Here is a 56,321-nt window from a genome sequence, read left to right on the forward strand (position 1 = left end):
ACCCGATCACGCGCGGCAAGCCGCTGGGCCGCCGCATCCGCCAGTCCGAGATCTCGGCGGTGAACGACTATAACACCTATGCGATGACCGGCCTGCCCAAGGGACCGATCACCAATCCGGGCCGTGCCTCGATCGAGGCGGTGCTCAACCCCGCACGCACCGATGCGCTGTTCTTTGTGGCGGACGGCACCGGCGGCCATGTGTTCGCCAGCACGCTGGCCGACCATAACCGCAATGTCGAAAAATGGTTCGCCATCCGCCGCGCGCGCGGGGAGATGTAGCTACCGGCTCCAGCGGCGCTTCTTCGCCGTCAGGCACAGCCAGATTTCGAGCGCGATCGATCCGGCCACCAGCAGCTGGAAGCCCAGCACTTCGGTGGTCAGCCGCGATGCATCACCAAACAGCCATGCATTCTGCAGCACCAGCCCCACTGCAGAGGTGATGAACAGCCACAGCGCGAAGTTGCGGCGCAGCAGCAGCGCGATGGCGCCTGCCGTGCCTGCCACTGTCGCCAGGACGAAACCGTAAAAGGCGATGGCTGGGCGTTCCGCATAAAGCGTCTGCTGCGCCGGAGCCAGCTTGGACACATCGCCCAGGCCCAGCACCGGATCGAACAGCAGGGCGACAAGGCCAATGACGTTCCACGCCAGCAGAACGATGGCCAGCAGCCAGAACCAGCCCAGGGGCCGCGACAGGATCATAGAGGGTCCTTCCCGATACATCCAGAATGAAGGTAATTTTCGTGACGTGAAGCATGTCATGCCTGAATGCGCCCGGTCCAATGGACTGTCATGGCCAATGCGACCAATTCATCGAAAAAAGCGATCACGGCATCATAATGTTTTCATTTCACATGCGCCGGTCGAATCCCTAGATGCTGCGTTGCAAAACAAATTTCCCCCATCGTTCAAGGAGTTTCCCATGATCGGACGTCACGTCCCCAATGTCTGCCTGAAAACGCGTGTGCGCGACGACAGCATCGAAGGCCCCAACCCGTTCCGTTGGGAAGACAAGCTCACCGGCGATCTGGTCGCTGGCAAGCGCGTCGTCATCTTCTCGCTGCCCGGCGCCTTCACCCCGACCTGCTCGAACTCGCAGGTCCCCGGCTTTGAAGCACTGTACGACGATTTCCGCGCGCAGGGCATCGACGAAATCTACTGCGTGTCGGTCAACGACGCGTTCGTGATGTACCAGTGGGGCAAGTCGCTGGGCGTCGAAAAGGTCAAGCTGCTTCCCGATGGCTCGGCCGACTTCACCCGCCGCATGGGCATGCTGATCCGCAAGGACCATGTCGGCTTTGGTGAGCGCAGCTGGCGCTATGCCATGGTCGTCGACAACGGCGTGGTGACCGACTGGTTCGAAGAGCCGGGCATCAACGATCACGGTCTGGACAGCGATCCCTATGGCGAAACCGCCCCGGAAAACGTGCTGGCCAAGATCAAGGAAAAGCAGCTCGAAGCGGCCTGAGCCGTTTGAGCGAAGAAATCCCTAGACGGGTCGCAAGCGGGGGCGCGGTGCAGCAATGTACCGCGCCCCTTTGCGTATCAGCCACCGGCCGCTAGAAGCTCGAAATGCGGCGCGATCCGATCATCATGACCGCCCAGATGGGCGCAGCCGACCAGAGCTGGGCCGATGGCCTTCGCCGCGCGCACTATCCGCCAGAGCGCAATGTGGTCGATGCGCATATCACACTGTTCCACCACCTGCCGGGCCATTGCGAAGGCGAGATCGTAGAGCGCACCCGCGCATTGGCGCGCGAGTTTGCACCGCCCGATGCGCGGCTGAGCGACGTGATGCGCATGGGCAATGGCGTGGCGTTTCGTGTTCACGCGCCCGGCCTGCTCGCGCTGCGCGACATGGTGGCAGAGGGGCTGCACGGTCTGCTGACCGCGCAGGACCAGGGCCAGCCAAGGTTGCACATCACTGTGCAGAACAAGGTCGAGCCCGCCACTGCCCGTGCGCTGCATGCCAGCCTGACCGCCGGTTTTGTCCCGCGGCCGCTGGCGATCACCGGGCTGGCGCTGCATTTCTACAAGGGCGGGCCGTGGGAGCCGATCGGCAGCTGGCCCTTCCGGGGCCGGGCGCGCGCGTGAACGCGATCAGCGCTGCCGCAGCGCCGTCAGCCCGGCGCGGATCGCCAGCACAAGCGTCGCCAGGATGGCGCTGCCAGTGAGCGCGAACTTGACCGGGGTGAGCAGCGTCTTGGCATCCAGCCAGTCTGCGCGCCCGCTCAGGCCTAGCAGTTGCACGGCATTTTCCGCATAGTCGGCCACCATGCCGCCCAGCATTACCCAGGCAATCCAGCGCGCCTTGGCTCCGCCCAGCCGGATGGCCAGCCCGGCGAAGAACGCGCCATAAGCCAGCGGATACAGCCCGTCGTAAATCAGCGTGGCATGCGCATGCACGTCGCGCTGCCAGGGCGAGAGCCGCGCGAGCAGCACGCGCGCATCCGCGCCGTTGAGCGTCAGGTCCAGCATCCCGCCTATCGTCTCCCCCGTCTGCCGCAGCAGCGCGCCGAGCAGCACCATGGCCGCAAAGCTGATCGCGATGATCGAGGTGCGGGCGAGGGGCGGGATAGGCTTTGGCATCATTCACTGTCCCCTCCGACCGCCGCCCCTGCCCGGCGTAAATTCAAACGCAACCATTTAAGTCATTGAGCAAACAACGATTTGTCACCGTTTGCGACAATTTGCCACACGCGCACGACATGCAACCTGTGCATCTTCACGGCGTGGGAAGGGGCTGGCTGCGAGGATATTGAATGGCCCTGACCTGACAGTCAAACCGTGTTTTCAGGGGGTTTCATCCGTGTCCAAGATTGCATCTGTCAGGTGGCTTGCCGCCTGTGCCGCGCTGTGTGCCAGCACCAGCGCCTTCGCCCAGCAGACCACCACGCCCACTCCGCCGCCGAACATTGCCAACTATCAGGAGCTGCGCAAATCGTTCCGCATCGGCATCCGTGTCACCAACCAGCTCAACAATTTTGACCAGTCGGCACGGTTCGAGCAGGACACGATCGAGGACATCACCGATTTTCTCGACCCGCGCCTGATCGCGACAGTGGTCGGCACGCAGAACGCGTTTTTCGGAGCGGTCTCGTCGGTCTTCGATATTCGCGGCGGTACCGCAGTCGCCGGTTATGCGCAGAACAGCGCGCTGCTGACCGTGACCGTGGTCTCGCCGACCGGAGAGATCATCCGGCAGGAAAACGGCGCGCCGTGTACGTTCACTTTCAACGGCCAGAACCGTCTGCAATCCTTCGATGCATTCGACGCTGCCGTTGATGACGAGAATACGCCGACGTCGCAGGCGATCCTGGGCTGTCTTTCGCGCTCGTTCGCGCGCTTCTCGCCCGCCGATCCGCTGGCCGGCAACCCGAACAGCCTACAGGCCGCGCTCACCCGCAGCGCGCTGGACCTTAGCAATGGCGATTCCGCGATCGAGCAGGATCCGGTGCCCGAGGGCGTCGCGGTGCCCAATGATCCCTGGCTGGTCGGCGCGACCTACAATACCGGATCAGCAGGCCGGTTCGATATCGACCGGGTCGATGCGCGCGTGCAGCGCAGCTTCCGCATCTTCGAGGGCCATCGCGCCATGCTGAAGATCGATCTGCCGCTCAACTATTCGCGCATCAACGGCGCGGACACCTACAGCGCGCAGCTCGGCATCGGGCTTGAAGTGCCGCTGATCGACCGCAAATGGTCGATCGAACCGCGCATCGGCTATGGCGCGGTCTATTCCGAGGATCTTGGTTCGGTCGGTCATATCCTGCAGGGATCGATCACCAGCCGCTATGTCATCAATGGCGTGGGGCGCGGACGGTTCGTCATCGGCAACATGGTCGGCTATGCCCAGACGCTCGATACGCCGGGGACCAGTGCCAATATCAACCCCGATCTGAAGAACTGGTCGCTGCGCAACGGCATCGCCTATGACCTGCCGCTCAAGGCGCGGCTGTTCAGCCGGGGCAGCTCGATGCGCGCCAGCTATGCGTTCACGCAATATCTGGGCAGCGACCTGCGCAACAACAGCTTCCACGAAGCGACCCTGTCCTTCGGCCTGCGCGGCCGCGAGGATTCGCCGCGGGCGACGCGTGACCTGATCCGCATCAACCTGAGCACGATCCAGGCGCGCGACTTCAGCAGCTATACCATAGGCGTTGGCTTCCGCTTCTGATGGTGAGGATGCTTCTTCTGCTGGTCGCCCTTGCGGCCAGCCTGGGGCTTTCCCCCGTGGCGCATGGCCAGGCCGGGGCGCGTGAACCGCGCCTCGCCCTGGTCATTGCCAATGGCAATTACCGGGGTTTCGACCGGCTGTCGGCGACGTTTGACGATGGCGAACGGATATCCGCCGCGCTCAGCGCCACCGGCTTTGTCGATGGGTCTGGCAGCGGTGCGGTGCGCACCAGGCGGGATCTGACGGCGGCGCAGATGGAGGCGGAGATTGCCGCCTTTCGCGCGGCGCTGGCCGCCGCCGGGCCAGAGGCGTTCGGCGTGCTCTATTTCTCCGGCCATGGCGTCGCATTGGGCAGCGGCGGCGACGTGCAGATGGTGCCGGTGGATATCGGCAAGAGCGAACTGTCCGCATCGGCCAGCCTTTCGCGCTCGGCGGTCACGCGCACGCTGATGGCATCGGGCGCGCGCAATGTGCTGGTCGTGCTCGACATGTGCCGCAACGTCATCGCGCTGCCGACGCTGCCGGTTGCCACCGATGATGCGGTGACCGGCGGCGCTGCCATCGAGGTGACCGGCAGCAAGGGCCTCAAGCGCGTGCTGCGCTCCGCCCAGAGCCCGATCCGCCCCGATCAGGGCTATCTGGTCGCCTTTTCGACCAGCGCCGATCAGTTCGCCTTCGACAACGGCATCTTTTCCAAGGTGCTGGCCGAAGAGATCCGCCGCCCGCAGCAGAACATCGCCGACGCGATGAAGCGGGTTTCGGATCGCGTCGCGATGGCCAAGGCGTCGAGCTTCCAGAAGCCGACCTTCGACTATGGGCTGCAGGGACAACCGCCGTGTTTCGTCTCGTGCGATCCTTCCAGCGGCAACCGCTTCTATGATTGCGCCAATTGCCCCTGGATGCGCATCGTGCCCGCCGGCAGCGCGCTGGTCGGATCGCCGCCGTCCGAGCCGGGGCGCGGCAAGGACGAGCCTGCACAGACACGGGCTAGCATAGCGCGCGATTTCGCGATCGGCGTGTACGAGGTGACCGTGGCCGAATGGACCGCCTGCGTGCGCGACGGGGCCTGCCCGAAGCTGACCACATGGGCGGCGGACAATCCCAATCCGCTGATCCCGGCGACCAGCATCAGCCATGACGATGCCCTGGCCTTTCTGGGCTGGTTGTCGCGCCAGTCGGGCCGCGCGTATCGGCTGCCCAGCGATGCGGAATGGGAATATGCCAGCAGGGCAGGGGCCTCCAGCGCCTTTCCCTGGGGCGATGGCATCACGCCTTCGGATGCCAATTACGATCATACCGCGCGCTATCAGGGATCGCCGACCTCGCCCTATCGCGGCTATCCCGAAGCGGTGTCCGGCTATCCGCCCAATGCCTTCGGCCTGTACCAGATGCAGGGCAATGTCTGGGAATGGACCTCCGCTTGTATCGATCCCGCCTGCCGCAACCGCGCGTTGCGGGGGGGATCGTTCGAAAGCGTGCCCGGCGAGCTGCGCGCGGCCAATCGGTTCGGGCTGGCAGCGGCCAAGCGGCGCGACGATGTCGGCCTCAGGGTCGCGCGCGATCTGGAGTCGGACGAGGGCGGGGGCTGAACGGTGCACGGGCTGAGTCTGGTCACGGCATTGGTGCTGACGCTGCTGGCATCGTCCGCCGCCCATGCGGAAACGCGGGCGATCCTGATCGGCGTATCGCGCTACCAGTCGCAGGCCATTCCCGATCTTGCGGGGCCGGCCAATGATCTGAAGGCCATGGAGGGGCTGGCCCAGTCGATGGCGGCGACCGATATCGTCGCGCTGCGCGATGGCGCGGTCAGCCGGTCGAGCGTCGAAACCGCGATCCACGACATGGGCCTGCGCGTGCAGCCCGGCGACTGGGTGCTGTTCTACTTTTCCGGCCATGGCGCGCAGGCGCTGGCGCAGAATCCGAGCGAGGCCGATGGCGAGTTCGATCAGTTCGTCCCCCTGCCGGGCTTCGACCCAGACCAGCAGGACCCGGAAACGTTCATCGTCGACAAGGACTTTTACGCGTGGATGAAGCGCTATCTGCCGCTCGAGGTTGCGATCCTGATGGTGGTCGACAGCTGCCATTCGGGCACGATGCACCGTGCAATCGACCCACGCAGCTATGCCTTCACGCCGCGTATCGCCTTTCGCCCGGGCGATGCGCGCGCGATCCAGCTCACCGCCAGGCCGGGGCCAAGGCTGGGTGCGCTGAGAAGCGAGCCAGGTGATACAGGGGCGGTGGCGGCGCGCCGCGACGACCTGCCCAACCTGGTCTATATCGGTGCGTCGCGCGACGATCAGCTCGCCCTCGAAGCCGAGCTGCCGCAGGAGGGGGCACCGCAGCGCGGGGTGCTGACCTATGCCTTCGAACAGGCCTTCACGCTGCCCGGTGCAGTGGAAACCTCGCCGATTGCCGATCTGGATGGCGACGGGCAGGTCTCGGTGATCGAGATCGGGTCCTATCTCAACAGCCAGGTCCGGATGCTGACCGCTCAACGGCAGGAAAGCACCCTGTTCTTCCCCAGCAACTGGGCGGAACGGCCGCTGCTGTCGTCGCTGCCTGCGCCGCGGCTCGATTATGATCTGCCGCAGCCACAGGTCATCATTGCCGGGCAGACCGATGCCATGGCCATGCCCGGCAGCGCGACCGCCTGGCGGATTGCGGCCTCATCGAACGATGCCGATTTCCTCTGGGTGTTGAGCACGCGCGAGGTGCTGCGCCGGTCGGGCGACATTGTCGCCACCGGGATCGACAGCCCGATCGCCTTTTCTGGCGTGATGGACAAATGGCAGATGGTGATGACGCTGCGGCCTTTGGTGTCCGAACTGGCGATGCGGTTGACGGTGAACCCGCTGGGATCGGACGAGCTTTATGCGCAAGGCACGCCGATCAGCATGCTGCTCGCCCGCACCAGGCGCGGAGGCGGGGCGCTGCATGCCACGGTGTTCAACCTGGCGTCGGACGGGACGGTGCAGCTCATCTACCCGCTCGATGCCGATGGTGCTGGGATGCTCGACGACGCCCTGCGCCAGTCGCTGCTGGAAACCGTGGTGGTGCCGCCTTTCGGGGTCGATCATGTCATCGCGCTGGCGACGCCGGAGCCGCCTGAGGCCTTGCGTGCGGCGCTGCGCAATGCCGATGGCCAGCGCGCTGCTGCAGGGCTGGCGGGGATCATCCGCAGCGAACTGAAGCGGGCGCGCGGCAAGGGATCGCTGTCGATCGCGGAACTCTACACCGCGCCCTAGCGCGGGCTGTTCCCAATAAACAAGGGGACGCCTCCTCCCGAAGACGCCCCCTTGCCAGACCTGAACACTGAAATCAGGCAATCAGGCCTTTTTCTTGCGACCGCCACCGCGGCCCTGCTTGCCCAGGCCAATCTGCAGCGCCAGCTCGCGGCGGCGCTCGGCATAGCTGGGGGCAACCATCGGATAGTCCTTGGGCAGGCCCCATTTGGCGCGATAGTCATCGGGCGTCATGTTGTAATGGACCATCAGATGGCGCTTGAGCATGCGCAGCTTCTTGCCATCCTCCAGGCAGACGAGGTGGTCGGGCTTGATCGAAGACCGGATCGGAACGGCCGGTTCCTTGGGCGCTTCCGGCTCGGGCTCTTGGGGCTGGCTGATGCCCTGAAGCGCGGCATGGACCGAGGAAATGAGCTGCGGAATATCCGAATTGGCGACTTTGTTGTTGCTCAAATGGGCAACGACAATATCAGCGGTCAAAGAAATCAAGCTTTCCACATCTTCCATAGTCACACCTGCTTAGTCGATTCATCCAAATTGGTGCGACTATTAGTCCGTTATGGATCAAATGCAAAGCATAACTGTGGCTGAGGCCTGCCCCGGACTGGACGGATGATTTTACACCAATGGGCTGGTGCAAGCTGCATGGCGTTGCTGCGCGATGGCTGAACTCAGGCTGAATCCGGGCTGCAGGGACTGTTGCCCTGCGGAATATAGGCCGCCAATGCGGCAAGCACATCTTGAACGCCCTTTAGCGAAGAATTGGCGGAAATCTGCCGGATTGCGGGCCGTACCGGCAGCCGGTAGCTGATGATGCCAGCCTCTGTTTCCTGCTTTTGCGCACCGATGGAAAGGATGAAGCGGATCGCGGGCATGTTCTCTGCCATGGTCTGGACTTCCAGCTCGCACATCTCCTCCACCTCGCAGTGGATCAGCAGGACCGTGGTCAGCATGCGGGCCAGACCCTGTCCGTGATAGTCATCGAGCACCGCGATCGAGAACTCTCCGGCGCGCGGATGGTCCTCGCTGCGAATCGCATGCACCGCGCCGACTGCCGGATTGTCCAGGCCATCCAGATGGATCGCACCCCAGGCGATATGGTCATGACCGTCGGCGTCGAGCAACCGGTCGATGACCGGGTCGGAGGGCATGGGCTGAACCGAAAAGAACCGCATATAGCGCGATTGTTCGGACAGCCGGGCAATGCCCTCGCGCATGCGCAACTCGTCTGACTGGCGGATCGAACGCAGGCAGATGCGTTTGCCGTCCGCGGTCTCGGTTTCGATGATCTCGTCGCGAAGCTGCCGCCAACGGCCCGTGCTCACCTGTCCATCTCCATCCGGTATCTGCCCCGGCGATGATGCCACATTTCCCCGCGATTGCGCAGGACAAAGCGGCCGGATCAGGCGGTGATCAGTTCCTCCCGCAGCGCATCGACCCATTTGGCGATGGCGCGGAACGCCTTTTCGGTCATGCGCAGATAGACCTTGCGATGGTCCTCCGGATCCTTTTCACGCCGCACCAGGCCCTGTTTCATCATCCTGTCGATATAGCGCAGCGATGTCGTGGCGGGGCGGCGCGAGGCGACGCATGCGCTGGTCACCGATACGTCGCGCCCGGTGATATGGCCGACGAACAGGTCCAGCAGCATGTCCCATGCCGGGTCTGACAGCAGGTTGGGTCCGGCAATCGCGTCGCGCTGGCTGCGCAGCTTGAGATAGCGGCTGGCCGCTTCGGCGCGCGCCTTCCAGGGTTCATTGGCATCGAGCAGCGGCTTTGAGGGCTGCGGCTGGTCGGTTTCGGGCACGAGGATCAGGCAATAGAATTGGGTCATTGGGGGGGTACCAGACGTCTGAATGCGCGATGATCAAGATAGACCCCGGCCACCATGCTGAGCAGCAGGGGGACGACCCAGAAGGTGGCGATCGCCGAATAGATTTTCGGCAGGTAATCGGGGGCGATGATCGTTGCAAAATGGGTGGCGACGGTCAGAAGCTGAAAGGCGGTGATCCACAACGGCCAGTACCGGTCGCTCCGCAGCGCGAACACATAGGCGGCAACCAGATAGGCGGTATCGACCGCCATGAGCGGCCAGTGCGTCTGCCGCCATTCGGTGTCCATGGTCTGCGCGGCCCAAGTGAGCAGGGTCGCGATCAGGAACAGCGTGACGGCCCGTTTGCCTTCAGCTTCGCCGTGCAGCCAGACAAAGCCGCAGCTCAGCGATGCGAGGAGCCAGAAGATGATGGGTATCATGACATAGGCTCATCGCATCGCTGGGCAGGCATCAGCCGAAAGCGGTCTCGGCTTCCGGCTCAGCTTCCTGGAGCGACCCGGAAAGCGGCGTTTCGCCAGGGCAGCCGACGTTCATCGGGGCCTGGTCGCTGCGGCGCTTTACCGCATTGAGATGACCGACCAGCTTCACCATGCTGCCGCGTGCGGAGATCAGATGACCGGTGCTTTCATGGATGGTGCGCAGGGCGATCTGTGATTCGCGGGCGGGAACTTCGGAAAGCGCGGTTGCTTCCAGCATGGTCACCGACAGCCGGGCCGCATCCAGGATGGCGCGGTCATAGCTGGCGAAGGATGAGCGGGTATCCTGGGCGACAATGCGGACGGCGTTGCCATCGATATGCATGGGTCTTCTCCTTCTCGCACCGGGCAGGGTGCAGCGGTTGCCAAGACAACAGATCAGCTGAACGCCTTGAGCGCTCCGCCCAGCACCAGCGCGAAAGCCGTGGTGTAGATCAGCGACAGCCCTGCAATCCGCAGGATGGTCGAGGTCTTCTGGCTAGCGTCCAGCGATGGTCTGATGCCGCCGAGCGGAGGATAACCGAGCCGGGTCTGCCACTGGCCGGTGGCGGTCTGGCCCGGCTCGTCTTCAGCCGGCACCACAGGAGGTGTCACATCCGGCACGGGTCCGACAACCGGTGCCGGTTTGAGTTCAAAAGACTTGAATGGCCGGTATTGCGGGCTTTCGGCAAGCCAGCGTGCCGCCGTACGGCGGTCGGGCGCACCCATCGCGGTCTTGGCGCGCTGGAGATACTGGTCGACCGTCATCGGGGTCAGGCCCAGCTGCTTGGCAATTTCCTTTGAAGTATAACCGTCCGCGACGAGACGCAGACAATTGACCTGAACATCGGTCAACTCTGCGCGACTTGGCTCCAAAACATTGCCCCCGATTTGACGGTCCATCCAGTTTGGATAACATTAACCTTCACTTCGGATATATCCCATTCGCAGCCATAATGGAACGGTCCCGACTCGGGACTTTCAAGTTGCATCCGATCCGGTGTCATCGGGCGATTGCAACGCGATTCACCCTCATCTTGAACGCAGCGTGTGCGCACACACCGACCGCTGGTGCGAATCGCTGCGACTCGCACCAGCCCTGGCCATCGGTCACGCCGGAACGGACAGGCGCTTATTCGGGCAGGAAATCGGGCACCGACAGATAGCGCTCGCCGGTATCATAGTTGAAGCCCAGCACGCGCGATCCGGAGGGCAGGTCGCTCAATTTCTGGGCAATGGCTGCCAAAGTCGCGCCGGAGGAGATGCCGACCAGCATGCCTTCCTCGCTGGCCGAGCGCCGCGCCATCTCCTTGGCATCGGCGGGATCGACCTGGATCACGCCATCGAGCAGCTGCGTGTGCAGGTTGCCGGGGATGAAGCCTGCGCCGATGCCCTGGATCGGGTGCGGGCCGGGCTGGCCGCCGGAAATGACCGGCGAAAGCGTCGGTTCCACCGCATAGACCTTCAGCGACGGCCAATGCCGTTTCAGCTCTTCAGCGCAGCCGGTGATATGGCCGCCCGTACCCACGCCGGTGATCAGCACATCGATCGGTGCATCGGCAAAGTCGTTGAGGATTTCCTGCGCGGTGGTGCGGACATGGACCGATACGTTCGCGGCATTTTCGAACTGCTGCGGCATCCAGGCGCCGGGGGTCTGGTCGATGAGCTCCTGCGCGCGCTCGATGGCGCCCTTCATGCCCTTTTCGCGCGGGGTCAGGTCAAAGGTCGCGCCATAAGCCAGCATCAGCCGCCGCCGCTCGATCGACATGCTTTCGGGCATCACCAGCACGAGCTTGTAGCCCTTTACCGCCGCGACCATCGCCAGGCCCACCCCGGTATTGCCCGATGTCGGCTCGATAATCGTGCCGCCGGGCTTGAGCGAACCGTCCGCCTCTGCCGCCTCGATCATGGCGAGCGCGATGCGGTCCTTGATCGATCCGCCGGGATTGGACCGTTCGGACTTGATCCACACCTGCGCGTCGCCGAACAGGCGGTTGATGCGGACATGCGGCGTCTTGCCGATGGTTTCGAGGATATTGGCTGCGATCATGTCGATGTCTCTCCTGCAGAGGGCGCCTGTGCCTTGGGCGCGTTCGATGGGGAATGGGCTTCTTCCTCGGCAGGATCGAAGCTGCGCGCCGCGCCGATCTGGGGAAAGATCCGCGACCAGAGCGCTGTAATCACTATAGCACCGCCCCCGCCCGCCACAACCGCTGCCACCGGGCCGATCAGCCAGGCCAGCATGCCGGAAAACGCATCGCCCAGCTCGTTCGATGCGGAGACGGTGAGCAACGACACCGCAGAAACGCGGCCGCGCTTGTCATCGGGCGTGTTGAGCTGGATCAGCGACTGGCGGACATAGACGCTGAACATGTCCGCCGCGCCTGCGACGAACAGGCAGGCCATCGAGACGGCCAGAATGCGGCTGAACCCGAAAACCACCGTCACCAGCCCGAACAGCAGCACGCTGATCAGCATCTTGTTGCCGACATTCGCGCGGATCGGGCGGAAGGAGAAGATCAGCGCCACCAATGCGGCACCCGCAGCCGGCGACGCGGCGAGCAGCGACAGGCCCTGTTCGCCGACCTTCAGGATGTCGCGGGCAAAGACCGGCAGCAGCGCGGTCGATCCGGCCAGGAACACCGCGAACAGGTCCAGCGTGATGACGCCCAGCACCAGCTTGTTCTGCCCGACATAGGCCATGCCGTCGATGATCTGCGCGATCGGGCCCTTGCCCTTGTCCATGATCGTGCGCGGCACCGGCCCGACGGTCAGCATCGCCAGCCCTGCCAGCGCATAGAGCGTGGCGCTGACGATATAGGGCAGGTCGGCGCGGATCGCGTAGAGCGGTCCTGCCATGGCCGGGCCCACCAGCATGCCCGACTGCCAGGCGATCGACGACAGTGCGATGGCGGTCGGCAGCGAGGCCTTGGGCACCAGGTTCGGCGCAAGCGCGCTGAGCGACGGGCCCAGAAACGCGCGCGCAGTGCCCAGCATCGCGGCGATGATGTACAGGATCGGCAGGCTGATCAGGCCATGCGCGGTGGTCCAGGCCAGGATCGCGGCAATGCCCGCCTGGCAGAACAGCACCACGCGCGCGACCAGGCGGCGGTCCATACGGTCCGCGATCCAGCCGACCAGCGGGGTCAGCACGAACAGCGGCGCAAACTGCAGCAGCCCGATCATCCCCAGCCGCGCCGAGCTGGCGGCGATGTCCATGGTCTCGCGCGCGATGTTATAGGCCTGCCAGCCGACGATCAGCATCATGCAATACAGCGCCAGCATCGAGGCCAGGCGCGTCAGCCAATAGGCGCGGTAATTGGCGATGGTGAACGGGTGAGGGGCGGCCGCAGAATCCATGGGCGAGCGGTAGGCCAGCCCAGACCATGCGGCAAGCAAGATGAACTTGTACCCCCCGTGCTGCGGATGGTGTGCGCCTGCAACAAAATGGCCCTTCCCAAGCGCGTGGCGAGGTGCCAGCTAGGGCGGAGAGCTGAAAATCCTGCCTCCCCGCAAGCAAAGGGATTCTCGGTATCGAGCCCGATAACAAAGAGGTCGCTTCATGCATCTTGCCAAACGCATCCTTGCCGCCCTCTCGCTGGCGACGCTGGCCGTCTCGTGCAGCGGCGGCGCGCCGTCCGACCCGGCAGAGAAGGGCACCGGGATCGATACTGGCAGCGCGTGGGGCAAGTTTCTGGACGGCTTTCTGACCGGCTATTTCCCGCGCAATCCCGACTTCGCCGTCTATCAGGGGCGGCACGAATTTGACGGCAAGCTGCCCGACTGGTCCGAAGAAGGGCTGGCGGACCAGATCGCCTTTCTGGAAAAGACGCTCGCCGATGCCCAGGCGATGGATGCCGCCAAGCTTGACGACGCGCAGAAGTTCGAGCGCGACTATCTGGTCGCGGTGGTAAAGGGCAAATTGTTCTGGCTGAAACAGGCCGATTGGCCGCACCGCAACCCAGCCTTCTATACCGGCACGCTGGACCCGTCGGTCTATGTGACGCGCCCCTATGCCGATGCTGCGACGCGGGCCAAGGCGTTCATTGCCTATGCCAAGGCGGTGCCCAAGGCAGCCGAGCAGATCAGGGCCAATCTGAAATCCCCGCTCGATCCCTATGCGATCGACTATGGCGTCAATGCCTTTGGCGGCTATGCCACCTTCTTCACCGGCGATGCCCGCGCCGCCTTTGCCGATGTGAAGGACGACGCTGTCAAGCAGGAGCTTGAGGCCGCCACCGCCGAGGCGAGCAAGGCAATGCAGGGCCTGGCAGACTGGCTGAAGGCGGAAAAGGCGACCGCCAAGACCGGCTATGCGCTGGGGCCGGAGCTGTTTTCGCAGATGCTGGTCGCGACCGAAATGGTCGACCTGCCGCTGTCCGAGTTGAAGGCGATCGGCGAGGCGGATCTCAAGCGCAACCAGCAGGCGCTCGCCACGGCCTGCGCGCAGTTTGCGCCCGGGGCATCGATGCCCGATTGCATGGCCAAGCTGGCGCTCGACAAGCCCAAGGACGGCCCGGTGGCCGAGGCACGGCGGCAATTGCCGGATCTGCGCGCCTTTCTGGTGGACAAGGATCTGGTGTCGATCCCCGGCACCGAAGAAGCCAAGGTGGAGGAGTCGCCGCCCTATAATCGGCAGAATTCCGCTTATATCGATATTCCGGGCCCGTATGAGAAAGGCCTGCCTTCGGTCTATTACATCTCCCCGCCCGATCCGTCATGGGCGCCGGCGGTGCAGGCCGAGTATATCCCGCCGAAAAAGGATCTGCTGTTCACCAGCGTGCATGAGGTCTGGCCCGGCCATTTCCTCAACTTCCTTCACGCGAACCGCGCCAAGTCGTTCTTCGGGCGGCTTTTTGTCGGCTATGCCTATGCCGAGGGCTGGGCGCATTATACCGAGGAAATGATGTGGGAGGCAGGGCTCGGCAAGGGCGATCCCGAAGTGCATATCGGCCAGCTCGCCAATGCGCTGCTGCGCAACTGCCGCTATCTCTCCGCCATCGGCCTGCATACCGGCGGGATGAGCGTCGATCAGTCGATCGCGCTGTTCCGCGACCAATGTTATGTCGATGAAGGCAATGCCCGGCAACAGGCGCTGCGCGGCACCTATGATCCGGGCTATCTCAACTATACGCTCGGCAAGCTGATGATCCGCAAGCTGCGCGCCGACTGGACTGCGGGCAAGGGCGGGCGCGAAGCGTGGAAGGCGTTCCACGATTCCTTCCTGTCCTATGGCGGCCCGCCGATCCCGATGGTGCGCGCCGCGATGATGGAGGAAACGGCGCCCAAGGCGGTGTTCTGAGCGATCAGCCCTTCTGCGGCACCGGCGGGTCGTTGTCCGCAACCTCGGTCAGCGATCCGCCCAGCTTCTCGCATTCGCCCGCTTCGGTGAACTTCCAGGCATTGCCCTGATAATCGACATTGGATGTGCCCGCACAGCTCGTGCCCGGCCCGGCGGCGCAGTCATTCTGCTTGGCGAGCGCAATGCCATAGCATTTTTCCTGGGCGGCAAGCTCGGTTGCTGCCTTGTCGATGGCCTTGGAGCTGGTCTGTTCGGCCTCGACCGGCTTTTCGGACGAGCAGGCGGCCAGCGAGGCGGCAGCAATCAGCGCCGAGGCGAGCGCGGTAAGGCGGGGGCTGTGCGACATGACGGGGGCTTTCCTGGTGCGTTGGCTTCTGCGGTATCGCTGACACAGCACTGGCGAATCGTCAAACCCCCTGACCGCTCAAACCCCCTGACCGCTCAAACCTTTGCCCCGCGCGGCCAAAGCCGCTAGAGCGCGCCGCCATGACCGAGACCCCGCCCAGATTCGCCTTTTCGATCACCGCCCGCGACGGCAAGGCTCGGACAGGCGAGCTCGCCATGAAGCGCGGCACCATCCGCACGCCTGCATTCATGCCGGTCGGCACCGCCGCGACCGTCAAGGGCATGAAGCCTGCCGAGGTGCGCGCGCTGGGCGCGGACATCATCCTGGGCAATACTTACCACCTGATGCTGCGCCCCGGCGCGGAGCGGATGGCCCGGTTGGGCGGGCTGCACAGCTTCATGGACTGGCCGCGCCCGATCCTGACCGACAGCGGCGGCTATCAGGTGATGAGCCTGTCAGCGCTGACCAAGGTGACCGAGGACGGCGTTGCCTTTCGCAGCCATCTGGACGGTTCGCGCCATATGCTGAGCCCCGAGCGTTCGATGGAAATCCAGCGCCTGCTGGGATCGGACATCGTGATGGCCTTTGACGAGCTGGTGCCCGCGACGGCAACGCGCGATGTGCAGGCGGCGGCGATGGAACGCTCGATGCGCTGGGCGCGCCGATCGCGCGAGGGCTTTGACAGCGGCACCGAGCATGCGGCGCGCGCGGCGCTGTTCGGCATCCAGCAGGGGTCGCTGGACGAGCAGCTGCGCCGCCAATCCGCCGATGCGCTGCGCGATATCGGCTTTGATGGCTACGCGATCGGCGGCCTGGCGGTGGGCGAAGGGCAGGAGGCGATGTTCGGCGTGCTCGATTATGCGCCGGGCCAGCTGCCAGATGATCGTCCCCGCTATCTGATGGGGGTCGGCAAGCCCGATGATCTGGTCGGCGCGGTCGAGCGCGGGGTCGACATGTTCGATTGCGTGCTGCCGACGCGGTCAGGCCGCAATGGTCAGGCGTTCACCTGGGACGGGCCGATCAATATCCGCAATGCCAGGCATGCCGAAGATCAGGGGCCGCTCGATGAGTCATGCGGCTGCACCGCCTGCACCCGCTTCAGCCGCGCCTATCTGCACCATCTGGTCAAATCGGGCGAGATGCTGGGCGCGATGCTGATGACCGAACATAATCTGCGCTTCTACCAGGACCTGATGGCCGCGATGCGCGCTGCCATCGCCGAGGGGCGGATGACGCAGTTCGGCGACGATTTCCGCGCACGATATTACGCCAAGGGCGGCTGAAGCCGTCATTCCCGCAGAGGCGGAAATCCCGCTTCTGGAATAGGACCGGATGCCACGCGGGTCCCCCGCTTTCGCGGGGGTGACGAGCAATTCGCAAGCAGGCTAAGCCTTGGCGGGAACGAACACCGGCACGGCAATCGCGATGCATTCGAATGCCGTGTCGCGCTCCAGCGGGGCGCGCAGCTGGCGCGCCAGGCCGGTCATCACCCGGTCGATGCCATCAGCCAGCATCGCCTCCAGCGCGGCGTTCGGCCCGAGAGCGGGCGAGGCGACGCGCAGCACGATCTTGGCCGGATCATCGCTCTTGCGCACGGCCGAGATGCGGATCGGCGCTTCGGGCCGGGTCAGGTGGATCAGTTCGAGAATTTCGGTAAGCAGGAACGCGATCGGTACGCCGACATCCTGGCTGACATGGACATTGTCGATATCGATCATGATATCGGGGCCATCGCCGCCATGCGCGTTATCGGCATGCTCGAAGCTGCCCGCCAGTTCGCCGACCAGCGCGCGCAGGTTGATCCCTTCGTTGCGCTCGTTCCCGGCAAAATGGTTGCGATGGACCACCGCGAGCGCATCGACGCGGCGCTGGATCTTGCCATAGGCGAGCTTGGCCGGGTCGGAATCCGCCGTGCGCGCGTGCAGGTTGATCAGGCTGGCGATGATCTGCAGGTTGTTCTTGACCCGGTGATGCACCTCGCGGGTGAGCATCACCTGCTGCTTCAGTCCTTCGTCCAGCGCCTCGCGGTCGACCGCCACCTTCTGGGCCAGTGCGACAAAGCCCTGATCGAGCTCCTCGATCTCGCTGGCGTTGAACGCGGTCTTGTCCATCGGCGCCATCTGTTCGCCGATCTCATACTGGCGGACCTTGCGCTGGAGCAGGGTGAGGGGGCGGATGAGCATGACATTGACCACCAGCCAGCCGATGATCGCGGCCGCCAGCAGCGTGATGAACGGAATGATCTGGGCCAGGAATTCGGGCGGCGACTGTTTGGGGCGGACATAGCGCAGATCGAGGTTCACGCCCGAAATCGTCGTCTGCGCGGTCATCAGCGCGTTCAGCCTGCGCTGCCAATTGGGCGGAATGGCGGTCAGCGGCAGCACATCGTCCGGATTGCGCAGTTCGAACTGCGACAGCGGCACATCGTCCACCGGGTCGGCCAGGGCGAACAGGCTGTCGGCAGAATAGAAGGCTACCGCCCGTGCCACCGATACGCGGCCACGGGTGGCGAAGATCGCGCCCTTGGCAGGCATGGCGAGGGTCACCGCAGGCGCCGTCGCATTCGATCCCACATCGCGCAGCGTGCGCGGTACGGCACCGATCTGACAGGCAGGCGGGCCGCTGTTTGCGGCATAGAGCAGGGCGGCAAAGCGGGTTTGCTGGCTGCCCAGCTGCTCGCGCAGGTTGAGGCAGATCTTGGCGGGGTCTTCGCCCAGCGCAATCTGCGACGCGGCGGCACTGAGGATCGCCATGTCATTCTCGATCGCCGCATTCAGGCGCAGCGCGGCATCATCGACATTCTTCTGGAGAAGCCGGTTGCGTTCCTCGTTCGCGGTATCGGCCAGGCTACGATTGGCGATGACCGATCCCAGAGCGAGCGGCAGAAGCGCGATCGCCAGGATCAGGAACAGTCTGGTGCCGATGGAAAGGCGCGCCATCGGCGCAAGAAAGGGTAGCTGCGCCCGGTCTGTCCTGCGCATTATTTCAACTGCTTGAGCAAATCCAGAAAGTCGTCTGGAATCTCCTCTTCCAGCGTGCGCTGATACACGGACTTGAGCGCATCGCCGATCAGGTGCGATTTGCCGTCATCGCCAGGGCTTGCGTCGCCGGCTGCCGGTTCGGGGGCGGCGGGATCGGGGGTCTTGCTCACAAGATGCGGCTTCGCACCAGAGGCGGGGCGGCCGGCGGCAGCTTTGTCACCCCCGGATTGATCGTCATTGTCACGATGCACGAGCATCCCATCCCGCCTGTTGAAATTCCGTCCCGAAATGGGCTTAGCAAGCCGTCCCAACCCTGCCAAGCCCGCAAAATCGTGCGGGATTGTGCATAAACGTCTCGTTCAAGGAAACAAACTGCGGCGCGGATTGTTCCTTAGCCGAGGTTCGGTTTGTCATCTTTCACATCCGGCATCCCTGACGCCCCCGGTTTTGACACGGGGGGCGGAAGGTCATAGACACGGCGACAGCCGAAAAAGGAGTTTCACTGCATGTCCCTGGGCCAGACGCTCGCTCCCCATCTTCCCCTTTTGCGGCGATACAGCCGGGCGCTTGCCGGCGATCAGCATCACGGCGATGCCTATGTGAAGGCGACGCTTCAGGCGATCATCGCCGCCCCGGATCAGTTCCCGAGCGATGTCGATGCGCGGCTTGGCCTGTACCGCGTTTTCCAGGTGATCTGGGGATCGACGCATGACGAGCGGCACGAGTCCGACAGTTTCGACGCCTATCCCGATGCCGACGACGATTCGCGCCGCCTGCTCGCCGAACAGCGCCTGCGCCGCATTCCGCCGCTGTCGCGCCAGGCGCTGCTGCTGACCGCAATGGAAGGCTTTTCGAACGCCGATACCGCCTATCTGATGGGCCTGGATGACCGCACCGTCTCTGGCCTGGTGAGCGAGGCGCTGAGCGAGATCGACAGCCAGATCAAGGCGCGCGTGCTGATCATCGAGGACGAACCGATCATCGCGATGGATATCGAGACGATCGTGCGCGACCTGGGCCATGACGTGACCGGCATCGCGGTGACCCGCGACGAGGCGGTCGAACAGGCGCGCCGCGACAAGCCCGGCCTGGTCCTTGCTGACATCCAGCTGGCAGACGACAGCTCGGGTATCGATGCGGTGTCCGATATCCTGCGCGAAATCGACGTGCCGGTCATCTTCATCACCGCCTTCCCCGAGCGCCTGCTCACCGGCGAGCGCCCGGAACCGGCGTTCCTGATCACCAAGCCCTTCCACCGCAACACGGTGCGCGCCGCGATCAGCCAGGCGCTGTTCTTCTTCGATCCCGAAACGGTGTAATAGCCAGGATACATCTATTTTGGATGTATTATAGCGCGATGTTAAAAGGCGGGCCGATGGTCCGCCTTTTTTGTATTGGCAATACGATATTGATATTGCCTGTTGTTTGTTATCCCGCCAATTCTACTCCGCAAGTCTAGGGAGTGGATCTGGAATGGGTTTTTCTATCAGGGCGGCGGGCATCATCTTGGGCCTGATGACCGCAACTGCTCAGGCAGCGCTGGCGGCTCAGAGCGAGCAGGCCGCCGGCGCGACGGACATGGCGCAGTTGTTCGGGGCGCGGGAGATGGCCACGAACGCCAGCCTTTCGCCCGATGGCAAGAGGCTGGTCTATCTGTCGCCTACAAGCGGGCAGGGGGTGGCTGTGATGGTCGCTGATCTGGTTCCGACGCCGCAATCGCCGCGCGGGGTGTTCCGGGTCGATGGCAATCCTGAACGCATCGAATCGTGCCACTGGTCGGGTAACGATCGGCTGGTATGCAGGCTTTTCGCATCGATCGAGGTCGATGGCAGGCCGCTTTATGCCTCGCGCCTGATCGCGGTCGATGCCGCAGGGGGCGAGGTGAAGGTCATCAATGTCCTCAAAGGCGGAACGGGCATGCGGCTCGGCGTGGCGCTGAGTGGTGGCAATGTCATCGACTGGAACCCGTCCGAGGATGGCAGCATCATGATGGCGCGCGAATATTTTCCGCAAGAGGCCGTCAGTTCTTCCGGATCGGCCACGATGATTGCCCAGAAGAAATCCGGTTTGGGCGTCGACCTGGTCGATACCCGCACGCTGCGCAGCAAGGCAGTCGAACAGCCCGATGTCGAGGCCAGCGAGTTCATTTCGGACGGCTATGGCCATGTGCGGATCAAGGGCACGACGTCAACGCGGGCCAATGCCGAGATCGGCCTGCGGCGCTATTACTATCGCAAGGCAGACAGCAGGGAATGGTTGCCGCTGAGCACGGTGGACAAGAGCCGGCAGGGCTTTGATCCCTTTGCCGTCGATCCCAAGATCAACGTCGTCTACGGTCTGAACCGCGTGAACGGTCGATTGGCTGCATTCAGCCGTACACTCGATGGTAGCGACGCCGAAACGCTTTTGTTTGCGCATCCCGAGGTCGACGTGAGCGGCTTTGCCCGGATCGGTCGGCGCGGGCGCGTGATCGGCGTGCGCTACACAACCGACGCAGGCCAGATCCACTATATCGATCCCGATGTGCAGAAGATGCTGGCGCAATTGGCAAAGGCCATCCCGCACCTGCCGATCGTCGAGGTGGTCGAATCCAGCGAGGATGAGCGCAAGATGCTGATCTGGGCGGGAAGCGACACCAATGCCGGGCGCTTTTTCCTGTTTGATCGCGACGCCAAGACGCTGGGCAACCTTCTGGCGATGCGGCCGGGGCTTGAGCAGGTGGCGCTCGGCAAGATGCAGTCGATCACCTATCCGGCCCGCGACGGCACCCAGATTCCCGCCTATCTCACCCTGCCGCCCGGCAAGTCCAGCGCGGCCGGGTTGCCCGTCATCGTCATGCCCCATGGTGGACCGGAATCGCGAGATGTCTGGCAGTTTGACTGGCTGCCACAATTCTTTGCGCAGCGTGGCTATGCGGTACTGCAGCCCAATTTCCGGGGATCAGCGGGCTATGGTCAGGGTTGGCTGAAGCGCAACGCATTCCAGGATTGGCAAATCGCCATCGGGGACGTCAACGATGGTGCACACTGGCTGGCCAGGGAAGGAGCCGATGCCAAGCGCATGGCGATCTTCGGATGGTCCTATGGAGGCTATGCGGCGCTGCAATCCAATGTGCTGGAGCCGGACCTGTTCAAGGCGGTCGTTGCCGTCGCACCGGTGACCGATCTCGCCCTGCTGCGCAACAACAGCAATGGTTGGTCGGACTATGCCTATCTGCGCGATTTTCTGGGCGAGGGCAAACATATCAAGGAAGGCTCGCCAGCGCAGAACGCTGCCGCAATCAAGGCACCGGTCCTGATGTTCCACGGCGATATTGATCGCAATGTCGATGTCGGGCATGCCAGGCTGATGGATGAAAAGCTCAAGGATGCCGGGCGCAGTTCCGAGCTGCACATCTACAAGGACCGTGACCATTATCTGGAGGATGGCGAAATTCGCGCCGAAATGCTGCGCACGAGTGCCGCGTTCATCGAAAAGGCGTTTGGCGGATCGTGACCAACAAAAAAGGCGGGCTTTGCGGCCCGCCTTTTTCGTATCTGTTTCGGTGATGAACCGGATCAGCGCGAATAGAATTCGACGACCAGATTGGGTTCCATCTTCACCGGATAGGGCACTTCGTCCAGCGTCGGAATGCGGGTGAAGGTGACCTTGTCGGTGCCGTCGGGCGCGACATAATCGGGGATGTCACGCTCGGCCAGGCCCTGTGCTTCGATGACCAGCGCCATTTCCTGCGCCTTCTTGCCCAGCGACACGACGTCGCCCGGCTTCACCTTGCGCGATGCGATGTTGCACTTCACGCCGTTGACGCGGATGTGGCCGTGGCTGACGATCTGGCGAGCCGAGAAGATGGTCGGCGCGAACTTGGCGCGGTACACGACCATGTCGAGGCGCTGTTCCAGCAGACCGATCAGGTTCTGGCTGGTATCGCCCTTCATACGGCTGGCTTCGGTGTAGTTCTTCTTGAACTGCTTTTCGGTGATTTCACCGTAATAGCCCTTGAGCTTCTGCTTGGCGCGCAGCTGCAGACCGAAGTCCGAAACCTTGCCCTTGCGACGCTGGCCATGCTGGCCGGGACCATATTCGCGCTTGTTGACGGGCGACTTGGGGCGACCCCAAATGTTCTCGCCCATGCGGCGATCAAGCTTGTACTTTGCACTGTTGCGTTTGGACACGGGTCATTCTCCAATTTGCTGCCTGTTGAAAGGCAAGGCCGCTGCCCTGTGCGGCGGCCTTCAAGTCCCGGATTCGCGCCATGGTGCCGGGATATGCCCCATGCGGCCGCTGCTTCACCGGGGTGCAGGGCCAATTGCGAAGCGCGGCCTATGGCGAAGAGGCACGCGAGAGTCAAGGCCGTGCGGCTGGCTCGACAGGCGCTGCAGGCCCGGCTATCCGTGGCCCATGTCAGACACGATCAAATCGCCCGAAGACTGCATGAGCATGATCGACGTGCGCGCAGGCGTTGATGCGCTCGACCGAGAGCTGGTCGAACTGCTCGCCACGCGCTTCGGCTATATGCGCGCCGCCGCCCGGATCAAGCCCGAGCGGGGCATGGTTCGTGACGAGGCGCGCAAGGCGCAAGTCATCGCCCAGGCCAAGGCAGCAGCATTCGAACTGGGCGTGCCCGTGGGGCTGGTGGCGGACTTCTGGGAGCGGCTGGTCGAAGCCTCTATCGCCTATGAAGGTGAACATTGGGAATTGCTGCGGCGCTAGGCCCGGTCCGACCAGGCCTGGCCTGATCAGCTCACCGGCTTGCGGGGCGGTTTGCCGAGCGTGCTCAGCACGCCGCGAAAGGTGCGGACCTCGTTGCTGTTCCATTGCGGCTTGGTGACGAGGTTGCGCAAGGTCCGGCGGCTGACCGCAGCCCGGCTTTCGGGGAAGAAATAGTTCTTCTCCTCCAGCATGCCGCACAGCTGATCGTACATGCCGTCAAGCTCTTCCATCGGCGCGGGCGGGTCGAGATCGACCTGGGGCGGGGAGGCAAGACCCTGGCCGCCGGTCTTGGACCATTCATAGGCGACCAGGATTACGGCCTGGGCGAGGTTCAATGATCCGAATTCGGGATTGATCGGCACGGTCAGGATATCGTGCGCAATCGCGACATCATCGGTTTCCAGCCCCGAGCGTTCGGGACCGAACAGGATCGCGCTGCGCCCCGGCGCGGCCACCATCGCGCGCGCTGCCGCCTCGGGGGTGACGACGGGCTTGGTGACACCGCGCTTGCGCACGGTGGTGGCATAGACGTGATGGCAATCGGCGACGGCCTCTGCGACGCTCTCGAACACCTGCGCGCGTTCCAGCACCAGATCCGCGCCCGAGGCCGCGGGCCCTGCGGACGGATTGGGCCAGCCATCGCGCGGCGCGACCAGGCGCATGTCGGTCAGGCCGAAATTCAGCATCGCCCGCGCCGCCTTGCCGATATTCTCGCCAAGCTGCGGTCGGACCAGGATGAATACAGGCGGCGGAATCACTCCCTCAGGCACCGCCGACATCCTTCACGGTGCTGGCGAATTCCTCGAAATCCTTGGCCTCGCTGAAATCGCGATAGACCGATGCGAAGCGGATATAGGCGACCGAATCGAGCATGCGCAGGCCGTCCATCACCATCCCGCCGATCTCGCGCGAATGGACCTCGTTCTCGCCCGAGGTTTCGATCTGGCGCTGGATGCCGGAGACGAGCTGGTCGATCCGTTCCTGATCGATCCCGCGCTTGCGGCAGGCGACCGCGACCGATTTCTCGATCTTGGCGCGGTTGAAGGGTTCGCGGCGGTTCTCGCTCTTCACCACCATGATGTCGCGCAACTGGATGCGCTCGAACGTGGTGAAGCGCGCGCCGCAGCTTTCGCACTGGCGCCGCCTGCGGATGGCCGCCCCGTCTTCGGTGGGGCGGCTATCCTTGACCTGGCTGTTTTCGTGCGCGCAAAACGGGCATCTCATCGTTCAGCAGACGCCTTCAGGGACGCAGCCGCTTGTAGAGCATGAAGCCCGCGCCGGCGAGCAGGCCGATCGGCCAGCTCACCACCGGCAGCACCGCCCCTGCGACCGCGCCGATCGCGCCGGCGGTCAGCACCGGCTTGGTCGAAGGGTGCGCCATGCCCTGCTTGGCCATGCCGACGATTTCCTCGCGGGCATCGGCGATCAGGTCGCCACCATTGTTCGGATCGTCAGGGTTCTGCATGGTTCAAAGCTCCGGATAGATCGGGAAGCGGTCGCACAGGGCTTCGACGCGCAGACGCACGGCAGCCTCGACCTCGGGATCGCCATGTTCGCCCTTGGCACGCAGGCCATCGAGCACATCGGCAATCATGTCGCCGATTTCGCGGAACTCGGCGACGCCGAAGCCGCGGGTTGTGCCGGCGGGCGAGCCGACGCGGATGCCGCTGGTCTTGGTCGGCGGCAGCGGATCGAAGGGGATGCCGTTCTTGTTGCAGGTGATGCCCGCACGCTCCAGCGCCTCGTCAGCGTCCTTGCCGGTCACGCCCAGCGGCCGCAGGTCGACCAGGGCGAGGTGCGTGTCGGTGCCGCCTGCGACCAGATCGGCGCCGCGCTCCTTGAGGCGGCTGGCCAGGGCCTTGGCATTGTCGATCACAGCACGCGAATAGCTCTTGAACTCGGGCGTCAGCGCCTCGCCGAACGCCACCGCCTTGGCCGCGATCACGTGCATCAGCGGGCCGCCCTGCATGCCGGGGAACACGGCGGAGTTGAACTTCTTAGCCAGCGCCTCGTCATCGGTCAGGATCATGCCGCCGCGCGGACCGCGCAGCGTCTTGTGCGTGGTGGTGGTGGCGACATGCGCGTGCGGGAAGGGCGAGGGGTGGACGCCGGCGGCGACCAGGCCTGCGAAATGCGCCATGTCGACATGCAGATAGGCGCCGACCTCATCGGCGATCTCGCGGAACTTGGCGAAATCGATATGGCGCGGATAGGCCGAGCCGCCCGCGAAGATGAGCTTGGGCTTGTGCTCCAGCGCCAGACGGCGGACCTCGTCATAGTCGATCAGGTGCGTGTCGGGGGTCACACCATATTGAATCGCGTTGAACCACTTACCCGACATCGCAGCGCGCGCGCCGTGCGTCAGGTGACCGCCCGCGTCGAGCGACATGCCCAGGATGGTATCGCCGGGCTTGATCAGCGCCAGCAGCACCGCGCCATTGGCCTGCGCGCCCGAATGCGGCTGCACATTGGCAAAGCCCACGCCGAAAAGCTTGCACGCGCGCTCGATCGCCAGGCTCTCGACCTCGTCCGAGGGGGCGCAACCCTGATAATAGCGCTTGCCGGGATAGCCTTCGGCATATTTGTTGGTGAAGACCGAACCCTGCGCCTCGAGCACCGCCTTGGAGACGATGTTCTCTGAAGCGATCAGCTCAATCTGCTTCTTTTCGCGGCGGACTTCCTTGGCGATCGCTGCGGCGATTGCAGGATCGGTCACGGCCAGACCTTCGCTGAAAAAGCCGGAGGATCGGATTTCGGTGAGCGCGGGATTGGTCGACATGTCAGGCTCCATCGGGGAAGGTGAAAGGGGTTGTATCAGGCCGGGGTCAGCTTGGCCACGCGGCGTTCGTGGCGGCCGCCTTCGAACGGGGTGGCGAGGAAGGTGGCAAGGCAGTCCTTGGCGGTATCGATTCCGATCAGCCGCGCACCCATGGCGATGACGTTCGCGTTGTTGTGCTGGCGCGACAGGGCGGCGGAAAGATGATCGGACACCAAAGCGCAGCGGCAGCCGGGATTGCGGTTGACGGCGATCGATATGCCGATGCCCGATCCGCACAGGGCCACGCCGAATGCGGCTGCTCCGCCGGCGACATGATCGGCCAGCTTGAAGCCGTAATCGGGATAGTCGACGCTGTCGGCACTGTCCGGGCCAAGATCGGTGACGGCATGGCCCTGCTCGCGCAGCCAGGCGGCCAGTTCTGCCTTCAGGCCGACCGCTGCATGGTCGGATGCCAGCGCGATGGTGACGGGGGACGAGGTCATGATCAGCGATCCGGGTCAGTTCATGGGCCGCGGGCGATTCCCCGCTTCGCGCGCTATCTAGGCGACCGCGCCGCGCGATGCCACCAGTGATTGTGGTCCGATGGCAGTTTTGTGACTTGGGGTCCCTTCTCCCCTCCCGCCTGCGGGAGGGGTGGCCGGAGCGCAGCGAAGGACGGGGTGGGGCTGGCTATCCGTGAAGCTTCGACCCCACCCCGGTCCGGCAAGCCGGACCTGCCCCTCCCGCGAGCGGGAGGGGAGAAATGATCAAAACAGCCCGGGCACCTCGCGCTGGGCAGGGCTGGGGGCATCGGGCACCAGCAGCTCGCGGTCACTGGCGATCATGCCGCGCTGCGACTGGCCCGCGATATTGCCCGATGGCCCGCTCAACGCGATCGCGGTGCAGCTGCGCCCGGCGAGGAAATCGAGCGCGGTCCGGATCGAGCTTTCCTGCGGATCCCCCAGCGGACGGGTCAGGTCATCCGGCGCCTGGCAGGTCACGTCGAGCGTGCTCGCCAGGCCGTTGAAATATTCGCCCTGGCTGCGTGAGTTGACCGAGCTGAACGCGACCACGCGCACCCGGTCGTCGCAGGCGCTGCGATCGAGCGCGATCTGGCCGACAGGCTTGCCGAAGGTGTTCGCTCCGATCAGCGCCAGATTGCGGCCGAGATAGGGGGCCATGGAGTTGATGACCAGTTCGCTGGCCGAGGCGGTGGCTCCGGTGCCGATAAAGGCGATCTTGACCGGGCTCACCGATTCCGCGCGCGGGGCGAAGAACACATTCTCGTTGCGCGAGGATTTGGACGCGCGGAAGCGGATGCCCGAGAACAGGTCGGCGCCCGTCCGGTTGCCGCCGAGCAGATCGCCCATGAGCTCTGCCGTGGAAACCAGCCCCCCGCCATTATAGCGGAAATCGATGATGAATTCGGTCACCCCGGCGGCGCGGAAGCTGGCAAAGGCGCTGCGCAGCGGAGCATCGGCCGACGAGATGAAGGTGCGCAGGTTGATATAGCCGATCTGGCGGCTGCCATCCTGGATGATCCGTGAGCCATAGCGGCTCGACACGGCGGGAAGATCGAACACCGCCTTGGTCACGGTGACTTCGCGCGATGTGCCGCCGCGCGAGACGCGCAGCACGCGGGTCAGCCCGGCGGTATTCGGGCCGAGCGCGCTGGTGATCCCGGCAGATCCTTCGGCCGCGATGATGTCGCTGACATTGCGCAAGGTTGCGCTGCTCGTCCCGATGGCAGTGATCTCGTCGCCGCGATCGATTCCGGCGGCCAGGCCGGGCGCGCCTTCAAAGGCCTCGCTGATCAGCACCCGGCGCGCGGGCGTATCGATCGACAGACGAATGCCGATGCCAGCGCTTTCGCCGCTGGCGAGAAACGCATTTTCCTCTGCGATCGAGGTGATGAAGGTGAAGAACCGGTCCTTGCCCTGCTGCCGCGCGGTGGCGGTCAGCGCGTCGATATAGCCTTGAACCGTGGTGAAGCTGGCCGGGTTGGCGCTGGTCACCAGCAGTTCGGGGAAGAGATACCATTCGTCGAGCACATCGCGGGCAAAGGCCTGGCGGGCGGACAGCGAGCAGGTCGGGCTGGGCGTCGGGGCAGGCGCGGGTGCCGGGGCCGTTGCGACCGGGGTCGGCGTCGGGCTGGCGGCACTGCCGCCGCCGCCTCCGCCACAACCGGTGAGAAGCAAAGCGGAACTGGCCATGAGGCCGACAAGATAGCGCATGAAGCCTTGAAATCCGGAAGCGGTCGAACGGAACCGCATCATAAGCAGGCCGGTCGGTTCAGGCGACAGGTTTTTGCGACGTCCGCGCCTGCAACGCGATGTTTTCGGTGCGGATGCGCACGAACAGGATCCCTGCGTTGAGCACCGTCCACAGCATGGCGATGCGAAAATGCCCGAAGATCAGCGGGATGGTGAGGATTTCCAGGCTTACCACCCAGTAATTGGGATGGCGCACCAGCCGGTACGGGCCGCCGCTGATCCGCGGAAAATCGGGCGAGGAAATGATCCGTGTCGTCCAATATGGCCCCAATGTCGCCAGCACCCACAACCGCGCCGCCTGCAGCAGCGCAAAGGCGATCAGCAGCGGCCACAGCATCGGCGCATCGGGCGCGGTGCTGAACCACAAGGCGGCAAGGAACCCGGCATGGATCGCGACCATCAGCGGATAATGTTCGCGGCCATATTCCGCCGCGCCGCGTGCGAGCAGTGCCCTGGTGTTCTTCTGCGCATAGACCAGCTCCAGCAGCCGCTGCGCGGTCAGAAACGCCAGCACCGCCCAGGCGGCGGGCCAGGCAGGGGCCCAGATGAACTGACCGAGCGCTGCGTCCTGCATCATCGGTGGATTATCCCCATCGCGCCGGTAAAGCCGGGCCCCAGGGCGGTCATCAGCAGCGGCCCGGTCTCGCCCTGCGCCAGGATGCGCTTCAGCACGAAATGTACGGTGGGCGACGACATGTTGCCGTGATCGGCCAGCACCGCGCGGGTTGCCGCTAGCCCAGCGGGCAGGTGCGGAAAACATTCTTCCAGCGCATCGATCACCTTGCGTCCGCCCGGGTGGCAGGCCGGTTCTGACAGCGCCGCCTTGTCCAGCCCTTCGCGGGCCAGAAAGCCTTCCACCACCGGCGCGAAATGATCGCGCACAAAGCCCGGCAGATCGCGCGAGAGGATCAGGCCCAGGCCCAGTTCGTCGACATCCCAGCCCATCATCGCCCGGCTTTCCGGCCAGGTATGCTGCGCAAAATGGCCGAGCGCGGGACCGTCACCGTGTGCCGAAAGCACCACCGCGCTCGCCCCATCGGCAAACAGGGTGGAGGCGATGATCCCCTTTTTCGTCAGATCGCCGAAGCGGAAGGCGAGCGAGCATAGCTCGAGCGTCAGCAGCAGCACGCGGCGCGCAGGATCGGCGCGTACCAGGTCGCCCGCCACCTGCAGCCCCAGCACACCGCCAGCACAGCCATAGCCGAACAGCGGCACCGTCAGCACATCGGCGCGCAGCCCCATGGGTTTCAGCATCTGGCTGGGAATCGATGGCGTGGCGATGCCGGTGGACGATACGCAGACAATCGCGTCGATCTGCCCCGGCTCCAGCCCCGCCTGGTCAAGCGCATCGCGCGCCGCCTGCTCGAGCAGCCTTTGCCCTTCGGCCAGATAGACCGCATTGCGTTGCGGGAAATCGGCGCGGCCCAGATAGAATTCGGGCGGCTGCGCGATCGCGCGGCTGTCGACGCCGGTACTGTCATAGATCGCGGCGATTCGCGGGCTCAGCCCCTTTTCGGTCGCCTGGGCCACGAAATCGCGGACCTGCGGCTGGCTGATCTGATGGTCTGGAACGACGGTGGCGATGGACTGGATGCGGGGAAGCATTGGCATAAGGTGGTCACAGTGCGCGGCGGTTGGCAAGCGATTCTGCCGCGCGCGGAATCGCGCTTGGCAGGCCGGGGGCAAATCTGCTTAAGCGGGGCCAAGCAAATGTTGCGTGAAGGGTGAGCGCGGGCGTCTTGCAGCCCGGCATCGCCCGGTCCACATCCGCAGCCGCACATCAGGAAAGCCGTTTCACAATGACTGACACCATCAAGACCCGCATGCTGATCCTGGGCTCCGGCCCCGCCGGCCTTTCCGCTGCCATTTACGGCGCGCGCGCCGGCCTCAAGCCCATCGTGGTGCAGGGTCTGCAGCCCGGTGGCCAGCTGACCATCACCACCGATGTCGAGAATTACCCCGGCTTCCGCGACGTGGTGCAGGGCCCGTGGCTGATGCAGGAAATGCAGGCCCAGGCCGAGCATGTCGGCACCACGATGATCTATGACACCATCGTCTCGGTCGACCTGTCGCGCCGCCCGTTCCGCCTGACCGGCGACGGCGGTACGGTGTACGAAGCGGAGACTTTGGTGATCGCCACCGGTGCGCAGGCCAAGTGGCTCGGCGTTCCCGGAGAACAGGAACTGGGCGGCAAGGGTGTTTCGGCCTGTGCGACCTGCGACGGGTTCTTCTATCGCGGCAAGAAGGTCGCGGTGATCGGCGGCGGCAATACTGCGGTCGAAGAGGCGCTCTACCTCACCAACCATTCGGACAATGTGACGCTGATCCACCGCCGCGATTCGCTGCGTGCGGAAAAGATCCTGCAGGAACGGCTGTTCGCCAACCCCAAGATCAATGTGCTGTGGAACAAGGGCGTTGAACGCTTTGTCGGCGGCGGCGAGCCGCATGGCCTTGTCGGCATTGACCTGAAGGACACGGTGACGGGCGAAAGCTCGCACCTTGCGGTCGACGGCGGCTTCGTCGCCATCGGCCACGCGCCCGCGACCGAATTGTTCAAGGGCCACCTGCCGCTCGACCGTGATGGCTATATCGAGGTGAAGCCCGGCACGCCATACACCAGCATCCCCGGCGTGTTCGCCTGCGGCGACGTGATGGACAAGGTCTACCGCCAGGCGGTGACGGCCGCAGGCACCGGCTGCATGGCCGCGCTGGATGTCGAGCGGTTCCTGGCGGAGGCGGATTTCGAGGCGATTGCGGCGGAGTGATCGCGCGGCAAGCGGCTCTTATTGGGAGGCTTGGCAAGTCAGTGGAATGACCGGCAGCGAGTGGTTAGCTGCCGGTCTGCAATCGTGCTCGTGCGTCAGCCCATCGCCCCAGCTGAAGGCTGGTTCGGGCACATCAAGGTGACGGTACCAGCCTCGAAATCATAGGTGAGCGACGCGCAATGGCCGATCGTATCCATCCCGACATATAGCCGCTGGCTCGGGATCTTGCGCTTGCTGTCGCCCTTGACCACGATCTCGTCGAGATCCTGGTCGGGTAAGGCGCCATCCGGAATGCCTTCCGCGTTGCCCATGTCCGAAACGCGAACTGCAAGATTGCGGATCTGCAACTCGCCCAGCATCAGCGGACGATCGAGGTCCAGGCGGCGGATGGGGCGCGAGATTTCGTAAAGGATCGGCGCTTCACGGGCTTCTCCATTGAACCGCCCGCCATTCGCATCGGCGATCCACTGCCCACCGGTTGCCGTCACCACGCTTTCCGCCCGGTCGAGACTGAATGCGACGTAGACTGGCCGACCGCCGACGTCGATCTTCATGCCCGTCTGGCTGAGGCCCATATCCTTGTTGAGTCGGAAGGTAATCGCGCGATCGCCCGCCTGCGGGGGGCGCAAGACAAAGATGGTGCGCCGGAACGGAAATGTTGCGGGGCCTGCCACGCCGTCGGCACCATTTACCATTTGCCGATCACTGAATGCCGTGCGGCTTTTGAATGAGGTGTTTCCCGCCCGGTACCGCACATTGTCCGTCCGCAAGGCAATCTTCACCGATCCAATGAAATACACATAGCCGATCATGCTGGGCTTCAGCCCGATCTTCTCTGCGACATCGGCATTCACGGTCGGAACGGACACGGCATCCGGTGTCAGGCGAAAGCGCACGGGCTGATCGTTGACGGTCATTGCGACAGTCTCGCCCATACGGACAGTCAGATCGGCCGGTGGCGCATCGGATGGCTTTGCCGCAGTTTGACTGGGGCAGAGCGCCAGCGTGACCGTCAGGATTGATGCACGCCACAGCATAAAGTGAGCTCCCCCGTGACCACCGGCACAAGACTGGTCCCGTGCGGAATCATGAATGAACGCAAAGCATGGCATGACTATGGCTTGGCTGTTTCCGCTTTTGGGGCGCCTGCTGAAAGCCAGCCATATTGACGGCAGCTCCAGAACTGCCGCGTCGTTCCGCTAATGCGCGTTCCCCTCCCTGGCCAGGGAGGGGAGCGAGTTGCAGAACGACGGTGGCGGGCGAACTCGGAAGCCTAACCTTGTTGCGGGGGCTCTTACCCGAGCGCCGCCAGTAGCTGCGCCCGCAACCACGCCTTGTCGCTCGCCGTCGCGAAGCTGTGCGAGCCGCTGTCGAGGCGGTGGAGCGACAGATACGGGTTGGCGCGGGCCGGGGCGAAGGCGTCGCTCGTCCAGTGTTCGAGGAACCACATCGCGGTGCGGTCGTGTTCGGCGACGAGCAGGGTGGCGGGGCGGTCGAGCGTGGCGAGGGCTTCGCTCAGCCGGGCGACCAGGCCGGTGACTTCGGTCTTGGCAGTGGCCTGTCTGAGGCCGCGTACCAGCTTGCCGATGTTGACCCCGCCGCTCGCCAGCCGCCAGAGTTCGCGCGGGTCCTTCAGCTTGGCGAGATAGCGGCTGCGGATCGCGCTGGCGGTCATCGTGCTCGCGGCGTCCGCCTCGTCCGCGCCGTCGTCCTCGGCCTCGATGGTCCACATGTTGGCGAGGATCAGTGCGTCCACGCCCGCCGCCGGGCCAAACAGCGCCAGCGCGCTTGCCGCATCGCAATTGCCGAACGCCACCAGCCGCGTGACCTGCGGGCAGCGCGCGCGGAATGCGGCGACGGCAGCGGCGATGTCGTCGGCGCTGGATTCAAAACCGGCGTTTTCGCCGGTGCTGTCGCCGATGCCGCGCCGGTCATAGCGCAGCACCGGATGTCCTGCAGCGGCGATCTCGGCGGCGAGCGCAGCCATCCCGGCATGCGCGCCCGAGCGGATTTCGTTGCCGCCGCTGACGATCAGCAGTCCGGTGGTGCCGTCTGACCCGTCGAGCGTCGCGGCGAGCGTCTCGCCCGCGCACGCAAAGGTGAAATGCTGCCTCATCCTCGCATCCATGCGGCAATATCGGCGGCGATCGAGGCGGCCATGGCGGGGTCATGCGCGGGTTCGGCGCGCAGCCAGAGCGGTGCACCCGCGATGCGCGCCTCGGCCTCGAGCGGATCGTCGGCAAAGCGGGCGAGGCGGATAGCGCTGCTCTCGGAAGGCGCGGCAGCGTCGAGTTCGCGGATCATGCAGGGGCTGAGGGCATTGCCCGCCAGCTCGATGCCCTGTGTCCGCGCGTTTTCCATCAGTGCTTCGCTGCTGCTGGTGATTCCCGCTTCGCGGTCACTCGCGATCTTCGTGCGCAGCATCGTGCGCAACAGCTGCCCGCCCTTGACCGGAGCCAGTCGCCAGCGCGGAAGGTCGCCGAGCGCGCCGTCAAGCAATGCGCCGCCCCGGATCGATGCGATATGGGTTACGGGCCTCAGTTGCTCGGCGCACGCAATCAGCGCCGCCTGCCACAGGCTGATGCTCGCGTTTTCGATCGGAACCGGGCTTTCGTTGCAGCCGGGCAGGTCGGGCATCAGGCTGGCGATGCCATGGTCCGCCAGCGACCGCGCGGTCTCCACCATCAGGTGGCGCACGCGGTTGGCCTCATCGAACAGCGGCGGCAGGATCAGCAGCCGGGCGCCGATGTCAGGCCCGTGTTGCAGACACAGTTCGTCGTTGCCGTCGAACCGATAGCCCCGGATCACGCGGCTGCCTTGGCCCGCGCGAAATCGACCAGATTGCCGAAATTCTCGAACAGCTCGCCATCGACCTCGTCATCCTCGATCAGGATGCCCAGACGGTCTTCCATCTCGGTCAGCAGCCCGGCGACCGCCATGGAATCAAGCTCGGGCAGCGCGCCGAACAGCTCGGTATCGCGGTCGAAACCAGCGACCTGCGCTTCGGACAGGCCCAGAATGTCGCGCAGCACATGGCGTACCACGGTTTCGATCGCGTCGCTTGCTCCGCTGGTCTGAATCTCGCTCACATATCCCTCACTGGCTTGTCGCCTCATGCGGTCGTCCCCCAGACCGCGTGCAGGCGGCCTTAATCCTTAGCAAAACGGGCGGCAAGCCCTGCGACGCGGCTCTTGGCCAGATAGGGCCAGGACTTGGGCGACCTGGGCCAGGTCAGTTCGAGCCGATAGCGGGGGCGGACATCCTCCATCCAGTCGCGCTTATAGGCATCGCTGCCGGTGCCGAAATCGACCAGATCGACATGATCGGTATCGATGACATGGGCAAACAGCGCGTGCGTCAGCAGCGTGCCGGGCGAGGCCTGGATATGCCGTTCGTCATGCGCGAGCTTGTGGATATAGGCGGTGCCGTTTTCCACCGTCCAGAATTGCGCGGCGACCGCCTGGCCATCGATGCTGGCAACCCCCATGCGCAGCCGCCCGGCTTCGGCCTCGCGCTGGGCGAGCCAGCGCAGGAATTCGGGATTGCCCTCTTCGGGCTTCCAGCTGCGCGCATATATGGCCTCGTAGTCGTCCCAGTCCTTCGCATCGAACCGTGTCTCGACGCGCAGGTCCACCACGCCCTTGTTGCCCTTGCGCTTGACGGTGGAGCGCAGCTGGCCGGGCCGCCCCTGCCAGTAATCGGCAAAGCTGCGGCCATGCAGGTGCAGCACGTGATTTTCGTCGCACTGTTCGCGCTTCACCGTCCAGCCCATCGCCGTGAAGGTCTGTTCGATCAGGCTGGCCGATCCGCATTCGTCGGGCACGGGGGAGAGGATCAGCCGGTGCGTGGCCCGGGACAGCTTCTTTGCCGCCGCCTGCATCAGTTCGCGCCGGCGCGGTTCATCGGGCGTTCCGCCAAAGACCGGACGCCAGATGAAGCTGTACCAGTTGGCCATCGACCCGAGGCCGGAGCGGCCATTGTCGATCAGGTGCAGCTTCACCGCATCGCCATGATCGGCGGCATAGGCGATATGCGGCGCATGATCCGCCAGGCAATGCCGGTGCAGTCCATCGAACCACAAGGCGCGATCGAACAGCCCGACCCGGCCCGGATCGTCGAGTGCAGAAAGCCGGTGCGCAGCCGCAGCCTTCAGGTTATCATGATATTCATCATTCAACGTCATGAACCCCATGATGCCGCGTCTTTCCTATGAGCCAAACCGTTCGTGATGTCTCTCGATCCCACTCCGCAGCCGCTCGATCATCTGGCTCTCCGGGGCGAAGGCTCCGCAAGCGCGCTGATACTGCGTGAAGGCAGCCTTAGCTACGACACGTTAAACTTGCGTATCGGATTGCTTGCCCATTGGTTAACCACATTGGGGCTGGAGCATGGCGACCGGGTCGCGACCTGGCTCCCCAAGAACGAGACCACCTGCCTGATGCCGCTGGCAGCGGCAAGGGCGGGCATGGTGCATGTGCCGATCAACCCGGTGCTCAAGCGCGCGCAGGTGGCGCATATCCTGGCCGATAGCGGGGCAAGGCTACTGATCGCCAATCCGACGCGCACGGGGACATTGCTGGCCGAAGATGTGCCGCCCCATTGCACGGTGATAGAGGATGATGCCGCGATGGCGGCCTGGAAGGCGGGGGAAGCGAGCCTCGGGGCGTCCGCGCACGATCCCCACGATCTCGCCGCGATCCTCTACACCTCGGGCTCGACCGGCAAGCCCAAGGGCGTGATGCTCAGCCACGCGAACATGTGGCTCGGCGCGATCAGCGTGGCGGGCTATCTCGGGCTCGATGCCAGCGACAAGACCTTGTGCGTGCTGCCCTTGAGCTTCGATTATGGTCAGAACCAGCTGCTCTCCACCTGGGCCGCAGGGGGAACCGCCATCCCGCTCGATTATCTGATGCCGCGCGATGTGGTGAAGTCCTGCGTCCGGCATGGCATCACCACGCTGGCTGCGGTGCCGCCGCTCTGGACGCAGCTGGTCGAGATCGAATGGCCGGATGAGGCGACCGCGACGATGCGGCGGCTGACCAATAGCGGCGGCGCGCTCAGCCCTGCGCTGGTCAAACAGCTGCGCGGGATATTCCCCGCGACCCGTATTTTCGCGATGTATGGCCTGACCGAAGCCTTCCGCTCGACCTATCTCGACCCCGTACTGATCGACGGCAATCCGACGAGCATCGGCAAGGCGATCCCCTTTGCCGAGATCCTGGTGGTCAACGATGCGGGGCAGGATGCCGCACCGGGCGAGGAGGGCGAGCTCGTGCATGCAGGTCCCCTGGTTGCCCAGGGCTATTGGCAGGATGCCGAACGCACCGCCGAGCGCTACAAGCCCGCGCCCGCCTTCTCGACCTATGGCGGCATGGCCGTCTGGTCGGGTGACCGGGTAAGGCGCGACGTACAGGGCCTGATGTATTTCGTCGGACGCCGCGACGCGATGATCAAGTCTTCGGGCAACCGCATCAGCCCGGCGGAAATCGAAGACGCGGCGACCTCCACCGGGCTGGCGGCAGAGGCGGTGGCGCTGGGCATTCCCGATCCGCAGCTCGGCCAGGCCATCCTGTTGCTCGTCCGCCCCGCCGCCGTGCCGCAGCCCGAACAGCTGGCCGACGATCTGCTGATCGCGATGAAGCGCGACCTGCCGGCGTTCATGCTGCCCAGGCTGATCGAATTGCGCGACGCATTTCCCAAGAACCCGAATGGCAAGATCGACCGCGCGCTGCTGGTCGCCGAAATCGAGGAACGTTTTAAATGAAGCCTTTGGGGCCGATACCCGCTGGATTTTCGAGCATCGATGGCGAGCTAGCGGTGCAGGGCATCAAGGCCAGCGCTCTGGTCGAGCGCGCTGGCGACAGCCCATGCTTCATCTATTCGTCGGACATGCTGCGCGCGCGCGTCGCTTCGCTGCGTGCGGCGATGCCCGATCGGTTGGCGATCCACTATGCGATGAAGGCCAATCCCTTCGCGCCGGTTTTGAAGCTGATGGCCTCGCTGGTCGATGGCATCGATATCGCCTCGGCAGGCGAGCTGGTGCTGGCCCAGGCGGCGGGCATGGACGCACGGCGCATCAGCTTTGCCGGACCCGGCAAGCGTGACCGCGACCTGGAAGCGGCAATCGCGGACGGCGTGACGCTCAACCTTGAATCCGAAGGCGAATGCGATCGCGCGCTGGCGATCGGGCAACGCATCGGCGTGCAGCCGCGGCTTGCCGTCAGGGTCAATCCGGATTTCGATCTGCGCGGATCGGGCATGCGCATGGGCGGCGGGGCCAAGCCCTTCGGCATCGACCAGGCGCGCGTCCCTGCGCTCGTCCGGCACATTCTGGCCGAAGGCGCGCACTGGCGCGGCTTTCACATCTTCGCCGGATCGCAGGCGCTCGATGCCGATGCGATCATCGAGACGCAGGGCAAGACGCTCGATCTGGCCGCGCAACTGGCCGAGGAGGCAGGCGCGGTGCCCGAGCATCTGAACCTCGGCGGAGGCATGGGCATCCCCTATTTCCCGGGCGACACCCCGGTCGACATTGCCAAGGTCGGCGCTGCGCTGGGCGAGCGCTTTGCGGCGCTGCCCGATACGCTCAAGGACACGCATTTCGCGATGGAGCTGGGCCGCTGGCTGGCGGGCGAGGCAGGCGTCTATCTGACCCGGATCGTCGACAGGAAGACCAGCCATGGCGAGCTGTATCTTGTCACCGATGGCGGGCTGCACCATCAGCTCGCGGCGAGCGGCAATTTCGGCACCGTCGTGCGGCGGAACTATCCGGTGGCCATCGCCAGCCGCTTCGATGCCGAGCCGTCAGAAGAGGCCAATGTCGTCGGTTGCCTGTGCACTCCGCTCGACCGGCTGGCCGACAAGGCGCATCTGCCACAGGCTGAGGTCGGCGATCTGGTCGCGGTGTTCTGCGCCGGGGCCTATGGCGCCACCGCCAGCCCGGCCGATTTCCTCGGCCATGGCAAGGCGGCGGAACTGCTCGTCTAGTTCAAGCCAGCGCGTGCGCCGCTGCGGCGTTGCGCTGGATGGCAGTAGGGTCTACCGGGCCCGCCGGGATCATCCAGCTGCCGCCGACGCAGAGTACCGGATCGATCGCCAGCCAGTTGCCTGCGGTCTCGAGCGTCACGCCGCCCGTCGGGCAGAACTTGCACTGGCCAAAGGGCGCGGCGAGTGACTTCAATGCGGGGATGCCGCCTGCGGCCATCGCGGGGAAGAACTTGAAATGGGTAAGGCCCATGTCGAGCCCGCGCATGATGTCGCCTGCATTGGCGATACCGGGCAGGAACGGGATGCCGCTCTCGATCGCTGCACGTCCAAGATTATCGGTCAGGCCCGGCGAGACAATGAATTCGGAGCCAGCCTTGAGCGCTGCATCGAGTGTCTTGGGGTCGATCACCGTGCCCGCGCCGACAATCGCGCCTTCGACCTGCTTCATCGCGGCAATGGCCTCCAGCGCGGCAGGGGTGCGCAGCGTTACTTCGAGCACCTTCAGGCCGCCAGCGACCAGCGCCTCGGCCATCGGCACCGCATCGGCGACATCGTTGATGACGATCACCGGGATGACCGGCGCGGTCCGCATGATGGTCTCGATTGCGGGGCCAGAAGAAGGGTTGATATCAGTCATGCGGCATTCTCCTGGGCAAAGGCGGCGGCGGCCCCGAACAGGCCGGGCTGGGGATGATCGATCAGCTTGACGGGGATCGTCTCCATCAGCTGCTGGAACCGGCCCTTGGCGACGAAGCGCTCCTCGAACCCGGACTGCGGCAGACGGTCGGCAATCCGCTGACCAAGGCCGCCGGCGATTACCACTGCGCCTGCGCCCTGTGCCAGCGCAAAATCGCCTGCCGCTGCACCAAGGCTCAGGCAGAAGCGGTCGAACGCGGCGGCAGCCAGGCTGTCCTCACCCGACAGCGCGAGCTGCCACAAGGCCTTGTCTTCCATACTGACGACGGCGCGGCCCTCGATGCTGGCCAAAGTCTCGTAGATCGCGGCGAGGCCGGGGCCGGAACAGACCCGCTCGACCGAGACGCGGCGGTGCTGGCGGCGCAGCCGCGCGAGGATCGCGTCCTCGATCGAATCGAGCGGCGAATAATCGACATGCCCGCCCTCGGTTTCAACCGCGCGATAGCCGTCCGCGCTGCGCACGACATAGGCGACGCCCAGGCCCGTGCCGGGGCCGATCACGGTGATGACTCCCTTGTTCGGCAGATCGCCCTCCGGGCCGCACAGGTGCGAATAATGGTCGGCGCCGCAATGCTGCACGGCGTGCGCGACCGCGCCGAAATCATTGATCAGGATGAAGTCGTCGACATTCAGCTTCTCGCGCACCAGTGCCGGGCGGATGACCCAGGGGTTGTTGGTCATCTTCAGCACCTCGCCCCGGATCGGGGTGGCGAGCGCAATGGCTGCGGCGCAGGGCAGGGGCTGACCGATCGCTTCCCCAAACGCCTCCCAGGCGGTCTGCAGGCTGGCATATTCAGCGCATTTCAGCGTGACTGGTTCACCCAGATGGGTGACGCGGCCGTCCTCAATGGTCGCAAGCGCAAAGCGCGCATGGGTGCCGCCAATGTCTGCGGTGACGATCTGCATGTTCAACCTTTTGATTGCGTTTCGCTCAACACTCTCTTGTCACCCCCGCGCAGGCGGGGGTCCCGCTTCTGCACCGGAGGTTCGAAAAAAGCGGGATTCCCGCGTCCGCGGGAATGACGGGGTGGGCAAGGAGATCACAACCCCGCCATCGCCAGCATCGCCGACGCACCCGCCTCAGCGTTGTCGCTCGACGCGCGCATCAGGGCGAACAGCTCGCGCCCGGTGCCCATAGGCTGTGCGGGCTGGCTCGCGGTCGGGCGCGATTCCCAGTCGGTGCTGGCCACCGCCACGCTGATCGTCCCCGCAACCGCATCCAGTCGCACGACATCGCCATCGCGAAGGCGCGCCAGCGGGCCGCCGTCGCAGGCCTCGGGCCACAGATGGATCGCTGCGGGCACCTTGCCCGATGCGCCCGACATGCGGCCATCGGTGACAAGCGCGACCTTGAATCCCCGGTCCTGCAGCACGCCGAGCGAGGGGGTGAGCTTGTGCAATTCGGGCATGCCGTTGGCACGCGGGCCCTGGAAGCGGACGACGACGACCACGTCGCGTTCGAGCTCGCCCGCCTTGAACGCGGCGATCACCGCATCCTGATCGTCGAACACGCGCGCGGGGGCCTCGATGATCCAGCGCGCCGGATCGACGGCGCTGGTCTTGACGATCCCGCGTCCCAGATTGCCGGTGACCAGCCGCATGCCGCCATCGGGCTGGAAGGCCTCAGCGACCGGGCGCAGCATCGCCTCGTCGCGGGTCGTCTCGGGCGCGGGGGTAAAGCCGAGCGCACCGGCGTCGTCGAGCACCGGCTCCACCGCATAATCGAGCAGCGACTGGCCCGATACGGTCATGATGTCGGTGTGCAGCAGGCCGTTCTGGCCGAGCTCGCGGATGATGAAGCCGATGCCGCCCGCCGCGTGGAAATGGTTCACGTCGCCCGATCCATTGGGATAGACGCGTGCCAGCAGCGGGATGATCGCAGACAGCTCGCTCAGGTCCTGCCAGTCGATATGGATGCCGGCGGCGCGCGCCATTGCGGGCAGGTGGATCGCGTGATTGGTCGATCCGCCGGTGGCGAGCAGGCCGATGCACGCGTTGATGATCGCCTTTTCGTCGACGCACTGGCCGAACGGGCGGTAATCATCGCCATCCCAGCCGATCTCAGTCACGCGATGCGTCGCAGCGCGGGTCAGTTCCTGGCGCAGCCTGGTGCCGGGGTTGATGAAGGCAGACGCGGGCACGTGCAGCCCCATCATCTCCATCATCATCTGGTTGGAATTGGCGGTGCCATAGAAGGTGCAGGTGCCCGCGCCATGATAGCTCGCGGCCTCGGCCTCCAGCAGTTCCTCGCGGCCCACCTTGCCCTCGGCATAAAGCTGGCGGACGCGCTGCTTTTCCTTGTTGGCGAGGCCAGACGGCATCGGGCCTGCGGGCACGAAGATCGTGGGGATATGGCCGAAGCGCGCGGCGGCGATGAACTGGCCGGGCACGATCTTGTCGCAAATGCCCAGCACCAGCGCGCCTTCGAACATGCCATGGCTCATCGCCACCGCACTGCTGAGCGCGATGGTATCGCGGCTGAACAGCGACAGCTCCATCCCGAGCTGGCCTTGCGTGACGCCGTCACACATCGCGGGGACGCCGCCTGCCACCTGCGCGGTGGCGCCGACCTCGCGCGCGAAAATCTTGATCTGCTCGGGGTAGCGGCCATAGGGCTGATGCGCCGAGAGCATGTCGTTATAGGCGGTGACGATGCCGATATTCATCGCCTTGCCGGCGCGGATGGCGGCCTTGTCCTCGCCCGATGCGGCAAAGCCATGCGCCAGGTTGCCACAGGACAGGGTGGGGCGGTTCACGCCCTTGTCGCGTTCGCGCGCGATGAAATCGAGATAGGCCTGGCGACCGGGACGCGAGCGCTCGATGATCCGCTGCGTGATCCGTTCCAGCTCGGGGTGAAGAGAGGTCATGTTTCGCTCCAGAAGATGGTGACCGGTGCCTGCGCGGCCTTGAGCAGCCGGGCGATCGGCAGGTCGCTATGGCCCGACAGCGCGTCGTCCAGCACCTTGCGCTTGTCCGCGCCCTTCAGCACCAACATGATATGGCGCGCGCGCACCAGCGCCGACAGGGTCAGCGACAGCCTGTCGAACGGCGCTTCGGGCGGCAGCGGATCGGGCGTCAGCCGCACCACCTCCAGCGCGCCATCGGCTTGCGGATCGGTATTGGGGAAGAGCGAGGCGATATGTCCGTCCGCGCCCATGCCCAGCCAGATTAGATCGAACGGCGGAGGCGTCGCGCCCTGCTCCAGCGGCACCAGCGCCGCGCCGGTGGGGGCGAGCGAGCGTTCGAGCAGGCCGAAATTGCTCGCGGTATGATCGGTCGGAACGCAGCGGTCATCGGTCAGCCAGACAGCGACATCGCCCCAGGCGACATCCCCGCGCTCGGCCAGTGCCGCCAGGATCGGTCCCGGCGTGCTGCCACCGGGGACGGCGATCGCGCGCGGCTTGCCGCCTGCCAGCATTCCGGCGATGAACGCGGCGATCGCCTCGACCGAGGCGTCAGGCGCAAAATGCGCGCCGGCGGTGGCTAGGGGCGCGTCAGTCATTCCAGCTCACCCCGTCGCGTTCGGTCAGCGCAATGGCGGCGCTCGGTCCCCAGCTTCCCGAACCATAGGATTTCGGCTCGATGGCATTGTCCGCCCAGGTCTTGCGGATCGCATCGACCCAGCGCCACTGCGCCTCCACCTCGTCGCGGCGGACGAACAGCGTGGGTTCGCCATCGACCAGATCGAGCAGCAACCGCTCATAGGCGATACGGCGCTGCGCCTTGGAGAAGGCGGCGGTGAGCGACAGGTCGAGCGGCACTTCGCGCAGGACAAGGCCGCCGCGATCCAGCCCAGGCTCCTTGGCCATCACCAGCAGGCGGACATATTCTTCCGGCTGCAGGCGGATGACCAGCCGGTTGGCCGACAGCTTGCCGCCACGCTGGGCGAAAATGTTGTGCGGAACCTGCTTGAACTGGATGACGATCTCGCTGCGCCGTTCGGCGAGCCGCTTGCCGGTGCGCAGATAGAAAGGCACGCCCTGCCAGCGCCAGTTGTCGACATGCGCCTTGATCGCGACAAAGGTCTCGGTGTCGGACGGCTTGCCCAGATCGTCGGCATAGCCGTTTACCGCCGAGCCACCTACCGCGCCCGCGCCATATTGGCCGCGCACGACTTCGGCAGGCGAGACGGGGCGCAACGAGCGCAACACCTTGACCTTTTCGTCGCGGATCGAGGTCGCGTCGAATTCGGCCGGGGGCTCCATCGCGGTCAATGCGACCAGTTGCAGGATATGGTTCTGCACCATGTCGCGCAGCGCGCCGGTATCGTCATAAAAGCCATGGCGGCCTTCGAGACCAACGGTTTCGGAGACGGTGATCTGGATATGCTCGATGCCATTGGCGTTCCACAGCGGCTCGAACATCATGTTGGCAAAGCGCAGCGCCATCAGGTTCTGCACGGTTTCCTTGCCGAGATAATGGTCGATGCGGAAGGTCCGCTCTTCGGGAAAGGCATGGGCGACAGCATCGTTGATCGCGCAGGACGAGGCGAGATCGTTGCCCAGCGGCTTTTCTAGGCCGATGCGCACCATCTCACCCGCCAGCCCGGCGGACTTGAGCCCCTGGATGGTCGGGGTGAACAGGAAAGGCGCGGTCGAAAGGAAGATCGACATCCCGCCGGAAATATCGCCCAGCCGGTCGGCGAGCGCGGCAAAGCCTTCGATCTTCGAGGCATCGAGCGGCTGATAGCTCAGCTGGTTGAGGAAGCTTGCGATCTTGGCATCGTCCTTGCGCGCCTCGGGCAGGAACTGCGAGAGCGCTTCGCCCGCCATCGCGCGAAAACCCGCGTCATCCAGTTCGCTGCGCGCGGTGCCCATGATGCGCAGATCGGCGGCGATCAGGCCGTCACAATGGAGCGCATAGAGGGAGGGGAGCAGCATGCGCTTGGACAGGTCCCCCGTCGCGCCGAAGAGAAGGAGCGTCCGGGATTGCGCATTCGCCATTACTGAATCCTATCCTTTTTCGTGACCGCAGCCGCAGCGCGTCATCTGTTAGGGTGGGGGTGCGCCGGTGTCTACCGGTCAAACCCCATGTATAGCTATGCATTGTTTTGCAATCGATTGCAATAATCTGAACGGCGTCATAAATCGGTCATCCGCCGCTAGGGAACACGACTTTTGTTGCGTGTCAGCCGAGCGCGCGCTCAAGCTCCGCGGCGAGCCGCAACCCCGCGCGCAGCACCTGCTGGCGCACCACGGGGATCAGCGTTTCGATATCCGCATCGTCGTGGCGCGCGCGTCCGCCGGACGGGATCGCAGGGCCGCATGCCGGGCCATGCTGCGCGGTGGGATAGACGGTGTCGCGCGCGATGCTCCAGGTTTCGAGCGCCCAGTCCTCGACCGATCCGGTGAGATAGGGGCTGCGCTCCGGCGCGGTATAGCGGCGCACCATTGGCGCGCCTTGCGTGATCGCGCGCTCGGCAATCGGACCGTCCCAGAGCCGGTGCAGGTTCATCCGCCCCTCGACAATCCCATAGGATGCGCTCACCCGGTTGCCGCCCAGATCGCCGCGATCGCCTGCGTGCATCGGCTGGTGCATGTCGCCCATGGTGTGGGTGAGCCAGGCCAGAGCCTCCAGCCGGGCGTGCGCGGGCAGCTTGCGGTCGGCCAGCAGCTTCTGGTTGCGCATCACCTGGGCCGGAACGCAGCTGCCATTGGGGCAATTGGCCTTGATGTCGAACGGCTTGCAGATGTCGATGTTCACATAATGCCAAGGCGCGCTGTACCCCCAGCGCAGGTCGTCGCGGCGGATGCAATCGGCCCAGACGCTGGCATCTTCCAGTGTCTTGAGCGGGCATTCGGGTGTTGCCAGCTCCTTTTCCTGCGCGAGCAGCGTCCTGATCCGCGCGCGTACCTTTGGCGAGACATTGGCTTCGGCAATCGCCGCGATGGTGCGATGGCCATAATCGCCCCAGGCCAGGGCAGGGCGTACAGCAAGTGCCGTCATCGCCAGCGCGGCGACCAGAACCAGGCGGATCAGGCGTGTCATCTCAATTCCTTGCGGATCACCAGTTTGAGGCCGGACCAGATGGCATCGACCGCGCAGACCTTCACGTCAACCAGACCCATCGGCAGGGCGATGCTGCGAATAACGTCTTCGGTGATGTCGGTATCCACTTTTGCCGCCTTTTTCGGCCAGCTCACCCAGATAAGGCCATCGCGGTCCATGGCCGCCATCAGCCGCGCCAGTTCGCGTTCCAGCACCGCGCGCTCGGTGGTGAACAGGTGCGCGGCGGCGAAGCCCTGTTCGGGCGAGGCTACCGTTTCCAGCGCCTCGACCTCGGACGTGATCTCCGCCCTGACCGTCTCGGGTATGGCGTCGAACCACATGCGCATGCCGGGCTTCAAGCCCAGCTTGCGCGCGAGCGGCGTGCCGGAATAGCCTGTCGTCATGCCTGTCTCCTCATTCGGACGGCGCGGCGACCGAAGCGAGGGATCAGGCCTCCATCCAGTCGCTGAAGAACGCGAGATTCTGTGCCCGCAGGTCGGTCAGCGTCACCGATTTGCCATTGGCAAAGGCGATGGCATCACCGCCGGTCTCACCGATCACCTCGGCGCGCACGCCTGCAGCCTGGGCGGCCGCCAGCACTGCACCGGCATCGCTGGCGGTGACGGCATAGCGCGCCTGGCCTTCGCCGAACCAGAAGCCTGCATCGCCCTCGGCAGACAGCGTCGCGCCGATGCCCGATGCCAGAGCCATCTCTGCCACTGCAACGGCGAGCCCGCCGTCGGAAAGATCGTGCACCGCACTGACCGCGCCGCTGGCGATCAGCGAGGCAATGACGCCGCCCGATGCCAGCTCCGCCTTGAGGTCGGTCTGCGGCGGCGGCCCTTCGCGGCGACCGTGCAGCACATCCAGCCAGAGCGACTGGCCGAGTTCCGACGTGTCCTGACCGCCGATCAGCACGATGGCTTCGCCGGCGGCCTTGAACGCCAGCGTCATCATGCTGCCCAGATCATCGATCAGCCCGATCGCGCCGATAGCGGGCGTCGGCAGGATCGCGCGGGCGATGCCATCGGGGCCGGTGGTCTCGTTGTAGAGGCTGACATTGCCGCTGACGATCGGCATGTCGAGCGCCTGGCAGGCCTTGCGCATGCCTTCGATACAGCCGACAAACTGGCCCATGATCTCGGGCCGTTCGGGGTTACCGAAGTTCATGCAGTCGGTGGTCGCGAGCGGACGCGCGCCGGTGCTGACCAGGTTGCGATAGCATTCGGCGATCGCCTGCTTGCCGCCCTCAAACGGGTCAGCAAAGCAATAGCGCGGGGTGCAATCGGTGGTGACCGCGAGGCCGCGATTGGTGCCGTGGATGCGGATGACGCCCGCATCACCGCCCGGAATCTGCACGGTATCGGCCATCACCATATGGTCGTACTGCTGCCAGATCCAGCTGCGGCTGGCGAGCGCGGGCGAGGCCATCAGTGCGCTGAGGTCTGCGGCCAGATCGGCGCTTGCAGGCACATGGCCCAGCGGCGCGGGCGGCGGCGTGGTGACATAGGGCCGATTGTAGCTCGGCGCATCGTCGGCCAGGGGCCCAAGCGGAATGTCGCACACGGTCTCGCCCTTGTGCTTGAGCACCATGTGGCCGGTTTCGGTGACGTGGCCGATGACCGCGAAATCGAGCTCCCATTTGCGGAAGATCGCCTCGGCGAAATCCTCGCGGCCGGGCTTGAGCACCATCAGCATGCGTTCCTGCGATTCCGAGAGCATCATCTCGTACGCGGTCATGCCCGTTTCGCGCTGCGGCACATTGTCGAGGTTGAGCTCGATGCCGACCCCGCCCTTGCTCGCCATCTCGACGCTCGAGCTGGTGAGGCCAGCAGCGCCCATATCCTGGATCGCGACGATCGCGTCCGACGCCATCAATTCGAGGCACGCCTCGATCAGCAGCTTTTCGGTGAATGGATCGCCGACCTGGACGGTGGGGCGCTTTTCCTCGCTGTCCTCGCCGAACTCTGCAGACGCCATCGTCGCACCATGAATGCCGTCGCGCCCGGTCTTCGAACCGACATAGACGATCGAATTGCCCGCGCCCGAAGCCGCAGAGTAGAAGATCTTGTCCTGTTCGGCGATGCCCACGGCCATCGCATTGACCAGGATATTGCCGTCATAGGCCGGGTCAAAATTGGTTTCGCCGCCGACAGTCGGCACGCCGACACAATTGCCATAGCCGCCGATCCCTGCGACCACGCCCTGCACCAGGTGCTTCATCTTGGGATGGTCGGGGCGGCCGAAGCGCAGCGCGTTCATCAGCGCGACGGGGCGCGCACCCATGGTGAACACATCGCGCAGGATGCCGCCGACGCCGGTGGCCGCGCCCTGATAGGGCTCGATATAGCTGGGATGGTTGTGGCTCTCCATCTTGAAGATGGCGGCGAGCGGCTTGCCGTCGGGGCCGGGGCCGATATCGACCACGCCCGCATTCTCGCCGGGGCCGCAGATGACCTGGGGCCCGGTGGTGGGCAGCGTCTTCAGGTGCACGCGCGAGCTCTTGTAGCTGCAATGCTCCGACCACATGACGGAGAATATGCCCAGCTCCACCAGATTGGGCTCGCGTCCCAGCGCGGCCAGGATGCGCTGATATTCGTCCGGCTTCAGGCCATGTTCGGCCACGATTTCTGGGGTGATGGTCGCCACGGGCGCTGTCTGGGTCTCGCTCATGGCCCCGCGCTTTACGCGCTGGTGTGCCGGTGGGGAAGGGGGAGAATGCGTGGAAAATTCACCCCCGGGTACAAATTGTTTCCAGTGCGAGCCCGCGCCGGTCGGCGAGCCCGCATCGGAGCGTCAACGGTCGCTGACAACCTCGGTTTCTGCGAGCGGTACGACCGCGCTGCGGCTGAAGCGGACCTGGCTGTCGCCGACGGTTCCGGTGACGCGCTTGTCCGATACGCGCAGGGTAAAGCGCTTGCCCGAACGGGTTTCGGTGCCGTCGATGATCTTGTGGTCCCCTACCATCTTGACGGTATAGACATAACGGTCACCGGCATGTTCGAACGTGACCTTTTCGGGCTCGGCGGCATGGGCGGCAGTGGGGAGCGCCACAAGGGCAAGGGGAAGAGCGAGAAGGCTGTGCTTTTTCATGATGGTCGTCCCTGTTCGTTAGAATTGAACTGCCGTCATCATCCTCTGTTATTGTGCGATGCAGCATGTCAAAGCCCCATGAATTGGGCAAATGCAATTAATGTGTTCGCAGTTGCAACATACGAAACTCGGCGCGGGTGACCTTGTCCGGCCTGCGCAATCGCCTTGACCATGCGCAGGCCAGCGGTCAAAGCTGTGTGCATGAGTGAAGCCCAAGCCATTTCTGCCGATCTGTCGTTCGAAGATGCCCTGAAGGAGCTGGAGGTCATCGTCCGCCAGCTGGAATCGGGCGATGTACCGCTCGATGCGTCGATCAGCCTGTACGAGCGCGGCGACATGCTGCGCGGGCATTGCCAGAAGCGGCTCGATGCGGCGCAGGCGCGGATCGAGAAGATTCGCGTGGGTGCCGATGGCCAGGCTGCAGGCACGACGCCGTTCGATGCGGGCTGATAGCAGCGTGAACGGCCGGGCGATGCACGCGATCAATCAAACCGGCGGCGAGACCGGGGCAGGGGAGCAACAAGAATGACAACCGCCATCAGCGACACCACGCTGGCCGATGCCTTTCGCCAGATTTCCGCCGACGTCGACGCCTGTTTCGATGCCTTGCTGGGCGTCCCCAATGATCCCCGTGCGGTGCTGTATGACGCCATGCGCCATGCGGCGATCGGAGGCGGCAAGCGGGTGCGTCCATTGCTGCTCACCGCCACCGCTTCGATGTTCAATGTCGATCGGGGGCTGGCTGTCCGGGTCGCCTGCGCGGTCGAGGCGATCCATGTCTATTCCCTGATCCATGACGATCTGCCCTGCATGGACGATGACGACATGCGGCGCGGCAAGCCCACGGTGCACAAGGCGTTCAGCGATGCCGTCGCGGTGCTGGCGGGCGATTCGCTGCATGCTCTGGCATTCGAGATCCTGGCCGGCAGCCAGTCGCACCCCGATCCGTTCATCCGATCCGAGCTGATCGTGACGCTCGCCGAGGCGAGTGGCCCCAATGGCATGGCGGGCGGCCAGATGATGGACCTGGAGGCGGAAAAGGCCAAGTTCGACCTGCCCACCGTCACCAAGTTGCAGCGGCTGAAGACCGGCGCGCTGATTGCGGCTTCGGTGGAGATGGGGGCGATCCTGGGCAATGTGCCGATCGAAGGGCGCACGGCGCTGCGCGCCTATGCCCGCGACATCGGCCTGGCCTTCCAGATTGCCGATGACATCATGGACGAGGTCGGCGACGAAGCGCTTGCCGGCAAGGCGCTGCACAAGGATGCCGCCGCCGGCAAGGAGACCTTCCTGTCGCTGCTGGGGCTGGATCGCGCCCGAGAACAGGCGTTTTTCCTGGTAGATCAGGCGGTGGGGCATCTGGCCAGCTATGGCCGCGAAGCGGACCTCCTGCGCGCACTGGCGCGCTATATTGTCGAGCGCGACAACTGACCGCAACAGCGGCATAGCAAAGGGAAGACTATCATGCGGATTGGCGTTTATCCCGGGACGTTCGATCCCATCACGCTCGGCCATATGGACATTATCCGCCGTGGCGCGAAGCTGGTCGACAGGCTGATCATCGGCGTGACCACCAATATCGCCAAGAACCCGATGTTCTCGGATGACGAGCGCATGGAGATGGTCCGGCGCGAGGTGGCGCAGATCCAGGACAGCAACATCACCGTGGTCGGGTTCAGCTCGCTGCTCATGGACTTCGCCGAGGCGCAGGGCGCGTCGGTGGTCATCCGCGGCATTCGCGGGGTCACCGATTTCGAATATGAATATCAGCTCACCGGCATGAACCGCCAGTTGAATGACCGGATCGAGACGGTGTTCCTGATGGCCGATGTCTCGCTGCAGCCGATTGCATCGCGGCTGGTCAAGGAGATCGCGATCTATGGCGGGCAGATCCACCGCTTCGTGACCGATGCGGTGCGGATCGATGTCGAAAAGCGTGTGCGCGAAACCGGGCTGAAAGGGTGAGCCAGCGCACAGCGCGGCCCCCCAAGTTCATTCATGACAGGCTCAGATGCTTTGGCTATAGCCGTGCCCGAAACGGGGCAGGGCGTACGTCGCCGCCCCCGCCTGAATGGAACAGGAATACCCGGTTTTATGCCCAATATCTTGAAATCGCTTGCTGCCTTGTCGTTCATCCCGATGCTGCTCGCGCCGATTGCCGCGCAGGCCCAGGATGCGGCGCAGACCCGGCAGTCCGACATCGAGGCCGACCAGGCGGCCGCACGCGTGGCGCGCGAGGCCGAGAAGGAGGCCACCAAGGTCCGCAAGCAGCAGGAAAAAGAGGCAGAGCGCCAGCAGAAGGATGCCGAAAAGGCCGCTGAAAAGGCTGCCGAGGAAGCCCGCAAGGAAGAGGACAGGGTGGCCAAGGCGGCTGCAAAGGCTGCGAAGGAAGCCGCCGAAGCCCAGGAAGACGAATCCGGCGACAAGGAAAAGGAAGCCCGCAAGGCCGCGCGCGACGCCGAAAAGGCTGCGCAGGAACAGCGCGACAACAATGCTGCCGATGCCTCGGTGGTAGCGCCGTCGATCGTCGCCAGCCCGGACAAGGCCGATCCCGACAACATCCTCTATCTCGATCTGTCGACCGGTGGCCGGGTGACGATCCAGCTTTATCCCGAAATCGCGCCCAACCATGTCGAGCGGATCAAGACGCTGGCTCGCCAGGGCTTTTACGATGGCATCATCTTCCACCGCGTGATCGAAGGGTTCATGGCGCAGACGGGCGACCCGACGGGCACCGGCACTGGCGGATCGGACCTTCCTGACGTCGCTGCGGAATTCAACAAGTTCCCGCATCTGCGCGGCACGGTGTCGATGGCGCGTGCGCAGGATCCGAACAGCGCGAACAGCCAGTTCTTCATCGTCTTCTATCCGCGCTTCTCGCTGGACAACAGCTATACCAATTTCGGCCGCGTCATCTCTGGCATGCAATATGTCGATGTGGTGCCGCGCGGCGAACCGCCCGCAAGCCCGGCGCGCATTCTGCAGGCCTCGCTCAAGTCGCAGAACAAGCCCGAGCCCAATTATGCGGCGGCGGCCCAGCCTGCCGAGCGTGCCATTTCGGTGGATGAGCTGAACGCGCCGATCGAGAACTGATCGCAGCCCGGTCAATATTGCATTCCGTCGCCATTCCCGCGAAAGCGGGAGCCCCGCGCTGGCACCAATCTGGGCCCGGGCGGGGATGACGGGTTTTGCAGGATTGAGTGCACCAGACCATGCGCGTTGACGAATTCGACTTCGACCTTCCCCAGGAACGGATAGCGCTGCGCCCGGTGCGCCCGCGCGATGCGGCCAGGATGCTCCATGTGCACGGCGGCGAGCTGAAGGATGCTTCGGTGCGCGATCTGCCGCGCCTGCTCAACCCCGGCGACTGCCTGGTGTTCAACGATACCCGCGTGATCCCCGCGCAGCTGGAGGGGATGAAGCTGGGCGGCGAGGCGCGGATCGGCGCGACGCTGCACAAGCGCATCGACTTGCGGCGCTGGCAGGCCTTTGTGCGCAATGCCAAGCGGCTGCGGGTCGGCGATGTCGTGGATTTCGGCGCGGGCGTGCTGGCCGATGTCGAGGCGCGCGGTGACGATGGCTCACTGGTCTTCGCATTCCAGGGCGACGAGCCGGTCGAACTGCTGCTGGAGCGCGCGGGCACCATGCCGCTGCCGCCCTATATCGCCAGCAAGCGCGAGATCGATGCCGCCGATCGCGACGATTACCAGACCCGCTTTGCGCAAAAGGACGGCGCGGTCGCTGCCCCCACTGCGTCGCTGCACTTTACCGACCGGTTGATGGGTGAACTTGCCGAAGCCGGGATCGAGCATGCCATGCTGACGTTGCACGTCGGTGCGGGCACCTTCCTGCCGGTCAAGGCGGATGACACGCAGGACCACCAGATGCACGCCGAATGGGGCCGCATCGATGCTGCGACTGCCGATCGCCTCAACGCCGTGCGCGCACGCGGCAACCGGGTGATCGCGGTGGGGACGACGGTGCTGCGCCTGATCGAGAGCGCCGCCGATGACGCCAATATCATCCGCCCGTTCGAGGGTGATACCGCGATCTTCATCACGCCCGGCTATCGCTTCAAGGGGATCGACGGGCTGATGACCAATTTCCACCTGCCGCGCTCGACACTGTTCATGCTGGTCTCGGCGCTGATGGGGCTGGATGTCATGCGCGCGGCCTATGCGCACGCCATTGCCAGCGAGTACCGCTTCTATTCCTACGGCGATTCCTCGCTGCTGTTGCCGTGAATGCGCGACCCTTTGATCTAGTCCATCACTAACATAGATCAGGAAAATCGGTTTTCCCGATCAACTCATCCCGGATTAATCTCCAGTGAACGGCGAAATCGCCGCCCAAGCAGGAGATTAACACCCATGAGTCGCACCTCTGTGTCCGTCATCGCATTGCTGGCGTTCAGCCTTTCGGCGCCCGCCGCGCTGGCTGAAACCACCGCCCAGCCGCAGGTCAATCCCGCCGCTGCCAACAGCAACCAGGATTGGTGGCCCGAGCGGCTGGACCTGTCGCCGCTGCGCCAGCATGCCCGCGAATCCAACCCGATGGGCGACGATTTCGATTATGCGGCAGAATTCCAGACGCTCGACATCGCGGCGGTGAAGGCGGACATCAAGGCGCTGATGACGACATCGCAGGATTGGTGGCCGGCTGACTATGGCCATTACGGTCCGTTCTTCATCCGCATGGCCTGGCACAGCGCGGGCACCTATCGCACCGCCGACGGTCGTGGTGGTGCAGGTGGCGGCCAGCAGCGTTTCGAACCGCTGAACAGCTGGCCCGACAACGCCAATCTCGATCGTGCCCGCCGCCTGCTCTGGCCGATCAAGCAGAAGTATGGCCGCAAGCTCAGCTGGGCCGATCTGATGGTGTTGACCGGCAATGTCGCGCTTGAATCGATGGGCTTCAAGACATTTGGATTTGCAGGTGGCCGCACCGACGATTGGGAAGCGGACAAGGTCTATTGGGGCCGCGAGAAGAAGTTCCTGGCCGCCGATCGCTATCATGGCGATCGCAAGCTGGAAAAGCCGCTCGCTGCGGTGCAGATGGGCCTGATCTACGTCAACCCGGAAGGCCCCAACGGCAATCCCGATCCGCTGGCCGCTGCCAAGGACATCCGCGAGACCTTCGGCCGCATGGCGATGAATGACGAGGAAACCGTCGCGCTGATCGCGGGCGGCCACACCTTCGGCAAGGCGCATGGCGCGCACAAGGCCGAAGAGTGCATCGGCGCCGATCCCGCAGGCTCGCCGACCGAGCAGCAGGGCATCGGCTGGACCAACAAGTGCGGCACCGGCAAGGGCGTCGACGCGGTGACCAGCGGCCTGGAAGGCGCATGGTCGGTCAATCCGATCGCCTGGACGACCCAGTATCTCGACAATCTGTTCGGCTTCGAATGGGTGCAGACGCGCAGCCCTGGCGGCGCGATCCAGTGGATTCCGAGCGACAAGAGCGCGGCCAGCATGGTGCCTGACGCGCACGACAAGACCAAGCGTCATGCGCCGATCATGTTCACCACCGACCTCGCGATGAAGATGGATCCGGAATATCGCAAGGTGTCCGAGCGCTTCCACAAGAACCCCGATGCGTTTGCCGATGCCTTTGCCCGCGCCTGGTTCAAGCTGACCCATCGCGACATGGGCCCGCGCTGGCGCTATCTGGGTGCCGATGCGCCCAAGGCGGACCTGATCTGGCAGGATCCGGTGCCGGCGGTCGATCACCCGCTGGTCGATGCGAACGACGTGGCGTCGCTCAAGGCGCAGGTGCTGGCCAGCGGCCTGACCGGACCCGAGCTGATCCGCACCGCATGGGCGGCAGCGGCGAGCTATCGCGATACCGACATGCGCGGTGGCACCAATGGCGGCCGCGTGCGGCTGGCCCCGCAAAAGGACTGGGCGGTCAACAATCCGGCAGAAATCACCAAGGTGGTGAGCAAGCTGGAAGGCATCCAGGCATCGTTCAACAAGGCGCAGAAGGGCGGCAAGAAGGTCTCGCTCGCCGATCTGATCGTGCTGGGCGGGGCGGCAGCCATCGAACAGGCCGCGGCAAAGGCCGGTCACAGCCTCAGCGTTCCGTTCAAGCCCGGCCGCGGCGATGCCAGCCAGGCACAGACCGACGTCAACTCGTTCGCGCAGCTTGAGCCGACCGCCGATGGCTTCCGCAACTATTATGCGGCAGGCAGCGTGATGTCGCCGGTCGACATGCTGGTCGATCGCGCCAACATGCTGAGCCTGACGGTGCCCGAAATGACCGTGCTGGTCGGCGGACTGCGCGCGCTTGATGCCAATACGGCGGGCGCCAGGCACGGCGTGTTCACCAGCACGCCGGGCCAGCTGAACAACGCGTTCTTCGTCAACCTGCTCGACATGGGCAACAAGTGGTCGAAGTCGGCGAGCGAAGCGGGTCTGTACGAAGGTCGCGACATCAAGTCTGGCCAGCTCAAGTGGACCGCAACCCCGGTCGATCTGATCTTCGGATCGAACTCGGAATTGCGCGCGGTGGCAGAAGTCTATGCCGCGAGCGATGGCGAGAAGAAGTTTGCGGAAGACTTTGTCGCTGCCTGGACCAAGGTGATGAACCTGGGCCTGCAATAAGCTTCATCCCCAAACTCGATACGGCGGCGCGGAGCTATTCTGCGCCGCCGTTTTTGTGCCCTGCTTCAGAAAATGCCGAGAAACTTCTTCTCGCCCTTCTGGCCGCTGGTCGCCTTCTTGCCATTGCCGACATCGTCGCGCGCCTTGCCCTTGGTGGTGCGCTGGCCGGCGGCCGTGGCGCCCTGCAGGACAGGGCCGCAGGCGGCGGATTTGGCGTCGCCCACATCGACAAACGCAAGTAATGCGGCAGGCGGTGCCGCCAGGACCGCAAGGCCCAGGCCAGCACCGGCGCGGCCCAGCAGTTCGGGACTGATCACATTGAGCCGGGGCTGGGAGAAATAGCCGCCAATGCCCACGGGCGACTGGGCCGAGACCAGGCTGAACTTCTTGCCATCGGCGCGGAATGCCAGGTCCATCTGCTCGGTAGCGAAGCTGAAGCCGCCGCGCCCGGCGATGACGTTCTTGCGCGTATCGATCAATATGGGGTCGGCTGCAGCCGATCCGCCGCGCACCGTGAAGGCGATGAGACCGCAATTGATCTGCACCGGTTCCTTGAGTTTGTTCTCGAACATCTTCTGCACGAACGTTCCGAAATCCAGTTCGGAAAGCTGGACATTGCGGGTCGAGAACGTTCCCCTGGGGATCACGAAGGCGATGCGGCCCGATGAACTGGCGAGCGATTCATGCAGTGCATCGCCCGTGCCGGTCAGCTGAATGCGGCCCTTGACGGTGCCATTGGTGCCGGCCTCTGCGACACCGAAACCATCGAGCAGCTGCGCCATCGGGGTTGCGGCGAGGCGAATGTCATATCGCGTCACCGCCGGGCGTCGGCGCCAGTCGATCGCGATATCCGATGCAAGCTTGCCGCGCGCCATGGTCAGACGCAGCGGCGAAAGCTTGAGCAGCCCGTCGTCGAGATCGACGACGACCGAGATGTCGCTGATCGGGATGCTGTCCGAGCGCAGCCGGGTAGCGGTGTAGCGGACATCGGCGTCAAAGGCGCGCAGCCCTTCCGCGCGCAGGCTGGCATTGGGCAGCAGCCGCGCCGGGGCAGCACCCGTGGCAGCTGCCGCCGCCTGCACGCCGCGCGCGGCAATCACGTCGGGATTATAGCCGATAAAGGGCGAGACATCGATGATGTCGAGCGTCTTGGTCGCCAGCGTCGCATCGACATGCACCCGCGCGCCGCTCATGTCGACCGCGAACTGGCCGGCGATGTCGCTGGCTCCGAATGTGCCCTTGAGCGCATTGAAGCGATACATCCGGTCCTGTTTCACCAGAGTGGCGTTCAGCCGGTAGGTGCGCGTCCGGGGGATGACCACGCCGATGATGCCGAGCAATTCGGCGGCATTGCCCCCGCGTGCGCGGGTGGCCAGCGGCACGCCCTCGATATCGGCAAGGCTGGGCAGCGTGCCGGAAATATCGATGATGTTGTTGGCGGCGCGGGCCTGCAGCTCCAGCTTGTTCTGCCCGCGCTGCACCGTCGCATTTGGTGTCAGCAGCGCGCCTTGCAACGTGAATGGCGTTTCGCGCAGCCTGCCATCGCCAGTGAAACGTACGGCTTCACCGATCTTCGCATCGCTGGACACGACCGTGGCAAAATCGAGATCGGCCAGCAGCTGGAGCACTGGGTCCCGGTATCTGATGCTGGTGTCGCGCAGGGTGGCACGGTCGATCGTCGGCAATTCGAGCGGCTTCGCATCGCCCTTGCTGTCGAAGGTCCATGTGTTGGCGGTGCGCTTCGCATTCCATTCCAGGTCTACCGCGCCTTCGGTCAGGTCCAGCCAGTATAGCCGCCAGTTTCCGAACAGCAGCGCCAGCGGCGCGATCCGGGTGTCGATCCGCTTTGCGGTAAACAGATGGGGCCTTGTTGCCCATTTCGGGTTCGAGACGGTCAGGCCCTCGGCCAGGAACTTGATCCTGAACGGTGCAAAATAGAGCTGGAAGTCTCCCTCGACCGCGACGTCGCGCTCGGTGAGCGAAGACGCGATGCTCTCCACCGGCTCCTTGAGAAAGCGCCCCTTGGTGATGAACAGGATCAGCCAGATGGCGAAGATTGCGCCCAACAGGCCGATGACGATCCTCAAGGCGATGTTCCGGCGACGCTTGCGGC

General features: G+C 64.6%; 57 protein-coding genes (2 of these 57 only partly in view). 20 read left to right on the top strand and 37 right to left on the bottom strand.

Annotated elements, in window-relative coordinates:
* Positions 1 to 281 carry the 3' end of an endolytic transglycosylase MltG gene (gene mltG / locus OU999_00590; protein ID WAC23727.1) on the top strand. Its footprint begins 694 nt before the window's first position, so the window shows 281 of its 975 coding nt (coding positions 695-975); its start codon lies off the left edge, out of view; its stop codon occupies positions 279 to 281.
* Here mltG and OU999_00595 read toward each other — a convergent pair whose 3' ends face one another.
* Positions 282 to 701, bottom strand: a complete 420-nt coding sequence (locus OU999_00595; protein ID WAC23728.1) for a hypothetical protein — start codon at positions 699 to 701, stop codon at positions 282 to 284.
* 220 nt (positions 702 to 921) lie between these two features.
* Here OU999_00595 and OU999_00600 point away from each other — a divergent pair, with 220 nt between their 5' ends.
* Complete coding sequence (locus OU999_00600) at positions 922 to 1,467, top strand: peroxiredoxin (protein WAC23729.1); 546 nt, start codon at positions 922 to 924, stop codon at positions 1,465 to 1,467.
* A gap of 104 nt (positions 1,468 to 1,571) precedes the next feature.
* Positions 1,572 to 2,093 carry a 2'-5' RNA ligase family protein gene (locus OU999_00605; GenBank protein WAC23730.1) on the top strand — a complete coding sequence of 174 codons (522 nt, stop codon included), beginning with the start codon at positions 1,572 to 1,574 and terminating at the stop codon, positions 2,091 to 2,093.
* A 6-nt stretch (positions 2,094 to 2,099) separates the two neighbouring features.
* Here OU999_00605 and OU999_00610 read toward each other — a convergent pair whose 3' ends face one another.
* Positions 2,100 to 2,591: a hypothetical protein gene (locus OU999_00610; GenBank protein WAC23731.1), complete on the bottom strand. Its 492-nt coding sequence runs from the start codon at positions 2,589 to 2,591 to the stop codon at positions 2,100 to 2,102.
* Positions 2,592 to 2,808: 217 nt separating this feature from the next.
* On the opposite strand from OU999_00610, the gene OU999_00615 reads away from it, so the two are divergent.
* The 3 genes from OU999_00615 to OU999_00625 are packed head-to-tail and all read left to right on the top strand — an operon-like array spanning position 2,809 to position 7,421.
* On the top strand, positions 2,809 to 4,176 hold the full coding sequence (locus OU999_00615) for a hypothetical protein (GenBank protein WAC23732.1): 1,368 nt from the start codon (positions 2,809 to 2,811) through the stop codon (positions 4,174 to 4,176).
* 8 nt (positions 4,177 to 4,184) lie between these two features.
* Positions 4,185 to 5,765, top strand: a complete 1,581-nt coding sequence (locus OU999_00620; GenBank protein ID WAC23733.1) for an SUMF1/EgtB/PvdO family nonheme iron enzyme — start codon at positions 4,185 to 4,187, stop codon at positions 5,763 to 5,765.
* Positions 5,766 to 5,768: 3 nt separating this feature from the next.
* The gene (locus OU999_00625) at positions 5,769 to 7,421 is read left to right on the top strand and encodes a caspase family protein (GenBank protein WAC23734.1); all 1,653 of its coding nucleotides are present in this window, start codon (positions 5,769 to 5,771) and stop codon (positions 7,419 to 7,421) included.
* 81 nt (positions 7,422 to 7,502) lie between these two features.
* Here OU999_00625 and OU999_00630 read toward each other — a convergent pair whose 3' ends face one another.
* The 8 genes from OU999_00630 to OU999_00665 form a co-directional block, all read right to left on the bottom strand.
* On the bottom strand, positions 7,503 to 7,925 hold the full coding sequence (locus tag OU999_00630) for a MucR family transcriptional regulator (GenBank protein WAC23735.1): 423 nt from the start codon (positions 7,923 to 7,925) through the stop codon (positions 7,503 to 7,505).
* 164 nt (positions 7,926 to 8,089) lie between these two features.
* Positions 8,090 to 8,743 carry a GNAT family N-acetyltransferase gene (locus OU999_00635; GenBank protein WAC23736.1) on the bottom strand — a complete coding sequence of 218 codons (654 nt, stop codon included), beginning with the start codon at positions 8,741 to 8,743 and terminating at the stop codon, positions 8,090 to 8,092.
* Positions 8,744 to 8,820: 77 nt separating this feature from the next.
* Positions 8,821 to 9,252 (bottom strand): winged helix DNA-binding protein, encoded by a 432-nt coding sequence (locus OU999_00640; protein ID WAC23737.1) that lies wholly within the window; start codon positions 9,250 to 9,252, stop codon positions 8,821 to 8,823.
* Complete coding sequence (locus OU999_00645; GenBank protein WAC23738.1) at positions 9,249 to 9,671, bottom strand: hypothetical protein; 423 nt, start codon at positions 9,669 to 9,671, stop codon at positions 9,249 to 9,251. The genes OU999_00640 and OU999_00645 overlap by 4 nt, the downstream gene beginning before the upstream one ends.
* 31 nt (positions 9,672 to 9,702) lie before the next feature.
* Entirely contained in the window at positions 9,703 to 10,053 is a 351-nt protein-coding gene (locus tag OU999_00650; GenBank protein ID WAC23739.1) for a hypothetical protein, read from the bottom strand.
* Positions 10,054 to 10,106: 53 nt separating this feature from the next.
* Entirely contained in the window at positions 10,107 to 10,562 is a 456-nt protein-coding gene (locus OU999_00655) for a helix-turn-helix transcriptional regulator (GenBank protein WAC23740.1), read from the bottom strand.
* Between the two features lie 277 nt (positions 10,563 to 10,839).
* On the bottom strand, positions 10,840 to 11,757 hold the full coding sequence (cysK, locus tag OU999_00660) for a cysteine synthase A (protein WAC23741.1): 918 nt from the start codon (positions 11,755 to 11,757) through the stop codon (positions 10,840 to 10,842).
* Positions 11,754 to 13,067, bottom strand: coding sequence for an MFS transporter (locus OU999_00665; GenBank protein WAC23742.1), 1,314 nt, complete (start codon positions 13,065 to 13,067; stop codon positions 11,754 to 11,756). Before OU999_00665 ends, cysK begins: the two co-directional genes overlap by 4 nt.
* 202 nt (positions 13,068 to 13,269) lie before the next feature.
* Between OU999_00665 and OU999_00670 the strand changes: the two genes are divergently transcribed.
* Positions 13,270 to 15,009, top strand: coding sequence for a DUF885 domain-containing protein (locus OU999_00670; protein ID WAC23743.1), 1,740 nt, complete (start codon positions 13,270 to 13,272; stop codon positions 15,007 to 15,009).
* Between the two features lie 4 nt (positions 15,010 to 15,013).
* Here the strand turns inward: OU999_00670 and OU999_00675 are convergent, their stop codons facing one another.
* Positions 15,014 to 15,355, bottom strand: coding sequence for a DUF2282 domain-containing protein (locus tag OU999_00675; protein WAC23744.1), 342 nt, complete (start codon positions 15,353 to 15,355; stop codon positions 15,014 to 15,016).
* Positions 15,356 to 15,495: 140 nt separating this feature from the next.
* On the opposite strand from OU999_00675, the gene tgt reads away from it, so the two are divergent.
* The gene (gene tgt / locus OU999_00680) at positions 15,496 to 16,638 is read left to right on the top strand and encodes a tRNA guanosine(34) transglycosylase Tgt (protein ID WAC23745.1); all 1,143 of its coding nucleotides are present in this window, start codon (positions 15,496 to 15,498) and stop codon (positions 16,636 to 16,638) included.
* 102 nt (positions 16,639 to 16,740) lie between these two features.
* Here tgt and OU999_00685 read toward each other — a convergent pair whose 3' ends face one another.
* Together OU999_00685 and OU999_00690 are read right to left on the bottom strand one after the other, a co-directional pair.
* Entirely contained in the window at positions 16,741 to 18,336 is a 1,596-nt protein-coding gene (locus tag OU999_00685) for a sensor histidine kinase (protein WAC23746.1), read from the bottom strand.
* Positions 18,336 to 18,593, bottom strand: a complete 258-nt coding sequence (locus OU999_00690; protein WAC23747.1) for a NepR family anti-sigma factor — start codon at positions 18,591 to 18,593, stop codon at positions 18,336 to 18,338. The genes OU999_00685 and OU999_00690 overlap by 1 nt, the downstream gene beginning before the upstream one ends.
* 249 nt (positions 18,594 to 18,842) lie before the next feature.
* On the opposite strand from OU999_00690, the gene OU999_00695 reads away from it, so the two are divergent.
* Together OU999_00695 and OU999_00700 are read left to right on the top strand one after the other, a co-directional pair.
* On the top strand, positions 18,843 to 19,655 hold the full coding sequence (locus tag OU999_00695; GenBank protein WAC23748.1) for a response regulator: 813 nt from the start codon (positions 18,843 to 18,845) through the stop codon (positions 19,653 to 19,655).
* A 70-nt stretch (positions 19,656 to 19,725) separates the two neighbouring features.
* Entirely contained in the window at positions 19,726 to 21,831 is a 2,106-nt protein-coding gene (locus tag OU999_00700) for a S9 family peptidase (GenBank protein ID WAC23749.1), read from the top strand.
* A gap of 62 nt (positions 21,832 to 21,893) precedes the next feature.
* Here the strand turns inward: OU999_00700 and rpsD are convergent, their stop codons facing one another.
* The gene (gene rpsD, locus OU999_00705; protein ID WAC23750.1) at positions 21,894 to 22,508 is read right to left on the bottom strand and encodes a 30S ribosomal protein S4; all 615 of its coding nucleotides are present in this window, start codon (positions 22,506 to 22,508) and stop codon (positions 21,894 to 21,896) included.
* Positions 22,509 to 22,734: 226 nt separating this feature from the next.
* Here rpsD and OU999_00710 point away from each other — a divergent pair, with 226 nt between their 5' ends.
* Positions 22,735 to 23,046 carry a chorismate mutase gene (locus OU999_00710; GenBank protein WAC23751.1) on the top strand — a complete coding sequence of 104 codons (312 nt, stop codon included), beginning with the start codon at positions 22,735 to 22,737 and terminating at the stop codon, positions 23,044 to 23,046.
* Positions 23,047 to 23,072: 26 nt separating this feature from the next.
* Here OU999_00710 and OU999_00715 read toward each other — a convergent pair whose 3' ends face one another.
* The 8 genes from OU999_00715 to OU999_00750 form a co-directional block, all read right to left on the bottom strand.
* Positions 23,073 to 23,816, bottom strand: a complete 744-nt coding sequence (locus OU999_00715) for an RNA methyltransferase (GenBank protein ID WAC23752.1) — start codon at positions 23,814 to 23,816, stop codon at positions 23,073 to 23,075.
* Positions 23,809 to 24,270, bottom strand: coding sequence for a transcriptional regulator NrdR (gene nrdR / locus OU999_00720; protein WAC23753.1), 462 nt, complete (start codon positions 24,268 to 24,270; stop codon positions 23,809 to 23,811). Before nrdR ends, OU999_00715 begins: the two co-directional genes overlap by 8 nt.
* 16 nt (positions 24,271 to 24,286) lie before the next feature.
* Entirely contained in the window at positions 24,287 to 24,511 is a 225-nt protein-coding gene (locus tag OU999_00725) for a hypothetical protein (GenBank protein WAC23754.1), read from the bottom strand.
* Between the two features lie 3 nt (positions 24,512 to 24,514).
* A complete protein-coding gene (locus OU999_00730) occupies positions 24,515 to 25,825 on the bottom strand; it encodes a serine hydroxymethyltransferase (protein ID WAC23755.1) in 1,311 nt (436 codons plus the stop codon).
* A gap of 35 nt (positions 25,826 to 25,860) precedes the next feature.
* Positions 25,861 to 26,307: a ribose 5-phosphate isomerase B gene (gene rpiB, locus OU999_00735; GenBank protein WAC23756.1), complete on the bottom strand. Its 447-nt coding sequence runs from the start codon at positions 26,305 to 26,307 to the stop codon at positions 25,861 to 25,863.
* Between the two features lie 264 nt (positions 26,308 to 26,571).
* Positions 26,572 to 28,038: a S41 family peptidase gene (locus tag OU999_00740; GenBank protein ID WAC23757.1), complete on the bottom strand. Its 1,467-nt coding sequence runs from the start codon at positions 28,036 to 28,038 to the stop codon at positions 26,572 to 26,574.
* A gap of 58 nt (positions 28,039 to 28,096) precedes the next feature.
* On the bottom strand, positions 28,097 to 28,654 hold the full coding sequence (locus OU999_00745; GenBank protein WAC23758.1) for a hypothetical protein: 558 nt from the start codon (positions 28,652 to 28,654) through the stop codon (positions 28,097 to 28,099).
* The gene (locus OU999_00750; protein WAC23759.1) at positions 28,651 to 29,688 is read right to left on the bottom strand and encodes a type III polyketide synthase; all 1,038 of its coding nucleotides are present in this window, start codon (positions 29,686 to 29,688) and stop codon (positions 28,651 to 28,653) included. The genes OU999_00745 and OU999_00750 overlap by 4 nt, the downstream gene beginning before the upstream one ends.
* A gap of 188 nt (positions 29,689 to 29,876) precedes the next feature.
* Between OU999_00750 and trxB the strand changes: the two genes are divergently transcribed.
* A complete protein-coding gene (trxB, locus tag OU999_00755; protein ID WAC23760.1) occupies positions 29,877 to 30,842 on the top strand; it encodes a thioredoxin-disulfide reductase in 966 nt (321 codons plus the stop codon).
* A 95-nt stretch (positions 30,843 to 30,937) separates the two neighbouring features.
* On the opposite strand, the gene OU999_00760 is transcribed toward trxB, so the two are convergent.
* From OU999_00760 to OU999_00780, 5 genes are all read right to left on the bottom strand, one after another.
* Positions 30,938 to 31,879, bottom strand: a complete 942-nt coding sequence (locus OU999_00760) for a hypothetical protein (protein ID WAC23761.1) — start codon at positions 31,877 to 31,879, stop codon at positions 30,938 to 30,940.
* A 257-nt stretch (positions 31,880 to 32,136) separates the two neighbouring features.
* Positions 32,137 to 32,958 (bottom strand): hydrolase 1, exosortase A system-associated, encoded by an 822-nt coding sequence (locus OU999_00765; GenBank protein ID WAC23762.1) that lies wholly within the window; start codon positions 32,956 to 32,958, stop codon positions 32,137 to 32,139.
* Positions 32,955 to 33,650 carry a hypothetical protein gene (locus OU999_00770; protein ID WAC23763.1) on the bottom strand — a complete coding sequence of 232 codons (696 nt, stop codon included), beginning with the start codon at positions 33,648 to 33,650 and terminating at the stop codon, positions 32,955 to 32,957. Before OU999_00770 ends, OU999_00765 begins: the two co-directional genes overlap by 4 nt.
* Positions 33,647 to 33,931, bottom strand: coding sequence for a phosphopantetheine-binding protein (locus OU999_00775; protein ID WAC23764.1), 285 nt, complete (start codon positions 33,929 to 33,931; stop codon positions 33,647 to 33,649). The genes OU999_00770 and OU999_00775 overlap by 4 nt, the downstream gene beginning before the upstream one ends.
* A gap of 59 nt (positions 33,932 to 33,990) precedes the next feature.
* Complete coding sequence (locus OU999_00780; GenBank protein ID WAC23765.1) at positions 33,991 to 35,025, bottom strand: GNAT family N-acetyltransferase; 1,035 nt, start codon at positions 35,023 to 35,025, stop codon at positions 33,991 to 33,993.
* A 45-nt stretch (positions 35,026 to 35,070) separates the two neighbouring features.
* Between OU999_00780 and OU999_00785 the strand changes: the two genes are divergently transcribed.
* Positions 35,071 to 36,606: an acyl-CoA ligase (AMP-forming), exosortase A system-associated gene (locus OU999_00785; protein WAC23766.1), complete on the top strand. Its 1,536-nt coding sequence runs from the start codon at positions 35,071 to 35,073 to the stop codon at positions 36,604 to 36,606.
* Positions 36,603 to 37,829 (top strand): pyridoxal-dependent decarboxylase, exosortase A system-associated, encoded by a 1,227-nt coding sequence (locus OU999_00790; protein ID WAC23767.1) that lies wholly within the window; start codon positions 36,603 to 36,605, stop codon positions 37,827 to 37,829. The genes OU999_00785 and OU999_00790 overlap by 4 nt, the downstream gene beginning before the upstream one ends.
* A gap of 1 nt (position 37,830) precedes the next feature.
* Here OU999_00790 and eda read toward each other — a convergent pair whose 3' ends face one another.
* From eda to OU999_00835, 9 genes are all read right to left on the bottom strand, one after another.
* A complete protein-coding gene (gene eda / locus OU999_00795) occupies positions 37,831 to 38,466 on the bottom strand; it encodes a bifunctional 4-hydroxy-2-oxoglutarate aldolase/2-dehydro-3-deoxy-phosphogluconate aldolase (GenBank protein ID WAC23768.1) in 636 nt (211 codons plus the stop codon).
* Positions 38,463 to 39,431 carry a glucokinase gene (gene glk, locus OU999_00800; GenBank protein ID WAC23769.1) on the bottom strand — a complete coding sequence of 323 codons (969 nt, stop codon included), beginning with the start codon at positions 39,429 to 39,431 and terminating at the stop codon, positions 38,463 to 38,465. Before glk ends, eda begins: the two co-directional genes overlap by 4 nt.
* 134 nt (positions 39,432 to 39,565) lie before the next feature.
* Positions 39,566 to 41,392, bottom strand: a complete 1,827-nt coding sequence (gene edd / locus OU999_00805; protein ID WAC23770.1) for a phosphogluconate dehydratase — start codon at positions 41,390 to 41,392, stop codon at positions 39,566 to 39,568.
* A complete protein-coding gene (locus tag OU999_00810) occupies positions 41,389 to 42,027 on the bottom strand; it encodes a 6-phosphogluconolactonase (GenBank protein ID WAC23771.1) in 639 nt (212 codons plus the stop codon). Before OU999_00810 ends, edd begins: the two co-directional genes overlap by 4 nt.
* Positions 42,020 to 43,468: a glucose-6-phosphate dehydrogenase gene (gene zwf, locus OU999_00815; GenBank protein ID WAC23772.1), complete on the bottom strand. Its 1,449-nt coding sequence runs from the start codon at positions 43,466 to 43,468 to the stop codon at positions 42,020 to 42,022. Before zwf ends, OU999_00810 begins: the two co-directional genes overlap by 8 nt.
* Positions 43,469 to 43,652: 184 nt before the next feature.
* Complete coding sequence (locus OU999_00820) at positions 43,653 to 44,513, bottom strand: S1/P1 nuclease (GenBank protein ID WAC23773.1); 861 nt, start codon at positions 44,511 to 44,513, stop codon at positions 43,653 to 43,655.
* The gene (locus OU999_00825) at positions 44,510 to 44,917 is read right to left on the bottom strand and encodes a hypothetical protein (protein ID WAC23774.1); all 408 of its coding nucleotides are present in this window, start codon (positions 44,915 to 44,917) and stop codon (positions 44,510 to 44,512) included. Before OU999_00825 ends, OU999_00820 begins: the two co-directional genes overlap by 4 nt.
* Before the next feature lie 43 nt (positions 44,918 to 44,960).
* Complete coding sequence (gene purL, locus OU999_00830) at positions 44,961 to 47,186, bottom strand: phosphoribosylformylglycinamidine synthase subunit PurL (protein WAC23775.1); 2,226 nt, start codon at positions 47,184 to 47,186, stop codon at positions 44,961 to 44,963.
* Positions 47,187 to 47,309: 123 nt separating this feature from the next.
* Entirely contained in the window at positions 47,310 to 47,606 is a 297-nt protein-coding gene (locus tag OU999_00835) for a hypothetical protein (protein WAC23776.1), read from the bottom strand.
* 201 nt (positions 47,607 to 47,807) lie between these two features.
* Between OU999_00835 and OU999_00840 the strand changes: the two genes are divergently transcribed.
* The 6 genes from OU999_00840 (at position 47,808) to katG (ending at position 54,208) form a co-directional block, all read left to right on the top strand.
* Entirely contained in the window at positions 47,808 to 48,056 is a 249-nt protein-coding gene (locus OU999_00840) for an exodeoxyribonuclease VII small subunit (protein ID WAC23777.1), read from the top strand.
* Positions 48,057 to 48,131: 75 nt separating this feature from the next.
* A complete protein-coding gene (locus tag OU999_00845) occupies positions 48,132 to 49,037 on the top strand; it encodes a polyprenyl synthetase family protein (protein WAC23778.1) in 906 nt (301 codons plus the stop codon).
* Positions 49,038 to 49,070: 33 nt separating this feature from the next.
* Positions 49,071 to 49,571, top strand: coding sequence for a pantetheine-phosphate adenylyltransferase (gene coaD, locus OU999_00850; protein WAC23779.1), 501 nt, complete (start codon positions 49,071 to 49,073; stop codon positions 49,569 to 49,571).
* Positions 49,572 to 49,964: 393 nt separating this feature from the next.
* Positions 49,965 to 50,699, top strand: coding sequence for a peptidylprolyl isomerase (locus OU999_00855; GenBank protein WAC25313.1), 735 nt, complete (start codon positions 49,965 to 49,967; stop codon positions 50,697 to 50,699).
* 119 nt (positions 50,700 to 50,818) lie between these two features.
* A complete protein-coding gene (queA, locus tag OU999_00860; protein WAC23780.1) occupies positions 50,819 to 51,850 on the top strand; it encodes a tRNA preQ1(34) S-adenosylmethionine ribosyltransferase-isomerase QueA in 1,032 nt (343 codons plus the stop codon).
* Positions 51,851 to 51,976: 126 nt separating this feature from the next.
* Positions 51,977 to 54,208, top strand: coding sequence for a catalase/peroxidase HPI (katG, locus tag OU999_00865; protein WAC23781.1), 2,232 nt, complete (start codon positions 51,977 to 51,979; stop codon positions 54,206 to 54,208).
* Between the two features lie 65 nt (positions 54,209 to 54,273).
* Here the strand turns inward: katG and OU999_00870 are convergent, their stop codons facing one another.
* Positions 54,274 to 56,321, bottom strand: partial view of an AsmA family protein gene (locus tag OU999_00870; protein WAC23782.1) — the 3' portion only. 82 nt of this gene lie beyond the right edge of the window; only the last 2,048 of its 2,130 coding nucleotides appear in the window; the start codon falls outside the window, past its right edge — the gene reads right to left on this strand; the stop codon is at positions 54,274 to 54,276.

The sequence above is a fragment of the Blastomonas sp. SL216 genome, from assembly GCA_026625625.1.
Taxonomy (GTDB): Bacteria; Pseudomonadota; Alphaproteobacteria; order Sphingomonadales; family Sphingomonadaceae; genus Blastomonas.

What these genes read in the sequence shown, in the direction of transcription:
- OU999_00595 (WAC23728.1), bottom strand. Translation starts at nt 701, where the DNA reads ATGATCCTGTCGCGGCCCCTGGGCTGGTTCTGGCTGCTGGCCATCGTT.
- OU999_00600 (WAC23729.1), top strand. Translation starts at nt 922, where the DNA reads ATGATCGGACGTCACGTCCCCAATGTCTGCCTGAAAACGCGTGTGCGC.
- OU999_00605 (WAC23730.1), top strand. Translation starts at nt 1,572, where the DNA reads ATGCGGCGCGATCCGATCATCATGACCGCCCAGATGGGCGCAGCCGAC.
- OU999_00610 (WAC23731.1), bottom strand. Translation starts at nt 2,591, where the DNA reads ATGATGCCAAAGCCTATCCCGCCCCTCGCCCGCACCTCGATCATCGCG.
- OU999_00620 (WAC23733.1), top strand. Translation starts at nt 4,185, where the DNA reads ATGCTTCTTCTGCTGGTCGCCCTTGCGGCCAGCCTGGGGCTTTCCCCC.
- OU999_00630 (WAC23735.1), bottom strand. Translation starts at nt 7,925, where the DNA reads ATGGAAGATGTGGAAAGCTTGATTTCTTTGACCGCTGATATTGTCGTT.
- OU999_00640 (WAC23737.1), bottom strand. Translation starts at nt 9,252, where the DNA reads ATGACCCAATTCTATTGCCTGATCCTCGTGCCCGAAACCGACCAGCCG.
- OU999_00645 (WAC23738.1), bottom strand. Translation starts at nt 9,671, where the DNA reads ATGATACCCATCATCTTCTGGCTCCTCGCATCGCTGAGCTGCGGCTTT.
- OU999_00650 (WAC23739.1), bottom strand. Translation starts at nt 10,053, where the DNA reads ATGCATATCGATGGCAACGCCGTCCGCATTGTCGCCCAGGATACCCGC.
- cysK (WAC23741.1), bottom strand. Translation starts at nt 11,757, where the DNA reads ATGATCGCAGCCAATATCCTCGAAACCATCGGCAAGACGCCGCATGTC.
- OU999_00665 (WAC23742.1), bottom strand. Translation starts at nt 13,067, where the DNA reads ATGGATTCTGCGGCCGCCCCTCACCCGTTCACCATCGCCAATTACCGC.
- OU999_00670 (WAC23743.1), top strand. Translation starts at nt 13,270, where the DNA reads ATGCATCTTGCCAAACGCATCCTTGCCGCCCTCTCGCTGGCGACGCTG.
- OU999_00675 (WAC23744.1), bottom strand. Translation starts at nt 15,355, where the DNA reads ATGTCGCACAGCCCCCGCCTTACCGCGCTCGCCTCGGCGCTGATTGCT.
- tgt (WAC23745.1), top strand. Translation starts at nt 15,496, where the DNA reads ATGACCGAGACCCCGCCCAGATTCGCCTTTTCGATCACCGCCCGCGAC.
- OU999_00685 (WAC23746.1), bottom strand. Translation starts at nt 18,336, where the DNA reads ATGCGCAGGACAGACCGGGCGCAGCTACCCTTTCTTGCGCCGATGGCG.
- OU999_00690 (WAC23747.1), bottom strand. Translation starts at nt 18,593, where the DNA reads ATGCTCGTGCATCGTGACAATGACGATCAATCCGGGGGTGACAAAGCT.
- OU999_00695 (WAC23748.1), top strand. Translation starts at nt 18,843, where the DNA reads ATGTCCCTGGGCCAGACGCTCGCTCCCCATCTTCCCCTTTTGCGGCGA.
- OU999_00710 (WAC23751.1), top strand. Translation starts at nt 22,735, where the DNA reads ATGTCAGACACGATCAAATCGCCCGAAGACTGCATGAGCATGATCGAC.
- nrdR (WAC23753.1), bottom strand. Translation starts at nt 24,270, where the DNA reads ATGAGATGCCCGTTTTGCGCGCACGAAAACAGCCAGGTCAAGGATAGC.
- OU999_00725 (WAC23754.1), bottom strand. Translation starts at nt 24,511, where the DNA reads ATGCAGAACCCTGACGATCCGAACAATGGTGGCGACCTGATCGCCGAT.
- OU999_00730 (WAC23755.1), bottom strand. Translation starts at nt 25,825, where the DNA reads ATGTCGACCAATCCCGCGCTCACCGAAATCCGATCCTCCGGCTTTTTC.
- rpiB (WAC23756.1), bottom strand. Translation starts at nt 26,307, where the DNA reads ATGACCTCGTCCCCCGTCACCATCGCGCTGGCATCCGACCATGCAGCG.
- OU999_00740 (WAC23757.1), bottom strand. Translation starts at nt 28,038, where the DNA reads ATGCGCTATCTTGTCGGCCTCATGGCCAGTTCCGCTTTGCTTCTCACC.
- OU999_00745 (WAC23758.1), bottom strand. Translation starts at nt 28,654, where the DNA reads ATGATGCAGGACGCAGCGCTCGGTCAGTTCATCTGGGCCCCTGCCTGG.
- OU999_00750 (WAC23759.1), bottom strand. Translation starts at nt 29,688, where the DNA reads ATGCCAATGCTTCCCCGCATCCAGTCCATCGCCACCGTCGTTCCAGAC.
- trxB (WAC23760.1), top strand. Translation starts at nt 29,877, where the DNA reads ATGACTGACACCATCAAGACCCGCATGCTGATCCTGGGCTCCGGCCCC.
- OU999_00760 (WAC23761.1), bottom strand. Translation starts at nt 31,879, where the DNA reads ATGCTGTGGCGTGCATCAATCCTGACGGTCACGCTGGCGCTCTGCCCC.
- OU999_00765 (WAC23762.1), bottom strand. Translation starts at nt 32,958, where the DNA reads ATGAGGCAGCATTTCACCTTTGCGTGCGCGGGCGAGACGCTCGCCGCG.
- OU999_00780 (WAC23765.1), bottom strand. Translation starts at nt 35,025, where the DNA reads ATGACGTTGAATGATGAATATCATGATAACCTGAAGGCTGCGGCTGCG.
- OU999_00785 (WAC23766.1), top strand. Translation starts at nt 35,071, where the DNA reads ATGTCTCTCGATCCCACTCCGCAGCCGCTCGATCATCTGGCTCTCCGG.
- OU999_00790 (WAC23767.1), top strand. Translation starts at nt 36,603, where the DNA reads ATGAAGCCTTTGGGGCCGATACCCGCTGGATTTTCGAGCATCGATGGC.
- eda (WAC23768.1), bottom strand. Translation starts at nt 38,466, where the DNA reads ATGACTGATATCAACCCTTCTTCTGGCCCCGCAATCGAGACCATCATG.
- glk (WAC23769.1), bottom strand. Translation starts at nt 39,431, where the DNA reads ATGCAGATCGTCACCGCAGACATTGGCGGCACCCATGCGCGCTTTGCG.
- edd (WAC23770.1), bottom strand. Translation starts at nt 41,392, where the DNA reads ATGACCTCTCTTCACCCCGAGCTGGAACGGATCACGCAGCGGATCATC.
- OU999_00810 (WAC23771.1), bottom strand. Translation starts at nt 42,027, where the DNA reads ATGACTGACGCGCCCCTAGCCACCGCCGGCGCGCATTTTGCGCCTGAC.
- zwf (WAC23772.1), bottom strand. Translation starts at nt 43,468, where the DNA reads ATGGCGAATGCGCAATCCCGGACGCTCCTTCTCTTCGGCGCGACGGGG.
- OU999_00820 (WAC23773.1), bottom strand. Translation starts at nt 44,513, where the DNA reads ATGACACGCCTGATCCGCCTGGTTCTGGTCGCCGCGCTGGCGATGACG.
- OU999_00825 (WAC23774.1), bottom strand. Translation starts at nt 44,917, where the DNA reads ATGACGACAGGCTATTCCGGCACGCCGCTCGCGCGCAAGCTGGGCTTG.
- purL (WAC23775.1), bottom strand. Translation starts at nt 47,186, where the DNA reads ATGAGCGAGACCCAGACAGCGCCCGTGGCGACCATCACCCCAGAAATC.
- OU999_00835 (WAC23776.1), bottom strand. Translation starts at nt 47,606, where the DNA reads ATGAAAAAGCACAGCCTTCTCGCTCTTCCCCTTGCCCTTGTGGCGCTC.
- OU999_00840 (WAC23777.1), top strand. Translation starts at nt 47,808, where the DNA reads ATGAGTGAAGCCCAAGCCATTTCTGCCGATCTGTCGTTCGAAGATGCC.
- OU999_00845 (WAC23778.1), top strand. Translation starts at nt 48,132, where the DNA reads ATGACAACCGCCATCAGCGACACCACGCTGGCCGATGCCTTTCGCCAG.
- coaD (WAC23779.1), top strand. Translation starts at nt 49,071, where the DNA reads ATGCGGATTGGCGTTTATCCCGGGACGTTCGATCCCATCACGCTCGGC.
- queA (WAC23780.1), top strand. Translation starts at nt 50,819, where the DNA reads ATGCGCGTTGACGAATTCGACTTCGACCTTCCCCAGGAACGGATAGCG.
- katG (WAC23781.1), top strand. Translation starts at nt 51,977, where the DNA reads ATGAGTCGCACCTCTGTGTCCGTCATCGCATTGCTGGCGTTCAGCCTT.